Consider the following 57,671-nt stretch of genomic DNA (forward strand, 5'->3'; position numbering starts at 1 on the left):
CTATGCGGGAAGTCAGGCCGCGACAAAGTTATTAATAGATAAAGGCTGCAAACATATTGCACATATTCGTGGACCGCGTGACGTAAGCACAGCGAATGAACGTTTTGAAGGCTTTGTAGACGTAATTACGCAAAATAATCTTTCTTATATGATTGCAGAGAGTACATTTGATCCAGCTAATAGTGAGCGTGTAGCGGTGGAACTATTAGAAGAATACCCACATATTGATGGAATTGTTGCTGGGAATGATTTAATTGCAATAGGTATTGTAAAGGCTGCCCTTCAAAAGGGAATTTCTATTCCGGATGATTTACAAATTATCGGATTCGATGGAATTTCTTTAACAGAGATGATGTATCCATCTATTACAACTGTTGCACAGCCAATTTATGAAATGGGGAAAATTGCAACAGAACTGCTGTTAGAGCAGATGGAAGGAAATATATTAGAAGAGAAACACTATCGTTTACCGATTGAAATTATAGAACGAAATACAACGAAGTAAGGAGATGAAACAGATGCCAAATATTGCAGTAGTAGGTAGTATTTCAATGGACTTAGTGGCCGTTTCAAAAAAACGTCCGAAAGCAGGGGAAACAGTAATTGGTGAAGCATTTCATACAATTCCAGGAGGAAAAGGAGCCAACCAAGCGGTTGCTGCAGCTAGATTAGGCGCAAATGTAGCGATGGTTGGAGCGGTAGGAAACGATAATTATGGAACTGTAGTTAGGAAAAATTTAGAGAACGAACGCGTTTTTATCGACTATGTGGTACCGGTTACAGATGCAGCGACAGGAATTGCTCATATCGTTTTAGCAGAAGAGGATAACAGTATTGTTGTCGTGCAAGGGGCGAATGTTCTTGTAAATGAGTCGGTTGTAGATCGTTCAAAAGATCTTCTTATAAAAGCAGATATGGTTGTTCTTCAACTAGAGATTCCACTTGAAACAGTAAAATATGTATTGGCTATTTGTGAGGAACACAAAATCCCGGTTATGCTAAATCCAGCGCCAGCACAAGTGTTATCAGAAGCTATTTTAGAAAAGGCAACTTATATTACGCCAAATGAACATGAGTGCCGTATCGTGTTAGATGATTTCACATCACCAATTGAAGATTTACTAGCTAAATATCCAAATAAATTATTGATGACAGAAGGTTCTAACGGTGTTCGTTTCCATAATGGGACGGAGATTGTACATGTTCCTAGCATTGCTGTTGATGTAGTAGATACGACTGGAGCTGGTGATACATTTAATGGAGCATTAGCAGTTGCCCTTTCTGAAGGAGAAGCACTTCAAAAAGCAATTCGTTTTGCGAATATTGCTGGTGGTCTTTCTGTAACGAAGCTTGGGGCGCAAGGTGGTATGCCAACGAGAGATAAAGTACGTGAAGTGCAGGTGATTGTCGGATGAAAAAGCACGGTGTATTAAACAGTGAGATTGCATCAGTCCTTGCTTCACTCGGGCATACAGATACGATTGTAATCGCTGATTGTGGTTTACCAATTCCTGACGGAGTAAAACGAATTGATTTAGCTGTTGAGCTTGGAAAACCAAGTTTTTTAGACGTATTGCAAGTGGTAGCTGATGATATGGCAATTGAAAAAGTAACATTAGCAGAAGAAGTCATTAACAATAATGCGGAAGTAAATAAAGAAATCGAGCTGAAACTAATAGAGCCAGCATTTGAATATGTATCTCATGAACAATTTAAAGAGCATACAAAGAAAGCGAAGGCGATTATTCGTACAGGCGAGGCTACGCCTTATGCCAATGTAATTTTACATGCAGGCGTGATTTTTTAATAAAGGGAAGTGATGAGAATGCATATTGAAATGAAAAACGTTTCAAAGGCGTTCAATGGCAATTCTGTTTTGAAGAATGCACAGTTTATGATTGAAACAGGAGAAGTCCATGCATTGATGGGGGAAAATGGAGCGGGTAAATCAACGCTCATGAAGATTTTAACAGGTGTATACAAAAGAGATGGTGGAACAATCACGATTGATGGGCAAGAACGAACTTTTAAAAATGCAAAAGAAGCTGAAGAGTACGGTATTGCATTTATACATCAAGAATTGAACATATTACCGAATTTAACGGTAGCTGAAAATATGTTTCTCGGTAAAGAGTTAATGTATGGGAAGACAGGTATTTTACGTACGCGTCAAATGAACGCGATTGCGCAGCAGCAACTAGCAGAATTAGGATTACATGTAAAAGGCGCTATGTTGGCAGGAGAGTTATCGGTTGGACAACAGCAAATTATCGAAATTGCGAAAGCGCTAATGACAAACGCGAGCGTTATTATTATGGATGAACCTACAGCTGCATTAACAGATCGTGAAATTGAAACGTTGTTTACTGTCATTAATAAATTACGTAAAGAAGGCGTTTCGTTCGTTTATATCTCACACCGAATGGAAGAAATTTTTTCAATATGTGATGCCATTACAATTTTACGTGATGGGGAATACGTAGGAAAGAGGTTAATTCCAGAAACATCGTTTGATGAAGTAGTGAGTATGATGGTGGGGCGCAGCATTGGTGAACGTTACCCAGAACGAAATAGTCAAATTGGCGATGTTATTTTTGAAATGCGTAACGGAACGAAAAAAGGGAAGTTTGAAAATGTTTCGTTTCAAGTTAGAAAAGGTGAAATCCTTGGTGTTGCTGGCTTGATGGGAGCTGGCCGCACGGATATTATGAAAGCGATATTTGGGTACGAGCCTTTAGATTCTGGCCAAATTTTTATAAATGGACAAGAAGTAAAGATTGACAGTCCGATAGATGCGATTAGACAAAGAATAGCATTCATTACAGAGGATAGAAAATCTGAAGGGTTAGTGTTAGATTTCTCAATTCGAGAAAATTTAGCCTTACCGAATTTAGAAAGTCTTTCAAAGGGAAGTGTCCTTAGTAACGAACTAGAACAACAGTTTACAGCTGACATGATGAAACTACTTAATGTGAAAGCAGCTAGTGGAGAGCAAGCGGTGAAATCTCTTTCTGGTGGAAATCAGCAAAAGATTGTAATCGCAAAATGGCTAGGCATCCATCCGCAGTTACTCATTTTAGATGAGCCAACAAGAGGTGTTGATGTTGGAGCGAAAAAAGAAATTTACTCTATTATGAATCAGCTTACCGAGCAAGGCGATGCCGTTATTATGGTATCATCTGAGCTTCCAGAAGTTTTAGGAATGAGTGATCGCGTTCTTGTTATTCATGAAGGAAAAGTCGGCGGCATTTTAGAGAAAGATGAGGCATCACAAGAGTCTATTATGGCACTAGCTACAGGGGGAGAGTAAGGATGGCTAAGAAGGGGAATGTATTACAACAACTTGGGTCTTTAATTGGACTAGTATTAATTATTGTAGTAATTACAGCTTTAAATCCAGCATTTATTGAAATTCCAAATTTATTTAATATACTGCGTCAAGTATCGATTAATGCGCTTATTGCATTCGGAATGACCTTTGTAATTTTAACAGGGGGTATTGACTTATCGGTAGGTTCTATTTTAGCATTATCAAGTGCACTTGTTGCTGGAATGATGGCAAGTGGCATGGACCCGTTTCTTGCAATGGCAGTTGGATTATTGGCTGGTCTTGTAATGGGAATTGTAAACGGTATCATCATAGCGAAGGGAAAAGTAGCTCCGTTTATTGCGACTTTAGCAACAATGACTATTTTTCGTGGGTTGACGCTTGTTTATATGGACGGACGTCCGATCACTGGTCTTGGTGATCATTTAATGTTCCAAATGTTTGGCCGCGGTTATTTTCTCGGTATTCCGGTACCAGCTGTTACAATGATGGTCGCTTTCGCAGTACTGTACTTCATTTTGAAGAAAACGACATTTGGTCGCCGTACATTTGCAATTGGTGGAAATGAAGAAGCAGCAGCATTATCAGGTATTAATGTTACGAGAATTAAAGTAATGATTTATGGTCTTTCCGGAATTTTGGCAGCGCTTGCAGGTATTGTCTTAACATCACGACTAGATTCTGCACAGCCGACTGCAGGTACTTCTTACGAATTAGATGCAATTGCAGCAGTTGTATTAGGTGGAACAAGTCTTTCTGGGGGAAGAGGTTGGATTGTTGGTACATTCATCGGTGTACTTATTATCGGTGTACTAAATAACGGTTTAAATTTATTAGGCGTATCTTCTTTCTTCCAACAAGTTGTAAAAGGACTTGTAATCTTACTAGCTGTATTAATTGATCGTCGAAAAGAAGCGTAATGGAGGGACAGTTCATGAAGAAATGGTTACTTATACTCGTTGCATGTATTATGGTCATTACTGCTGGTTGTTCAATGGAACCACCAGAATGGGCAAAGGATTCTAGCGATAAAGGTCGAAATAAAACTATTAAAGTTGGATTCTCTGTTTCAACTTTAAACAATCCATTTTTTGTGACTTTGAAAAAAGGGGCAGAAAAGAAAGCGAAAGAAAGCGGCATTGAGTTGATTGCTGTTGATGCACAAAATGATGCAGCAAAGCAAACAAATGATGTTGAAGATTTAATTCAAAAAGGTGTCGATGTAGTTGTTATTAATCCAACCGATTCAGATGCTGTTGCTTCAGCAGTAAGTGCGGCAAATGCAGCGAATGTCCCTGTTATTACTGTAGACCGCGTTGCAAATTCAGGTAAAGTTGTTTCTCACATTGCCTCTAATAATATTGAAGGTGGTCAAATGGCTAGTGATTACATTCGTGAATTAGTTGGCGTGGGAGCAAATGTTGCTGAATTAGAAGGAATCCCTGGCTCTTCTGCTGCTCGTGAGCGCGGGAAAGGATTCCATAACGTAGCTGATAAGTCTTTAAAAGTAGTTGCAAAACAAGCAGCTGATTTTGATAGAGCAAAAGGATTATCTGTTATGGAAAACATTTTGCAAGCAAATGGTGATATTAAAGCCGTGTTTGCACATAACGATGAAATGGCATTAGGGGCACTTGAAGCATTGAAGTCTGCTGGAAAAACGGATGTAGTAGTTGTTGGATTTGATGCAACAGACGATGCTGTGAAAGCGGTTAAAGATGGGCGTATGGCTGCAACAGTTGCTCAAAAACCAGAATTAATCGGGGAGAAGGCGATGCAAACAGCAAAAGAGATAACACAAGGTAAAAAAGTGGACAAATCTATTCCGATTGAATTAGAGCTTATTAAGAAAAACAAATAAATATAAAACGAAAATTAGGAAGGAAGAATAACAAATGAAATTCTTTATTGATACAGCAAACATTAATGAAATTAAAGAGGCAAATGCATTAGGCGTAGTAGCTGGAGTAACGACAAACCCATCACTTGTAGCAAAAGAAGGCGTAGATTTCCACGAGCGTATTCGTGAAATTTGCAGCTTTATAGAAGGACCTGTAAGCGCAGAAGTAATTAGCTTAGAAGCTGATAAAATGATCGAAGAAGGAAAAGAGTTAGCGAAAATTGCTCCAAACGTTGTTGTAAAAGTCCCAATGACAACAGAAGGTTTAAAAGCAGTAAAAGCATTCTCTGACTTAGGAATTCGTACAAACGTTACATTAGTATTCTCAGCAGTTCAAGCATTACTTGCAGCTCGTGCTGGTGCAACATACGTTTCACCATTCTTAGGTCGCTTAGACGATATCGGTCATAACGGTATGGACCTAATCCGCCAAATCGCAGAAATCTTTGCAATTCACGGCATTGAAACAGAAATCATTGCAGCATCTGTACGTCACAGTGTTCACGTAACAGAAGCAGCATTAAACGGTTCACATATTGCAACAATCCCAGCAAACGTAATTGCTTCATTAGTGAAGCACCCATTAACAGATCAAGGAATTGAGAAGTTCTTAGCTGATTGGGAAAAAACACAAGAGAAATAATAGAAAATCAAGAATCCTAGTTTAATTGACTAGGGTTCTTTTTTTATTTAAAAGAATTTTCATGCAATTTTGCATATTGTCTTTTAAATTTGTTATATAAGCTATTTAATATATATCAAATCACTTTTTATTTTTCATATTTCGACATAAAAAGGTAGAGGTTCTGACCAGAAAACTGGAGGGGCATGATTCTATAACAGAAAGCTTAACGTTTATAGAATTATGCCTTTTTATATAGGGAGGGCAGAAAATAGGGATTTCGATTTGAATGCAATGATTTATCTGAATTTTAAGTTTTATAAAAGGAGAGAAATAGAATGAGAAGAAAAGCGCCATTTAAAGTGTTGTCATCATTAGCAATTGCGGCAATTATCGGATGCACATCTGTAATGAGTACTCCGCTAGCATACGCAGAAACGCCAGCAAAAGAGAAAGAAAATGTATCTACAACACCAATTGATTACAATTTAATTCAAGAAGATCGTTTAGCGGAAGCGTTGAAAGAAAGAGGAACAATTAATCCAGCATCTTCTAAAGAAGAAACGAAAAAAGCTGTAGAAAAGTATATTGAAAAGAAACAAGGCGATCAGGCAAATAAAGAAATTCTTCCAGCGGATACTGCTAAAGAGGCATCTGATTTTGTGAAAAAAGTAAAAGAGAAAAAAATGGAAGAAAAGGAAAAGGTAAAAAAACCTGAAAAAAATGTTAGCCCTGAGCAAAAGCCAGAACCAAATAAAAAGCAATTGAATGGACAAGTCCCAACTTCTAAAGCAAAGCAAGCACCGTATAAGGGATCTGTTCGAACTGATAAAGTATTAGTATTACTCGTTGAATTTAGTGATTATAAACATAATAATATTGATCAAACGCCAGGGTATATGTATTCGAATGACTTTAGTAGAGAGCATTATCAAAAGATGTTGTTTGGTAATGAGCCTTATACATTATTTGATGGTTCGAAAGTAAAAACATTTAAACAATATTATGAAGAGCAGTCTGGCGGTAGTTATACGACGGATGGATATGTAACGGAATGGCTAACTGTCCCAGGGAAAGCGTCTGACTACGGTGCTGATGGTAGTAGTGGTCACGATAATAAAGGGCCAAAAGGCGCACGTGATTTAGTGAAAGAAGCTTTACATGCAGCTGCTGAGAAAGGGCTAGATTTATCTCAATTTGATCAATTTGATAGATATGATACAAATGGTGATGGAAATCAAAATGAACCTGACGGTGTAATTGATCATTTAATGGTAATCCATGCTGGCGTTGGTCAAGAAGCTGGTGGCGGTAAATTAGGTGATGATGCAATTTGGTCACATCGTTCAAAATTAGCAATAGATCCAGTAGCGGTTGAAGGTACAAAATCAAAGGTAGATTACTTTGGTGGAAAAGTAGCAGCGCATGATTACACAATTGAACCAGAAGATGGAGCAGTAGGTGTATTTGCGCATGAATTTGGACATGATCTTGGCCTACCGGATGAATATGACACGAAATATACTGGAACTGGTTCACCTGTCGAAGCTTGGTCATTAATGAGTGGAGGTAGTTGGACAGGGAAAATTGCAGGAACAGAGCCAACTAGTTTCTCACCACAAAATAAAGACTTCTTGCAAAAGAATATGGGTGGCAACTGGGCAAAAATTTTAGAAGTAGATTACGATAAAATTAAGCGTGGAGTAGGAATTCCTACATATATTGATCAAAGTGTTACGAAATCCAATCGTCCAGGCGTTGTACGTGTTAACTTACCAGGTAAAAGTGTTGAAACGATTAAACCGGAGTTTGGAAAGCATGCATATTATAGTACAAGAGGCGATGATATGCATACAACATTAGAAACACCGTTCTTTGACTTAACAAAAGGAACAAATGCAAAATTCGATTATAAAGCAAATTATGAGTTAGAAGCAGAGTGTGATTTTGTCGAAGTACATGCAGTAACAGAAGATGGAACGAAAATATTAATTGATAGACTGGGAGAAAAGATAGTCCAAGAAGATAAAGATACAACAGATGGGAAATGGATTGATAAATCATACGATTTAAGTCAATTTAAAGGGAAGAAAGTGAAACTACAATTCGACTATATTACAGATCCGGCTGTAACATATAAAGGTTTCGCAATGGATAATGTAAATGTAACTGTTGATGGACAAGTTGTATTTTCTGATGATGCAGAAGAACAGTCTAAAATGAAGTTAAATGGTTTTGTTGTTTCTGATGGAACAGAAAAGAAAGCACATTATTACTACTTAGAGTGGAGAAACTATGCGGGATCAGATAATGGATTAAAAGCAGGGAAAGGCCCAGTGTATAATACAGGTCTTGTCGTTTGGTATGCAGATGATAGCTTCAAAGATAACTGGGTTGGGGTGCATCCAGGTGAAGGGTTCCTTGGTGTTGTAGATTCGCATCCAGAGGCATTTGTTGGCAACTTAAACGGAAGACCAACTTACGGTAATACAGGTATGCAAATTGCAGACGCTGCATTTTCATTTGATCAAACACCAGCATGGAGTGCAAATTCATTAACACGTGGACAGTTTAACTATTCTGGATTACAAGGTGTTACAACTTTTGATGATTCAAAAGTATATAGTAATAAACAAATTGCAGACGCAGGAAGAAAAGTTCCAAACCTTGGACTTAAATTCCAAGTTGTTGGACAGGCAGAGGATAAATCGGCAGGGGCTGTTTGGATTAAACGTTAATAAACGAAAAGCACATTCTTCATAGGAAGAGTGTGCTTTTTAAATTTGTACAGTAAGTTATTATTTTAGCTTATGTAATATAAGTGTCTGTTCACATGTAGTGTATCAAATTATGTGGGGAAAGAAAATATTTCCGAGGAAATTGTCGAAGTATCGTCGGTATTTATACACTTTTTTTGTAAAGGAAGAAATGTAGTATTGCCTTTACCATTCAATTTATTTACATTGTTAATTAGCTACACACAAAAGTAATATATTTGGCAAAAAAGAGCGCTATTGGATGGTGCTCTTTTTTATGGATAGAAAGGAGTGAGGTAAATGAAAGAAATAATTGAATGTCCACAGTGTGAAGGGAATATTACTGCGCAACATATTATGGATCTCCCGCATCCTTTTTCATTCAGGTGTCCACATTGTAAGGTGAAATTAAAAGAAATGAGGATCACACCGTGCTTAATAGTAGCGGCAATTTGTATCATTCCACTGTTTATTATAATTGGAGAGAGTACTAAGGAATTACTAGTAAAATATTTTTCTATTATAGATGATGTACCAACTGTACTTATTTTCTTCTTATTTTGTTATCCGTTGTATTATTTCTATGAAAAATATAATGCCATATTATTCATTAAATATGGTTTGTTGAGAGTTAAAAGTTGAATTGAATAGGAGTTTATCATTATGTTGTGGAAAATTTATTTAGTAATTGTAGCGATATTAGCTATTACTTCGTTAGTAAGAGGGATGTTTCAAACACCGATTCAAAAGTTTGATTTTGTAGTGTCTATTATTACATGGATAGGACTATTTGGATTTGTTTTTGATGTACAAATATTGACGCCGATCGTTTGGCAATGCATCTTTGTGTTTAGCATCATTTGGACTTTAACTGCAGTTTTTGTTTTACGATTATATGAAGAGAAAGATGAGCCATTACCTTTTATATTCAAATTAATTGGTATTATTCCAACGCTGCCATTATATTACGGGTTATATCAATATGCATTTTAAAAAAAGACAATGATGGAATTATCCTATCATTGTCTTTTTTACCTTGTCTTTGCCTTTTACTTTGCTTCTGACATAAATCATTCCAGCAAATGCTACTAAGAATGCAGTTCCGATAACGAAGCTGACGCTAGGGGATGCCCCGATTGCACCAACTGTAAAGGATCCAGCAACAACTCCTAATGAGAAGAAAGCATAAAACAATCCGAATGCTTTTCCGCGCTTATCATCTGTCGTATTTTCAACAAGTAATGCATTTATGGATGGGAAAAGGATAGCAAATCCAATGCCATAAATCATCATAACGATAAAGAGCATACCTTTTGTTGCGAATAATCCAAGTAAAGATAGCGCGAATGCCATTACTGCAATCCCGATTAGCATGAGTTTTGAGCGATTAAATCGATCGTAAATACGATTTGTTGGCAGTAAGAAGAAGAGGATAGCGGTAATTCCGAATACACTTAACATCATGCCTGTTGTAGATGCTTTAAGTGCTAATGCCTCAACTTTCACTGGTAACATATAAGTCACAATCCCTTGTGAAAACATTAGTGTGAAAGCACCAATATATGCTTGTAATAACGGTTCTGATTTCAATAGTTCAATCATATTTTCTTTGTTCATCATTTGTGTTCTTGAAGTATCTTTTCTTGATACGTTATTTGGTAAGAAGAATAGAGATACGATTGTACCAAGGACCATTAAAATAGAAATAGTAATGAACACCCACTCTATACCAGCAGTAGCTTTCATAATACCACTGAAAGCAGGTCCTACAATTGCCGCTGTTCCAACAGCAGCACCAGATAGAGCCATTGCCTTACCTTGTCTTGCTGCATTTGTTTGTTTTGATAAAAACGTAAAGGCAGCAGGAATTAAAAATCCATCACTAAAGCCGTGCATAAAGCGCACAACTAATAGTTGTTCACCACTTTGAACAACGGTGTATAACAAGACTATGAAACTCGTAAGTCCCATGCTTATATAAAGTATTTTTTTTGCACCAAATTTATCGACAGCAGCGCCAGCAATAATATTCCCAATCATATTAGCGAATGAGTACATACCGACAACTAGCCCAATAATAAGAGGAGATCCTCCAAGACTTTGAGCGAACGTACTCATAATAGGTAATTGTGAAAATGTATCTAGAAACGCTACGATAACAATAAAGTAAATAAAATATTTCAAGCGATATTCACCTCTCCTATGCTATTATGGCATAATGCTAATTTCAACCGCAATGAAATTAGCATTAACAGATGTGGAAAAAAGTACAAAGTGACAAAATATTGAACGTTATTTGTTAAAATTTAGTGGAAATGAGATTGTTTTTTTGAAATATATGGATGAAAGTATTATAATAGATTTGTAAACTTCACCAGGTTAAGTATATACGTAGAGAGGGATGTATAAAACATGAAAGCATTACTTTGGCATAATCAACGTGATGTACGAGTAGAAGAAGTACCAGAACCAACTGTAAAACCAGGAGCAGTTAAGATTAAAGTTAAATGGTGTGGTATCTGCGGGACAGACCTGCATGAATATTTAGCAGGACCTATTTTTATTCCAACAGAAGAGCATCCATTAACACATGTAAAAGCACCGGTTATTTTAGGTCATGAATTTAGTGGTGAGGTAGTTGAAATCGGTGAAGGCGTTACTTCTCATAAAGTGGGAGATCGCGTCGTTGTAGAACCAATTTATTCTTGTGGTAAATGTGAAGCTTGTAAACATGGACATTACAATGTTTGTGAACAACTTGTTTTCCACGGTCTTGGCGGGGACGGCGGCGGTTTCTCTGAATATACAGTAGTACCAGAAGATATGGTTCACCATATTCCAGATGAAATGACGTATGAACAAGGTGCGCTTGTAGAACCAGCAGCGGTAGCAGTTCATGCAGTACGTCAAAGTAAATTAAAAGAAGGGGAAGCTGTAGCAGTATTTGGTTGTGGTCCAATTGGACTTCTTGTCATTCAAGCAGCTAAAGCAGCAGGAGCGACTCCTGTTATTGCAGTTGAACTTTCTAAAGAGCGTCAAGAGTTAGCAAAATTAGCAGGAGCGGATTACGTATTGAATCCAGCGACTCAAGATGTGTTAGCTGAAATTCGCAACTTAACAAATGGTTTAGGTGTAAATGTGAGCTTTGAAGTAACAGGTGTTGAAGTAGTGCTTCGTCAAGCGATTGAAAGTACAAGCTTTGAAGGTCAAACTGTAATTGTTAGTGTGTGGGAAAAAGATGCGACAATTACTCCAAACAACCTTGTATTAAAAGAAAAAGAAGTTATAGGTATTCTTGGATACCGTCATATTTTCCCAGCTGTTATTAAATTAATTAGCTCTGGCCAAATTCAAGCAGAGAAATTAATTACGAAAAAAATCACAGTAGATCAAGTTGTTGAAGAAGGATTTGAAGCACTTGTAAAAGATAAAACACAAGTGAAAATTCTTGTTTCACCTAAATAATAGAGAATAGTAAAAAGTAGCTCTTTTCTAGAAATAGAAGAGGGCTACTTTTTTTCTATACAGAAAGGTGATAGACTTTCCTTTAACTAAAGGTATTTTGTTTGGAAGGGGAAGTCTAATGCTCTCATTTATGTTGACATTGAAACGGATGCTAAAAGCTTGTTTACGAGCGTGGAAAGATAAAGAATTTCAAGTGTTATTCGTATTAACATTTTTAACATTAACATCTGGTACGATTTTTTATAGTACAGTTGAAGGATTGCGCCCACTTGATGCTTTATATTTTAGTGTGGTCACGTTGACGACTGTTGGTGATGGGAATTTTAGTCCGCAAACTGATTTCGGAAAGATATTTACAATCTTATACATATTTATTGGGATTGGATTAGTGTTTGGATTTATTCATAAGTTGGCAGTTAATGTACAACTGCCGAGTATATTATCTAATAGAAAAAAAGAGTAAAGCATGTAATTGCTTTACTCTTTTTTTACATTAGTTTAGACAAGTATTTGCAGTAGCTTAACAATACTTTATTACAATGTAAGTGCATTCATTCATTATATTCACTATGTATAAAGTTATAATGATATGAACATTTGCATATTTTAATTTATTGATAGAAATTTTATGAAAGGTGGGATATTCTAGTCATAGGTTAACCAGATGACATCATAGGATCCTAACAAAAAGTTTACAATAATTCAATTATAAAATGGAGGATTTCAGATGAAAAAGAAAGTACTTGCTTTAGCAGCAGCTATTACGTTAGTAGCACCGTTACAAAGTGTTGCGTTTGCCCATGAAAACGATGGAGGACAGAGAGTAGGCGTTATTCCGCGCTGGTCTGCTGAAGATAAACATAAAGAAGGCGTAAACTCTCATTTATGGATTGTAAACCGTGCAATGGATATTATGTCTCGTAATACAACAATTGTAAAACAAGATCGAGTTGCACAATTAAATGAATGGCGTACGGAATTAGAAAATGGTATTTATGCTGCTGACTATGAAAATCCTTATTATGATAATAGCACATTTGCTTCACATTTCTATGATCCAGACAATGGAAAAACATATATCCCATTTGCAAAGCAGGCAAAAGAAACTGGAGCTAAATATTTTAAATTAGCTGGTGATTCATACAAAAATAAAGATATGAAACAAGCATTCTTCTATTTAGGATTATCTCTTCATTATTTAGGAGATGTAAACCAACCGATGCATGCGGCAAACTTTACAAACCTTTCGTATCCACAAGGATTCCATTCTAAATATGAAAACTTTGTAGATACAATTAAAGATAATTATAAAGTAACGGATGGAAATGGATATTGGAACTGGAAAGGTACAAATCCAGAAGAGTGGATTCATGGTGCGGCAGTAGCAGCGAAACAAGATTACTCTGGAATTGTAAATGATAATACGAAAGATTGGTTCGTAAAAGCAGCTGTATCCCAAGAATATGCAGATAAATGGCGTGCTGAAGTTACACCAATGACAGGTAAGCGATTAATGGATGCACAACGTGTTACTGCCGGATATATTCAGCTTTGGTTTGATACGTACGGAGATCGTTAAGTATTTAAAAAAAGGTCAAATCTCATAATAGAGTATTTGGCCTTTTTATCACTATACACATGGAGGTATGAAACGTGAAAGGTAAATTGCTAAAAGGTGTACTTAGCTTTGGGATTGGCTTAGGAGTTTTATACGGAGGATCTTCAGCTCAAGCAGAAACGTCTACAAATCAAAATAATACTTTAAAAGTGATGACGCATAACGTGTACATGCTATCAACAAACTTATATCCAAACTGGGGACAAAGTCAGCGTGCTGATTTAATTGGGTCGGCAGATTATATAAAGAATCAAGATGTTGTTATATTAAATGAAGTGTTTGATAATAGTGCTTCAAATCGCTTATTAGGAAACTTGAAGAAAGAGTATCCAAATCAAACAGCGGTATTAGGTCGTAGTAACGGAAATGAATGGGATAAAACGTTAGGTAGTTATTCATCTTCAACTCCTGAAGACGGGGGCGTTGCAATCGTGAGCAAATGGCCGATCGTTGAAAAGATTCAATATGTATTTGCAAAAGGATGCGGGCCAGATAATTTATCAAATAAAGGGTTTGTATACACGAAAATTAAGAAAGATGATCGTTTCGTTCATGTAATTGGGACGCATTTGCAGGCTGAAGATAGTATGTGCGGAAAAACTTCACCTGCATCTGTACGTACAAGCCAGTTAAAAGAAATTCAAGACTTTATTAAAAATAAGAATATACCAAATGACGAGTACGTCCTATTTGGTGGTGATATGAACGTGAATAAAATAAATGCAGAGAACAATAGTGACTCAGAGTACGCATCCATGTTCAAAACATTGCACGCTTCTATTCCATCTTATACAGGACATACAGCAACTTGGGATGCGACGACAAACAGTATAGCGAAATATAATTTCCCTGATAGCCCTGCCGAGTATTTAGATTATATTATTGCAAGTAAAGATCATGCGAATCCATCATTTATAGAGAATAAAGTATTACAACCGAAATCTCCACAGTGGATTGTTACATCATGGCTCAAAAAATATACGTATGATGATTATTCTGATCATTATCCAGTAGAGGCGACTATTTCTATGAAGTAGTCCTAAAAAAGTTTCTTCTTAAATAAGAAGAAACTTTTTTATTTTGTAAGAGGAAATTTAAACTTTCTTTCCAATATGTATAAGACATATAGAGAAGAGGAGAGAAAAAATGTGGATCGAGGAATGTTTAAAGAAGTTCCATTACCGTGTGCATTTTTAGATGAAGTGGCTTTAGATAGAAATATTCAATCGATTATAGAATTAAGTGGAAATAAGAAGATTCGTATAGCGAGTAAATCGTTACGTTCTGTTCCGGTTATGCAAAAGATTTTAGCTGTAAATGATCGATTTCAAGGTATTATGTGTTTTTCACCTAGAGAGGCTTTGTTTTTAATTAAACAAGGATTCAATGATTTATTGCTCGGATATCCTGCTTATGATGAAAGAGCCTTACATGAAATAAGTTTGCTAACAAAGCAAGGGCTCATTATAACTTGTATGGTAGATTGTGAAGACCATATCGCTTATTTAGAAAAAATTGCTGAGAAGTCTAAAGGGTGTTTCCGTGTTTGTTTGGATATTGATATGAGTAGTCGTTTTTTAAAATTTCATTTTGGGGTAAACAGATCACCAGTAAAAGATGTGCAAGGTGCTTTGAAAATAGTAAAAAGAGTGAAAGAATCATTGTTTTTAATACTAGATGGTGTAATGGGATATGAAGCTCAAATTGCTGGGGTAGGGGATCACATCCCGAATCAACGAGTGAAAAGTAAAGTGATTTCGTATTTAAAGAAGAAATCGGTGTTAGAAGTTAAAGAAAGAAGAGGATATATCGTAAAAGAAATACAAAACTTAGGTATTGAACTAAGGTTTGTAAATGGGGGAGGCACAGGAAGTATAAAAACAACCGAGAAAGATAATTCAGTTTCGGAGATTACAATAGGTTCTGCTTTTTATGCCCCGAAGCTGTTTGATTATTATAAAGAGGTGCAATTTCATCCAGCTGTCGGATTTGCTTTACCAGTTGTGCGTAAACCAGCCCCATCTATTTACACTTGTCTAGGTGGTGGATATATTGCTTCAGGCGCAATTGGGAAAGATAAAGAACCTGAGATTTGGAGGCCAAATGGTGCGAAACTATTAGCTTTAGAGGGCGCTGGTGAAGTGCAAACACCGATTTTTTATAACGGTGAGGAACGAGTCGAGATAGGAGATTCTATCTTGTTTCGCCATAGCAAAGCTGGGGAGTTATGTGAGCGCTTTCCTTTTTTATATCGTGTGAAAGAAGGAGAGATTGTTGGGGAGTATTCAACATATCGGGGGGATGGTCAATGCTTTCTATAAAGGGACAAAAATGGAGAAATTGGACAGGGAATGTAGAAGGGACACCGTATTATACGATGTATCCAGAAAGTATACAAGATGTAGTAGAAGTTGTAGAGCTTGCACGAAAAAAAGGGAAGAAAATTCGCGTTGTCGGTTCAGGACACTCGTTTACACCTCTTGTACAAACGGAAGAAATTTTAGTTTCTTTAGATGAATTGAAAGGTATTATGAATATTGATGCAAAGAAGATGACTGTGGAAGTATGGGCAGGAACAAAGTTACATGATTTAGGGAGGTTACTTGAAGAAAAAGGTTATGCACAAGAAAATTTAGGGGATATTGATTCACAATCGATTGCAGGAGCGATTAGTACAGGGACTCATGGAACGGGTATTACCTTTGGAAGTTTATCAACACAAGTTATAGAGATTACCGCAGTTTTATCGACAGGTGAGAGTATAGTTTGTTCGGAATCTGAGAATGTGGAATATTGGAGAGCCTTTCAGTTGTCGCTTGGAATGTTAGGTATCATTGTAAAAATAAAATTGAAGGTTATTCCAGCCTATTCACTCGTCTATAAAAGTGAAAAACAGTCATTATCTACTGTAATGAACAAGCTAGATGAATATAAGAAGAATCGCCATTTCGAATTTTTCGTTTTCCCTTATTCAGATGAAGTGCAAGTGAAATTTACAAACGAAACAACGGGTAAAAAAAGTGATTTAAAATGGCATAAACTAAAGGTAGAGTTGCTTGAAAATAAGATGTTTTCTTTGTTATCTAAAGGGTGTAAATGTTTTCCTTCTATAAGTAAAGGAGTAAGTCGATTATCGGCTAAAGCTGTACCGAATACAAAAATAATTGGTCCGAGTTATGAAGTATTTGCTACATCGCGTGCGGTTCCGTTTTATGAAATGGAGTATAGTGTTCCTTCAAAATATATGCGGGCCGTTGTAGAAGAGATTTCAAACCTTATTGAAAAGAAAAAATATAAAGTGCACTTCCCAATTGAATGCCGTTATGTGAAAAGTGATGATATATGGCTCAGCCCAGCGTACGGAAGGGATTCAGCGTACATTGCTGTTCATATGTATAAAGGTATGAAGTATGCTGCTTATTTTGGTGAGGTGGAGAAAATTTTTTTAAAGTATGAAGGACGCCCGCATTGGGGGAAAATGCATACGTTAACGTACGAAAAACTACAAAATATATATCCAGAATTGCATTCGTTTCTAAAGGTGAGGAAGTTATTAGATGAAGCAGCAATGTTTTCAAATCCTTACACAGAAAAATTATTTACGATTATGAAAAAAAGCTGACAAAGTATTACTTGTCAGCTTTTTTTAGTACGATCGCATTTCTTGTTTGACTAATGCGCTCGTAAAATAGTAACTTATCACGACTAAATACATGTAATAAAACATGAATAATAAATAGACCGTTAATTACAAGTTGGAATAATAATATAACTAGTAATACTAAAGGCTCTTCAAGATTTAAGATAGAGCTACTAGAAAGAATATAATTGATTCCGCCTAAAACGAAGTAGAATATACCGTAACGGATGAATAGCTCCTTCAACGTAATACGATCTGATTTTCCTTTCACGTAAATACGAAGCAATGCTTTACCAATTGTCTTTCCATTCGTAAAGTATGGAATGATAATAAAGTAAATAAAGATCGAACACGCTATGAAAATGAGTTCGTATATGTTCGTGTAAGATTGAATATTAGAAACAAAGAAAGAATTTCCTTTGTTTTTAATGACAGGTACAACGATAGATAAGAGAATCCAATCAATTTGCATCGCGATAAAGCGACGAACGAATCCGACTGGTTTCGTTTCTAAATCAATATGACTATCTAATTCGTTTGCTTTCGGAAGGAAGTACGTAAATATTGGTGCAATGATAAAACCGATTACGCCGCCTAGTGTGTTTAAAAACAAATCATCGATATCAAATAGGCGATAGGCACAATTATAAATACCATATAATCCAGTCACTTGGGTTAGCTCGAAAAATAGTGAAAGACATAAAGAAATGCAAATAGTCTGCAAGAAACTACGTCGGAAATAATAACGTAAGTAAACACCGAATGGAACGGTTAATAGAACGTTAAATGCTACTTGTAAAAACGCAGATTCTTTTAATAGGTAGAAATAAGTAGCTGGTTTCGTTAAAATTGCCGAGGTATGATTACTAATCTCTTGTATGAAATAAAATGGTGATAGTTGCATGTGCTGCGTATTAGGTGGCTGTAGGCTACAAGTATCATATGTTTGTGGTAACGGCAAAATCACAAGAAAATAGGCATTTAATAAGTAAAGTAATAATGAGTATAAAATAAATGAGCGCCATTTGTTTAAATAACCATACTTTCGGTAATTAAATATTAAAAAAGGTAGTAAGAGAAACATTGCTAAAATAGGAAATAAAATAAATGCTGTTTTTACTGGAAATAAATATGCAGTCAAAATGAAGCTCCTTTCAATGAAAATTCGTTTATCATTATAACGCTAAAAGAGTCTAAAAACAAAATTAAAATATTTCGAAATAGAAAAAATTACAAATTTCAATGGAATTAAGTTATACTAAATTTAATATAAGAATATTATGATTATCATAAGTTGAGAGAGGGACAAGATATGCGATATGAGCTTTTTTCTGTAAGTGGGGATCATATTACAACTTTTGAAAGTGCATGGCATTTTCAGGAGGGAGAACAGATTTTTGTTCATGATGATCAAACAAAACGAAATTTTATTATTATCCGCCTAACGCATGATGTATTTCAACAAAATAAACATGTTATTCGTTTGTATTGCCAAGAAAAGAAAGTATACGCATAAAAGGCCCCCTCTTACTGTACAGAAAAGTAAGAGGGGCTTTATCATTATAAAGATATAAAAAAAGCGAGTCATCCTAGTTTAATAGAATGACTCGCTTTTCGCTTTGTAAGTTTCACTTTATAAGAAAATAAGAGTAAGTACACCTACGATAATACAATAGAAAGAGAAATATTTTAAATTTCCTTTTGCCATAATGTTCATAAACCATTTTAAGGAAATATACGTCATGATAAATGTTGCGATAAACGCAACGATATACGGCACGAATAATGTGTCTAGATTTGGATCTTTTGCAATGTCTGTAATACTTAGTAATAAACCACCTAAGCTAACAGGGATATATAGTAAGAATGAGAAACGAAGAGCTGTTTCTTGCTTCATACCAAGTAACATCGCTGCTACGATTGTTGCACCTGATCGGCTTATTCCAGGAATTAGTGCGCAAGCTTGTGCTAATCCGACGATGATTGCATCTTTCATAGAAAGATCACCATCATTTTTACGTCCACGTAGGTTTCTAATAATCCAAAGGCCGACAGCAGTAATAAGAAGGGAAATCCCAACCATCTTCACGCCTTTTAAGTATTGATCGATGTAATCCTTAAATAAAACACCAATAACACCTGCTGGAATGGTCGCAATAACAAGGTAAATAATAAAGAAGAAATCTGATTTTGCGTCTTCAGCTCTTGTAAATATATAAGATAGACCATTCTTCGTTAGACGAATTAAATCATTTCTATAAATAAGTAATACAGCTAATAATGAAGCTGAATTAACAAGTAGTTCGAAGCTAAACCCTTCTATTTTTAGTCCTAGCAAATGCTGTGCTAAAACGAGGTGACCACTTGAAGAAATCGGAATTGGTTCTGTTAGTCCTTGGAACAGACCAAGAATTAAATATTTTAAAATGTAGTAAAATTGTTCCATAATAACCTCCTTGTTTATTAGTCGAAAGAAACAACTTGTCCATTATAACAAAGATACGGATGAATATTGAGAAGAAATAAATATTCGAAATATAATAAAAATCCCTTATAACAGTATAAGGGATTTCTATTATTAATGAGAAACTACTGTTTCTTCAAGACTGTTCGTTAATTGAACATCGACTTTCTCAGCATCATGAATATGATTCATAATAGTAGTATTTAACTTTTGGAACATTTGTTGTGTATTAGCGAATTCACGTAATATATCATCATTACAAGATTTTTGGTTTTCGATAGCTTTAATAACATTTGTAGCACCGCTTTGTAACGTTTGAATCATAATTAAAATATTTTCAATTCTAGCGTTTGTATCGGCACTCATTTCTACACCTTCATCAACTAAATGCAAATTATCTTTTGTGTTATCGTATGCTTTTTCAATTTCTTCTTGAATTTTTTTCGTTAAGTTACCGATGTTTTTTGTACTTTCGGCTGTACTTTCCGCTAGTTTTCTTACTTCATTGGCAACGACAGCGAATCCTTTACCGTGCTCTCCAGCACGCGCAGCTTCAATACTCGCATTTAAAGCAAGTAAATTTGTTTGTGCTGCAATGTTTTGGATGACTTCTACAATTTGCTCGATTTCTTTTGAACGCTCACTTAAATGATTCATACTATTAGACGTGCGCTGAGATTGTTCACCTAATTTATTAATTACAATAAGTAAACGATGAACAGATTCTTTTCCTTCATTAGAACAGTCAATGATTTCTTCAATTGACTGAATTAAGCTTTGTTCTTTTTGTAACATTTCATTATTCAATTCATTGGAATGTGTTGTACGCGTTGAAACATTTTCGAAACATAAGCTTAATTGTTGAACTAAATTTTGGAGCGTATTGTGTTGGTTATTTACAAGTTTATGTTCTTGAACAACGCTTTGTACACGATCGTGGATAGAAGAAATAGTCTCTTGTTGTTCGCTATCTTTTTGTTTTAATTCTGCTTCTAGTTCTTGTATGCGACTTTCTAATTGATCAATTTTATGTTGGAGTGATTTCTTTTGAGTAAACATATATTTATTTCAACCGCCTTTAGAAGTTATATTTTCTCTATATTTGGATTTTAGCATCTTTTATAATTTTTAAATATAGGAATTGTTAAATATTTAAGAATCTATTACATTTTATTCATAATTCCCTTTTTTTCGTCATGAAAAATAAACTGTATTTAATGGTATTGTAAACAAACTGTAAAATAAATCATGTATAACTGTATAAGAAGGGAGTCGGATTATGAACTATTTTAAGCGAATCAGTAGTCTAGTATTAGCAGGAATTATCGGTCTTTCTAGTACAGTCGCTGTAAAAGCAGAGTCAAACGACGAGAAACTTAACAACATGCAACAGCAATTGCAGCAAAACGATGCAGATATGCAAAAGAAAGAGCAAGAGAAGCAAGCTGTTAATAAAGAAATTCAAGGTATCGAAAACGAACTACATAATTTAAATAATACAATTGCAAAAAATAAAGAGGATCAAGCTGCTATTCAACGTAAAATCGATGAAACACATAAGCAGATTGAGCAAAAAAAGAATGAAATTGTCGTTTTAGAGGATAAAGTCCTTGCTCGTAAGGATATTATGAGAAAACGTATGGTTTCTGTTCAAAACAGTTCAAATACAAGTTTAGTAGTAGAAGTTGTAGTAGAGTCAAAGAACTTTGCAGATTTTTTACAACGTATGAACGCAGTTTCTACTATTCTAGAAGCAGATAAAGAAATTTTACGTCTACAAGAACAGGATCTTCGTCAAATTGAAGAAGATAAGAAAACAATTGATGAAAAAGAAGCATCTTTAGTAGTAGACAAACAAAAATTAGCAAAAGCACAAGCTGAGTTGCAAGATAACTTGAAAAAGCGTCAAGATAACTTACAAACAGTTCAAGCTAAATATAATGCGATTGCAAGCCAACTTAATTTAGCAGCGGAAGAAAAAGCTAAAATCGAATCAAATATGAAGGCAGTTCAAGAAACAATTGCTCGTGAGCAAGAAGCAGCAAGAATTGCAGCAGAAGAGCGTGCAAAAGCAGAAGCAGCTGCAAAGGCTGAGCAAGAAGCCTTAGTGAAAGCACAAGCAGAAATTGCTGAAAAACAAAAGCAAGAGAAAGCTAATAAACCAGCTGAACCTGTTGCTAATAATAATTCGAAGGTAGAACCTGCACAACCTTCTAAACCAACTGCTGGTGGAAAAGAATTTTATGTACATGCAACAGCTTATACAGCAGATCCTGCTGAAAATGGTTATGGTCCAGGTCAACAAGTATATTCTGCATGGGGAGGCTATAATCTAACTGCAAATCCAGGAATGAAATTAATTGCGGTGGATCCATCTGTTATTCCATTAGGATCTACTGTAAATGTTGAAGGGTATGGAATTGCAATTGCAGCGGATACTGGTGGCGCGATTAAAGGTCACAAAATCGATGTCTTAATGCCAGATAAAGCTTCGTCTAGTAATTGGGGCAGAAAAAATGTTAAAGTTACAATTTTAAACTAACACGTAATCCAACTTTACAATATGTAAAGTTGGATTTTTTTTGTAAAAACAATGTTAAGTTGAGTTTACATTTTGTTAAGGATAACATACAATAGAATCGAGAGGTGGTAAATTTGACCATTTTAAATAGAGTGAAGGAATTAAGAGCTCGGTTTAATTTTTCGCAAAGTGTATTAGCAGAAAAGGTTGGAGTGACGAGGCAAACAATCGCTGCAATTGAAAAAGGTGATTACGTTCCTTCATTGTTATTAGCGCTTACGATTTGTGATGTATTCGAGTTAAAGATGGAAGATGTGTTTGTTTTAAATAAGGAGGGGGAAAAGGATGAATAGAATTGGTTTTTCTTATATCATAAACGTGCTTTATACTGCTTTAGCATGCTGGACATTTGTTGAATTTTATAGTGTTATTACAGAGTTAGCAGATATAATTAAAAATGAGAAATTCCCATTTGAAGTATGGTTTAATGGAGTACCATTCATTTTATTATTTATTGGAGCTATTATAGTTACAATTTTTTATAGAATTCAAAAGAAAAAATACAAGAATTTATCTTTTTGGATGTATCCATTATTATTTCCACTAGAAGATGAACGTGAAAAAGCGATTACGGATAAAGCTTGTCGAACAACATTTGTATCGTTATGGTTTGTGTTACCTTGTGCAGTTGGATTTTTAACTTTTTCGCCTATTATTAATGAATATCTTCCTGGATACCCATTGTATATTATATTTTCTATTTTCTTTATTCAAATGACAGTCTTCCACGTATCACTATACAGAAATAAATTAGCTTAAAAAGAAACCTTCTTGCATCGGCAAGAAGGTTTCTTTTCAGCTTACACTTGTACATACAGCAATATTATCTTATCATTTTATATAGCGTAAGATTTTGTAAGGGAAAGGAATTGTATATGAATAAGCAAAGAATATATAGTATAGTAGCAATCCTTCTATTTGTTGTAGGTGGTGTATTAATCGGAAAGCCATTTTATGATGGATATCAGGCTGAAAAGAAACAGACTGAAAATGTACAGGCTGTTCAAAAAATGGATTATGAAAAACATGAGACGGAATTTGTAGATGCTTCGAAAATTGATCAACCAGACTTGGCAGAAGTAGCGAGTGCATCATTAGATAAGAAACAAGTAATTGGTCGTATTTCGATCCCGAGTGTTTCATTAGAACTTCCTGTTTTAAAATCTTCTACTGAGAAAAACCTATTATCAGGTGCAGCAACAGTAAAAGAAAATCAAGTAATGGGAAAAGGGAATTATGCATTAGCAGGACATAACATGTCTAAAAAAGGTGTTTTATTTAGTGATGTAGCCTCTTTGAAAAAAGGCGATAAAATGTATTTGTATGATAATGAAAACGAATATGAATATGCGGTTACTGGTGTATCTGAAGTAACTCCTGATAAGTGGGAAGTTGTCGAGGATCATGGGAAAGATGAAATAACGCTTATAACATGTGTATCTGTGAAAGATAATTCTAAGCGTTACGTTGTTGCTGGTGATTTAGTAGGAACGAAGGCGAAGAAGTAAAAAAGAAGGTCAACTCTTTAAAGAGTTGACCTTCTTTTTTACTAATGTTGAGAAATAATAGAATATTTTAGTTGGTATTTAAGTATTTTTCTATTTATGTATAATAAAGTTAGAATTCAAGATTTTGGGAGGAACAAGAGTGAAACAACAGGTGAAGAAACTTCTTTTAACAACAAGTGTAGCGTTATTGGTAGCTCCAATTTCAGCCTATGCGCATCCAGGGCGTACAGATGCTAATGGGGGACATACGTGTCGTACAAATTGTGAAAAATGGGGTTTACAGTACGGGGAATATCATTATCACAATAAGCCAGCTTCTAGTAGTGGTGCAACGAGTCCAGCTCCTAGCCCAAATAATAATGGTGCTGTAGAAGCTGAAAGACAAGTAGAAGCGCAGCGCAATGCTGAGGCTGAAAAACAGCGTACCGCAGAGGCGCAGCGTACCGCAGAGGCGCAGCGTAAAGCTGAAGATGAGAGACGACGTGTAGCGGAGGAACAAAGAAAAGCAGAAGAGGCACGTAAGCGAGAGGAAGCACAGCGTCAAGCTGATATGGAAAAAGGACAGCTTGAGGGACAAAAAAATGGAGAGACTGATTTTAAAGCAGGGAAAAATGATGCGGAATCACATTTAGCTGGAAAATCAGATACATATAAAGAATCATTTAAAACTGCTTATGCTGCATCTTGGTCTTTAGAAGAGCAGAAGAAAACGCATTTTGAAAAAGGAAAAGAGCAAGGTTTAGCACAAGAGACGATGGAAGATAGTCAAATTGCTCCGGAGTTTAAGCTGAACTTTGCAGAAGGTTTCCAAGTAGGGAATAAAGAAAGAACAGAAAAAATTGAAAAAGAACAGGCTGAACTAGGGGAAAAGGCAGGTAAGGAACTTGCTGGAAAGAACCCTGGAAATAGAGAGAAAGATGTGTACGTGAAGGCGTATGAAACAGCTTATGAAAAGGGCTATAAGTCTACAAAAAAAGCAGTAGAAAAGGCTGGCTATAAGTATGCATTTGAAAACTATGATTTGAAAGTTCCTGCTAAGTATGAAAAAAATGAATCGTTAAAGAAATGGTTTATTGAAGGATTTAAATCAAATAAAAAAGCAGCAGAAATTAGAGAAGAAGGATATAAAAAAGGAGACAGTTGGCTTGCATTCTTCTATAAGAATTTTGTGCCAAGTGAATATAAAGAACATAAAGAGCTGTACGAACAAGCGATAGAAAAAGGTAAGAAGAAATAAAAAAAGATGAGGGAAATCCCTCATCTTTTTTTATTCCATCCATTTCACTAATCTCTTAGAAATTAATAATAAAACAAAGCCTAACACAATTGCTGCAGCTCCGATTACTGTAAATACTTCAGCATACCCAAGTGAAGTTGTGAAGCTTGCAAGTTGTCCACCTATAATGTTGGCGATTCCTGAGCTTGCTAACCATACTCCCATTAATAGAGAAGCAAGTTTTACTGGAGCAAGTGCACTAACCATCGATAGTCCAACAGGTGATAAGAATAGCTCACCTAACGTATGGAAAAAATACGTAAAGACGATAAATAGTAAGTTTGCTTTTTCTGTAATGTTATGTTCATCACTACCTGTTTTTAATGTAGCGATAACGAGAATGATATAACCGATACCTAGTAAGATCATACCAAGTCCCATTTTTGTTGGGATTTTTAAATCCCCTTTTTTTCTAGTTGCAAGTTTTGCCCATAATGCTGAAATGACTGGAGCAAGTAAAATAATAAATAATGGATTGACCGATTGGAACCAAGATGTTGGAACTTCCCATCCGAACACAGAGCGGTCTACAAATTTGTTTGTATATAATGTTAATGAGCTACCAGCTTGTTCAAATCCAGCCCAGAAGAAGACAACAAAGCATGTTAAAATGACGATAACTGCAGTACGTTGTTTTTCTTTTTTTGTTAACGGTGTATCTCCTACTGATGGTTGTCCAGCAGCTGTTTGTAAATCGCGAGTTGGTTTTTTACCGATATTACCAAGGAAGCGATTTGATAGTGTTGTAAATAAAATTTGTCCAATAATCATTCCAATTGAAGCTGCTAAGAAACCGTAACGGAATCCGTAATGTACAACGCCATCAACTGTTGTTTTGAATAAATTTTCTGATAAAAATCCGCAAACGAGTGGAGCTAAAAATGAACCGACGTTAATACCCATATAGAAAATGGTAAATGCACTATCACGTTTTGGATCATTCTCTTCGTATAACTCTCCAACCAGTGTAGAAATATTCGGTTTGAAGAATCCATTACCAATAATAATAAGCGCTAATCCGAGGTATAGGCCTAATTGGTTTTGCAAGGCAAATAGTGTAAGGTTACCGATTGCCATTGTTATACCACCAATTGTGATTGCTTTTCGTCTACCTAGAAAACGGTCTGTTAAGTATCCACCAATCATTGGTGTAAAATAACAGGCTCCAGTATAAAATCCGTAAATAGAGAGTGCCCATGCGGGACTAAACCCAAGACCACCACTTACTAAAGCTGTCGTTAAATATAATGTTAATAATCCTCGTAATCCATAGTAACTAAATCTTTCCCACATTTCTGTAAAGAAGAGTAAGTATAAACCTGGAGGATGTTTCTTTTTTCTTTGTTGTTCTCTTTCTAGTTGTATCGCTGATTCCATGTTATTTTCCTCCTGACACAAACAAAAACAAAGTTAATAATTTTGTACATTTAATATTTTACCTTATTAACTATTATAAGTCAATAAAGGTTGATTTTTCAGAAGAAATTGGAAAAGAGGGATAGCTATAGAATGGGTGTTTCTTTTGTGATAGACTATGGACTATGTTTTCTTTGTAAAGAAGCGGGTTATTGCACTTTTTTATATGTGGAATTGATTTCATAAAAGATGAAATTAAAGAAGGAGAAAGAAATGAAATTGTTACAGAAAAAAGAAATTTTACTGATTAGTCTTATGTTATTCTCGATGTTCTTTGGAGCGGGGAATCTTATATTCCCACCTTTCCTTGGGTATGAAGCAGGAGAACATGTGTGGATTTCATTAGTAGGATTTATTATATCAGCAACAGGTCTTCCTATATTGGGAGTTATTGCGATTGCGAAAGCAGGAAGTTTTCAAACGCTAGCGGGTAGAGTGCATTCTTCATTCGCCATGATTTTTCCGTGTATCGTGTATTTATTTATTGGGCCGGGCCTTGGTATACCACGTGCAGGAAGTTTAGCTTTTGAAATGGGACCAGGTCAGTTTTTCACAGAATCGGGAAGTATAGTTTTATTATGTTACACGGTTATTTTCTTTAGTATTGTGTACTGGCTAAGTTTATCACCTTCTAAATTAATGGGGTTGTTCGGAAAAGTTTTAACACCGTTATTATTAGGTATGATTGCCCTTATCTTTATAAAGAGCATGTTTACATCAGTAGGTAGTGTGAAAGAGGCTACTGGAAACTATGGACAAGCTCCTATGTTCCAAGGATTTTTAGATGGATATTTAACGATGGATGCATTAGCAGCTTTAATTTTTGGGATTGTGATTGCAAATGCTTTACGTGCAAAAGGTATTGAAGATGATAAAGGTTTAGCGAAATATATGAGTATTGCTGGAATTGGTGCAGGACTATTATTATCTATTATTTATGTCATACTTGGATATGTTGGTTCAATTAGCGGTTCGTTAGGTACATTTGATAATGGGGCAAATGTATTAGCACAAGTGATGACGACGTTATTTGGACAAGGTGGAGTCGTTTTATTAGGTCTTATTTTTACGATCGCGTGTTTATGTGTTTCAATTGGACTTGTTACATCTTGTAGTCAATTTTTCGCAAGTGCATTTCCGAAAGTAGCGTATAAAGTTTGGGCATTTATATTAAGTTTTGTTAGTATGCTTTTAGCTAATTTGGGATTAACACAAATTTTAAAAGTATCAATACCGATTCTTGGGTTTATTTATCCAGTTGCATTAACACTCATTATTCTAGGGTTATTCCATAAATATATTGGAAAGTATGCATACGTATATGCAGTAACTATTGGGATTGTAGCTGTGTTTAGTGCAGTTGATATTTTCAATAGAAATGTAATGTCGAATCAGTGGGCACCAGTATTGAAATACATTCCGTTTTATACAGAAGGTGTTGGATGGATTGTTCCAGCTATGATAGGTGTTTGTATTGGCGTTATCGTGAGTATTCTTTTAAATAAGAAGAAATAAGTAAGAGGTGTTTTCCTATTTCGAAAAACACCTTTCTTTTTTTTGAAAAATAGTATTGAAAATGAATAGACTAAGAGTATGATAAAGGTAATTGGTAATATATAGGTTAAGTGGGAAATCAGTGATGAGGGGGGAGTGTATGAAGGAAGATTTAAATAAGAAAATAGAAGCACTCGAAACGACAATTGAAACGATGCAAGAAGCTCTTTTTGAATTGAAAGCAAAACAAAAAGAAATAGAAGCAGAAAATACTCAGCAACATGTTAGTAAGGAAAAGAAAGAATATATTGAAACTGTAATAGAGAAAAAACCGAAAGAAGAAGTAGTTACAATAAAAGAGCCTGTGCAAGAACATAAGGTAAAGCAAGTGGATATATCTGCTTTTAAACCAGAACCATTTAATATTATTAAGTTTTGCCAAACTTGGTTACCACGCATATTTGTCGGCATTATGTTACTTGGAGTAATCTGGTTATTTAAAGCAGGGGTAGATGCGGGATTATTAACACCAGCAATACGAATTGTGTTCGGTATCGCCCTATCTATCAGTTTGTATTATATAGGGGATATTCAAATTAAACGAGAGCGGCAAGCGTTAGGGTTAGTATTAGCTGGAGGAAGTATTACAGGTATTGTTTTAACGACATTTGCGGCACATTATTTATATGGATTTATTCCAGCAAGTGTTGCATTTGTGTGTAATATCGCATGGGTCATTTTAGGTATTTATGTAGCGAAGAGGTATCAATCGGAATATCTTACTATCTTTGTAGCGGTAGGAGCTTTCTTCGTTCCGTTCTTATTAAATAGTACGATTCCTAATCCGTATATTTTCTTTGGATATGAGACGGTACTAACGCTTAGTTTATTATGGTATGCGTTGAAAAATCGTTATCAGTATTTATATATGATTTCTTATGTTGTTGCAGCTATTGTTCTTTTTGTCTTCTTTGCTGTTATGTCAATGTTAGTAGAGGATTTGCAAGTACAGTTAACAGTTGTTTATGGTTTGATTCACTTACTATTATTTTGGCATATGTTTACGGAGAGAAGTTTTATAGTAGAGCCACGCCTGGCGATATTTAGTGCGAATGCAGTTTTCTTTATATTAGCCATTTCAAAAATACCTGAATTTACAACATGGGGATTAATGATTAGTGCACTCGTGCACGCTACTATGTTCGTGTTTGAATATAGGAAGAGTAGACATTCTACATTTACAAATCTTTTATTTGGCTTCGCAATGGGTGCATTTAGTTTAGCGATTTTATATGAGTATAGTTTAGTGAATGCAGCGATTGTATTATTATTACAAGGTTTCCTCGGTATGGTGACTGCTATTAAAGTAAAACAACAGATAAAATTGTATGTTAGTGCGACGATTTATGCGATTGGAATGATACAGACGATTTTTAGTCCATTTGATCAATTTATTTCGGCAGGCTTTGTTGCTCATATTATTTTAATAGGAACGTTTTATTATTGCATGAGACAAGCGAAAGAAGTGTTAGCGAGTTTTGGTAAGTATGTGTACTCTATAGCACTTTATTGGTTTATGGTTATCGTATTTATTGCAATTACTAGAGTTGGTGAAGTACTTTCTACAGATGGAAGTATAATAAGCGTATCTGTATCATTATTATGGATGGTATATGCGTTATTTGCAGTTTGGTTTGGCCGTTATAGACAGATGAATGAAATATTATATGCTGGATTAATCGTATTAGTAGTAACGGTAGGGAAGTTATTCCTACTTGACTTACCAGAGGTTTCGATGATGATTAGGGCAGTATTATTCCTAATCGTCGGTAGTATAGGTATTGTTATTTCAAGAATGTTTTTCTCAAAAGAAGAGAAGTGAAAAGAAGGCAATCCATATCAGGATTGCCTTTTTCATTATTTTTTATTAATCGTTACAGTTTCATTATATTTCGCTGTTGTATTTTGACGTAGACGAAGCGTTGCTTGTCCAGTTGTATTTGGATCGATCTGTACATTTATAACTTTTTCAGCAGAACCTAAGCTGTTTGTTGTGAAAGAGAATGCACTACTATATCCAAAAGCCGATGGCCAAGTGCCATTTGTATTTTGAACTTTTGCTACTTGTGTACCGCCAGTAGTGAATATACCTAAAGAATAGTTATTATAAGTTGTATTAGGTAGTAAGTTGTTTACTTGAATCTTGATTTGGAACACTTCATTGTTTGGTAGAATGCTAGGGCGTGTAATCACATAATCGTTTGCTGTTACGGCGCCGTTATATCCGTATGAACCAGATTTAAATGTATTTGTATTAAACCATTGGTAACCAGCGTTTGGTGCACTCCAAGGTTCTGGTTGTGGTTCTGTTGATAAGTTTGGTTGTTCAAATGTTTGTAAAGCAGTAGGTGAATCAAGTTGTAAACCGTTTACTTGATCTAAGCTTGTAAATGTCTCTTGTTTCGATAGCCAATTTACGATGTTTTCTAATAAGATAGCATCGTTTTCTTCTTTATAACCATCGTAAGTTTTCTTTGTTTGACCAGAATCTTCACGAACGTACTTTGGCGATGCATCTTCAACAGGAGAAGAATCACCAATAAAGGCAGCTTTACCAAGTCCTACTTTTGCGATTGCAGCATATGGGCCTTCTGCAATACCACCGCCATTATAAACACCACTATCAACAGCGTTATTCCATTTTGATGGATTTTCTGGAAGATAAACAAGTCCTTTTGCTAGTTTTGGGTTTGTAATTGCTAGAGTAGAACCAGCATGCATTGCTACAGACGAAACACCCTTTGTAATTCCGAAGGATTGTTCAGGTGATACAATATTTTTAGCTGAAACATCACCAATTGCATTGTAGCGGAAGCGAATACCGAAGTTGTCAGATAGCCAATCAGAGCTTTCTACTCCTTGCATAGCTTGTGAGTTTGCTTCTTCGTTAGACATTCCTTTTGCTGGATTATCCCAAGCACCGCGTCTATATCCATTAAATACTTCAGAAGAATCCCAACGATTTTTATTACGATCTGCATTATAATGATCGGCAATGAAGAAGATACTACCGCCATTTTTCACGTATTGTAACATAGCATCTTGTTCAGATTTTTTGTACGGAATATTAGCTTCTGGAACGATAAATACATTGTAATTTTTTAAATCGTCGTATGTAATAGGTGTTGATTTACGAAGTTCTTTTACATGATATCCGTTTTGGGCAATGCCGTTTCCGAAGTCAGAAAAGCCGCCGTCAATAACCCAGTCAGCTGTCCCAGCAGTTTGACCGTGTGTATTATCGAATAATACTTTCTTCCCGCTATTTTGATTTACAACTTTTGCAGCAATTTCAGGAGCTGGGTCTACTGAGCTTTCGGCATAAGTAGACGGAATGAACGAAGCCCCTATACTTAGTGTAATTGCTGTTGCTAAAGAAAATGTAATCCATTTTTTATTCTTCATAGAAGAATCCCCCTAATAATAAATATATGTGCTTTAATAATGTAATCTATTTTTTGTGTGAAAGAAAGATAGAAAATATTAAATAGTGTAAAGATAACGTTAATTTGATTGAGAAATATTTGTGTGAATAATGAAAAAATCTCTCCCTAGTAAATAGGAAGAGATTTTGGGCTTAACTAATTTTGGAATTAGGTGTTTCATCAATTTTATGGAACCCTTTCATATAATACACGATAGCTAAACCAATAAGCCAAATTGGGCCAACAATTAATGCAATTCTTGTATCTTCTGAATACGCCATTATCCCTAATACGAGTGCAAGGAAAGCGAGTGAGAAATATGAACTTAATGGATGTAAAGGCATTTTATATGTTAGCTTGTCCTTTTTATCAGTTTGCAATCCTTTACGGAATTTAATTTGAGCGATTAAAATGATGCCCCAAGTCCAAATTGCCCCGAAAGTTGAAATACTAGTGAGCCATGTAAACACTTTTGCAGGAACAAGATAGTTTAATATAACACCAATGAGTAAAACGATAGCAGTTGCTACAATTCCTTGACTCGGAATACCGTTTTTATTTAAACGACCAAATCTTTCAGGTGCTTTCTTTTGCTGAGCTAATGTAAATAGCATACGGCCTGTACTAAATAAACCACCATTACAAGAAGAAAGAGCTGCTGTTAATACGACAAAGTTAATAATCCCTGCTGCTTTTGCGATACCGATTTGCTGGAATGTTAATACGAATGGGCTTCCTTTCTCGCCAAGTTCGTTCCACGGGTAAATTGCCATCATCACGAATAATGCTCCAACGTAGAAGATTAAGATTCTCCAAAATACGTTATCGATTGCTTTTGCGAGTGTTTTTTTCGGATTTTGAGCTTCACCCGCTGTAACACCGATTAATTCAACGCCTAAATAAGCGAATAACACCATTTGCATGGAGAGTAGTAACCCAGAAAAACCATTTGGGAACCAGCCACCATGTGACCAAAGGTTTGAAATGCCGGTAGCGATACCGCCGTTTCCGAATCCGAATAAAATAATACCAGCTCCAACAATTATCATACAGATGATTGTGACGATTTTGATGAGAGCAAACCAAAATTCAAGTTCTCCAAAAACTTTTACGGATAAGAAGTTGAAAGCACTCATTAATAATAGAGCGAGTAAGGCCCAAGTCCAGCGCGGGATATCTGGGAACCAGTATTGCATGTAAATGCCAGCCGCTGTAATTTCAGCCATACAAGTAACAACCCATAAGAACCAGTAGTTCCAACCGGTAATGTAGCCAGCTAGTGGTCCAATATAATCATATGCATATTTGCTAAAAGAGCCGGCAACAGGTTGTTCAATTGCCATTTCTCCGAGTGCTCGCATAATGAAAAAAATAACGAGTCCAGCGATCATATAACCTAGTAGAATAGAAGGGCCAGCTAGCTTAATAGCAGAAGCGGATCCTAAAAATAGTCCAACGCCAATTGCTGAACCAAGTGACATTAAAGTAATATGTCGTTCTTTTAAACCACGGTTTAAAGTTCCAGATTTGTTTGTGTGCTGCATAAGAAGAATCCCCCTTGTAGAGTGAACGATATTTGAATACGTTTGCTAAATATTTAACTATTTCAAATTATAAAACATTTCCATCTGTTATGCTACAAAAATAAACATGATTAACTGTACTACATCTGTACTTGTCAGACTTAAACTTAAAATTCGAACTATTATCGAATATATTGACTCTTCTTTTTATTGATTGTTAAGATTAAGTATTATATTTTCTCACATACTAGTAAGAAAAGAATGTGTGATAATAATTCAGATGTAGGAAGGGTACATAACCATGTTTCAATTACAAAAATATAACACTTCTGTGAAGCAAGAGCTTTTAGCTGGCATCACAACTTTTTTTACATTTGCGTATATTCTTGTCATCAATCCGAAAATATTATCTGATGCAGGTGTACCATTTGAGCAAGCTTTTACAGCAACTATTATTGCGACGGTTGTAGGAACGCTATGTATGGCATTTTTAGCTAACTATCCAATTGTTATTGCTCCAGCTATGGGAATGAATGCGTATTTTGCTTATTCTGTTGTTCAACAGGCAGAGGGGATTACATATGTCATTGCGTTTTCAGCAGTATTTGTAACAGGTATCATTTTTCTTTTATTATCTTTCACTTCATTTAGGCAAAAGCTAATTGTCGCAATTCCTGATAGTTTAAAACATGCAATTGCAGGTGGAATTGGACTATTTATTGCTTTTATTGGATTACGCCTTTCTGGAATTATCGTTGATCATCCATCTAATTTAGTTACGATTGGTGATTTTCATTCTCCAGCCGTTATTTTAACTTTAATTGGTTTAATATTAGCGGCGGTATTAATGGCGTTACGTGTGAGCGGTGCGTTATTTATTAGTATGATTGTGACGGGAGTTATCGCCTTCTTTACAGGGCAACTGAAGTTTGAGGATAAAATTGTTGCGATGCCTCATTTACCAGAAGGAATTATCGTTTCAAACCCAATCAATGCTTTTTCAGATGTAATTGAATACGGATTATATGGTGTTGTATTTTCATTTTTACTTGTACTGTTATTTGATACAACAGGTGCATTACTTGGTTTAATTAAACAAGCGGGTTTAATTACAGATAATACAGAGAAACGTTTTGGTAAAGCGTTTATTGCAGATGCAATTGGTGGGACTACAGGTTCTATCTTTGGAACAAGTCCAACAGCAGCGACGATTGAATCGTCAGCTGGTATTGCTGCAGGTGGTAAAACGGGATTAACAGGTATTGTAGTTGTCGGTCTAACGATTATAACGGCATTCTTCAGCCCTGTGATTGCTTCTTTATCAAGTGTAGCCGCTATTACAGCTCCTTCATTAATTATTGTAGGTAGTTTAATGGCGCAAAGTCTTCGTGATATTAATTGGAATGAATTTGAAGATGCATTACCGGCATTTTTAATTTTCGTTGGTATTCCGTTAACGTCTAGCATTGCGAATGGAATTGCAATTGGATTTTTAGTGTATCCAGTCTTAAAGATTGTGAAGGGGAAAGGGATGGAAGTACATCCGTTACTATACTTATTTACAATTTTATTTGGATGTCATTTATTCTTATAATATAGAAAAGGGGGCTTCTTATGAGAGGCTCTTTTTTTGTGTATAATAAAGTGGAAATCAAATTAGGTGAGTAAAATATAAATTACCTAATGGAATATATATGTTACAATATAAATAGAGGAGGAACATGAATGGCTGTAAGTAAAATAAAAGTCGCGCGTGTTCAGTTAGATTTAACACAGCAACAATTAGCAGAAAAAGTAGGCGTTACAAGGCAAACGATTAGTTTAATTGAGAAGGGGAAATACAACCCGTCTTTAGATTTATGTTTGAAAATCTGTTATGCGGTAGATAAAACATTGAATGATTTATTTTGGGAGGAAGAGGAGTGAGAGGATGAGGATCGTGAAAGATGAACGTTTAATGATTGAGGGGCTAAAACATATTAGACTCGTTTTCATCTTACAAAATATCGTCATACTAGGTATTGTCTTTTATCGCTACGTTTTGCAAGATGTAGGATATGAAAGTGTTTCAGATTTATTAATGGTATTTATGGTCGGGATAATAGTTATTAACTTTTTAAACTTAAAAAATTCAGTGGAAGTGTATGAGCATACAGGGGGAGTATCTCGTAGTTATTTTAGGAAGCTATTATTCATTCCTGTAGGTATTGTTATTGGGATTTTAGCCATTTGTATCGTTGTAACACCGGATATTTCAATAAAAGAAATTAGTATAATGGGACTTATTATGTTTGCTTGTTTTTTAGTTCCTAGTTTGTTTATATACATATATATGAAAAAAATAAAAAGTGAAGATTGAAATATAAGAAAAGCTTTCCCATATTTGCGGAAAGCTTTTCTTATATTCTTTTATACAGTACTTTATGAAGGCCAATCAGTTCAATTTCAAAGATTTCACCATATTCCTGAAAACCTAAGCACTTGTAATAGTCAGCTACTGTAATTCGGCCATTACACCATAATATATTTGCTTTACGTTCTTGCAAGACTTGTACCGCCTTCTGAATTAAGGAGCTTCCAGCACGGTTGTTTCGAAATTCGGGTAATGTTGCCATTCCGCGTAGACGGTAATGAATACCTGCTGGTAAGTCGGGATATATTTCTTTTGAGAAGGAAGCGATACTAATCAGTTCATCGTTTATAAATGCGCCTAAGTGAAAGGTTTCTGTTTCATAGTCGGAAGAGTATTTACAATCTGCTAATGTTTGATTTGGGCGTAAAATTTTTTGACGTAATACGTAAGTTTCAGATCCCTCAATATTTTTCACAGTAATCATATTAACATCCTTTCTTATAAGGCATTTTCTGTTAATTGTATGAAGAAATAGGCAGGTGCGGCGAAAAGTCCGAGTATGCTAGCAGTTCCGAGAAGGAGTGAAAGTAAGAGGCAAGAGTATTTTATTCCATTCGACTTTTTCCATCCGTAACTACAAATTTCAATGCTAACACCGATGAGAATAATAGCAACGAGTATTTCCGCCAATAATAAAAGAGCTAAAGTTACAATAGACATAATGTGATCCATCTCCATAATATGTGATAGTAACATTTTACCATATGAAATGGAAAAAAATGCCCCTCAATTATGTGAGGGGCATTTTCTATTCTAATATGTTTTTCAATGTATCAATATGTTCTTTTGAACCTGTGACAAGCAATGTATCACCATGTTGTAGCCTCGTATCACCATGCGGGATTAATGCTTTATTACCGCGGTAAATTTGAATGACGAGTACATCGCCTAAAAACGGAAGGCGACGTAGTGCAACACCGTTATATGTATTGCTGCGTAGTTCAACTTCACGAACGGTTTCATTTGCTGTTGTAATTAAGCGAACGAGACTCGGTTTATCAATTAGTGCACGTAACAGAATACGTGTAGAGTTAATTGTTGAGAATACGGCGATATGTTCTTGCGTTGCTTTTTCTTGTAGAAGTGGATCTTCTACACTTGCAATAACATGTTCAACACCTAGTTCTTTTGCATGTTCTGCTAATAATAAGTTTTGTTCATCATCGCTTGTTGCAACAACAACGCGGTCTGCATGAAATGCTGTTTGTTCAGTTAATGAAGCGATTGTGATGTCATCTAATTTCACGATAGGAAAGTCATGTGATTTCGCTTCCTCATCATTTATTTTATTTTGACGCATCATATATAGTGTTACGTCATAATCTTCTCGTTTTAAATCAAGTGATAACGGAAGGGTAATTCTGCTTGCCCCAATAATAGAAACTTTTGGTTTTGGTGTCTCTACTTTTGGGAACATTTTTTTAAATAATATAGGTGCAAAAATACAAGTAATAACTGCGCTTAAAATAAGGGAAGCAGATAAACTTGGACTGATGATTCCTAGTTTTTCACCAATTTGTGCAGCTGCAATAACTAAAGAAAGTGTCGATGTTAATAAGATGGCACTTCCTAGTACGATATTACGTGGATACCATTTTCGTAAGACGAGTGATGGTAACAGTTTTGAGATAAAGAGTCCTACAATTAAAATTGGGATCATTAGCATACTAGAAGGTTCTTTGAAAATAGACCAAACCTCTAAGTTTACACCAACCATCACGAAGAAAATAGGAATGAAGAAACCATATCCAATGGAATCCAACTTTTCCACCATATCTTCATTTGGTGATAATAACGATACGAGTACCCCTGCTAAGAAGGCACCTAAAATATTTTCAGCTCCAACAGATTCAGATAACCCAACTAATATTAAGATGAGTGCAAAAACAGCTCGTGTATCAATTTGTACACTACCAGCTTTTAAGCTATCTAAGTATGGAATGTTTTTAAAGCGTTTTGCAACGAAGTAAATAACAATACCAGCGCCGAATAGAAGAAGAAGGAGCCACATGCTTTGGCCGCTTTCGGAATTTAATCCGACGAATACAGCGAGTAAAATCATTGTAACTAAATCTGCAATAACAGCGACTAATAAAATGATTTGTCCGATTGCCGTTTTTCCTAAGTTATTCTCTTTTAATGTTGGTACAACAACACCTAAAGAAATAGTTGAAATAATTAAAGTCATAAACATTGCATTATCCACGAATCCTAGCCATACGAACAGTAATGATAGGGCATAAGATAAGATGAAAATAAATAAGAAGATAATGCTTGCTGCTTGGAATGTGTTTGGTTCGTTTGTCGTATTCTTTTTCCCTTTTTGTTTAAAGATAGAAAAATCAATTTCTAAACCGCTTAAGAACATTAAGAAGATAAATCCTAGTGTCGATAAGACTTGAAGCCACATATCTGGCTCAATAATATTAAACCCACTTTTACCTACAAAGATTCCTGCGATGATTTCTGCAACAACGACAGGAAGTGCTTTTAATTTAAAGCGTTGTAACAAAAGGGGAACGAAAAACGCGATTGCAACGACAACCATAAGTGATAGAACAGAAGTATGATGTTCCATTGCGTTCTCTCCCTTCAAATAAATATAGTACTTATTTAGCCATATAATAGGTAGAAAAGCAACGCATATGAATTCGATTTCATAAAGAAAGAGTTTTCTTAACATTTGTCATAATAAGTATATTTTTCATGATTCTGTTGTTAATTCCGTAATGTGGATGTAATAGGGGAGGGGATAAAGTGAAACTTTAATTAGTGGGATCTTACTGCTCGTTAATGCGGGATAAAAAAAGACTGCTGAGGAATCTCAGCAGTCTTTTTCATGTACATTACATTGAGAAGAAGATCCATACAGTTAAACCAACTGTTGCAGTTGCAACGAAGAAACTGTATATCATTGTAAGGACTTGAACTCTTCCTTCTCCTTCTTTTAAATGCATGAACATAATTAATTGTAATAACGCTTGCGCAACAGCCATTGCGATAATGGACGTTAATATCGTTGAAAGTGGCAAGTTTGTATAAAGTGCCACGTATAAAGCTAGGAACGTTAGTGCAAGCGATAAAATAAATCCGAAAACGTGTGACCATGGGAATCCGCTATGCGCATGCCCGTTTGCTTGATTGTTATTTTGACTCATTTACGCCACCATCCCGTTCAAGTAAACTAGTGTGTAAATAAAGACCCAAACAAGATCAAGGAAATGCCAGTATAAGCTGATAATAAATACTTTACGAGCTGTGACTGGTGTTAAACCTCGTTTTAAAATTTGGATAATAACACAAGTTGCCCAAATGATACCACCTGTTACGTGGGCACCATGCGTTCCAAGAAGAACGAAGAATGCAGATAAGAAAGCACTTGTTTGAAGCGTTGCGCCTTCACCAATGTACATAATGAATTCTTCAATTTCAAAGAATAGGAAACCTGCACCTAAAAGTAATGTAAGGATGAACCATCCAAGCATTGCTTTTTGGTTGTTCTTACGCATTTCGTGAATCACGATACCACATGTGAAACTACTTGTTAAAAGTAGTAATGTTTGAATTAAAAGCGTTTTAAGTTCAAACAGTTGCGCTGGAGTTGGGCCATCTGCCGTACGACCAGCAAGTACTAGATAAGAGGCGAAAAGTGTTGCGAACAGCATAATTTCAGCCCCAAGAAAAATCCAGAATCCTAGGATATTCAATCTGCTTTGCTCGGATTGATATTCCAAAGGTAAGCTTTTATCTAAAGCCGCCATATCATTTCACCTCTCATGCTATATGTTCTGTTTCTTTAATTTCATCAACGCTTACGTAGTAGCCATCATCATAATCGAATGAACGATAGATTAAGCAAGCTAAAATACCAACGCCGCCGATTGCTGCAAGCCAGAACCAGCTAAATACTAATGCGAAACCTGCAAGACCGAAGAATAAAGACGCAATAATAGGCACGCCAGAGTTACTTGGCATGTGAATTGGTTTTAAATCTTCTGCTGCTGGTGTAATTGTTTCTCCACGTTGTTTCATGAACCAGAAAGCATCAGCTTCTTTAATTTCAGGAAGTTTCGCGAAGTTGTAATGTTGTACAGGAGATTGAGTTGCCCATTCAAGTGTACGACCATCCCATGGATCTCCAGTTGTGTCACGTTCACCGTGACGTGCACTCCAAATTACGTTGTAGCAAAGAATTAGGAAGCCGATACCCATCATTACAGCACCAACAGATGCGATTTGGTTTAGCCATCCCCATCCAAGACTTTCAGAATAAGTGTACATACGACGAGTCATACCGTCTAAACCTAAGAAGTACATTGGGAAGAAACAGATGTTGAATCCGCTCATAAAGATCCAGAATGTCCATTTACCTAGGCGTTCATTTAACATATGACCAGTCATTTTTGGATACCAGAATGTGAATCCAGCAAGCATAGCGAACACTGTACCTGCGATTAATACGTAGTGGAAGTGAGCGATTAGGAAGTAGCTGTTATGGTACTGATAATCAGCTGCTGCCATTCCAAGCATAACCCCTGTAACCCCACCGACTACGAAGTTTGGAATAAATGCCAATGACCAAAGCATTGGAACTGTAAAACGAATACGTCCTTTATACAGTGTAAACAACCAGTTAAAGATCTTAACCCCGGTTGGAATCGAAATCGCCATTGTCGAAATCGAGAAGAATGAGTTAACCGCTGGACCTGCACCCATCGTGAAGAAGTGGTGAAGCCATACGACGAAACTCAGTAAAGAAATTGCAACCATTGAGTATACCATCGCACTGTAACCGAATAGACGCTTACGTGAGAATGTACTAATGATTTCAGAGAAAATACCGAATGCCGGTAAAATAACGATATATACTTCAGGGTGACCCCATACCCAGAATAGGTTGGCCCATAACATTGGCATACCGCCGCTCGCCATCGTAAAGAAGTGAGCATCGAATAGACGGTCAAATGTCATTAATGCAAGAGCAACTGTTAATACTGGGAAAGCGAAAATAATGATGACTGTTGTAATTAAGATTGACCAAGTAAACATTGGCATTCTCATTAAAGTCATACCAGGTGTACGCATTTTTAAGATAGTAACAAGGAAGTTAATACCGGTCATTAGCGTACCTAGACCTGAAATCTGTAATGCAATTGCGTAGTAGTTATTTCCTACACCAGAAGTAAACTCTGTACCTGCCATTGGGAAGTAAGAAGTCCACCCAGCGTCTGGAGAACCACCGATTACGAAAGCGATGTTGAATAACATTGCTCCGACAAAGAATAACCAGAAACTTAAAGCATTTAAGAACGGATATGCAACGTCACGAGCACCAATTTGTAATGGTACTACAAGGTTCATTAATCCCATAACGAATGGCATCGCCATGAAAAGAATCATAACTGTACCGTGTGTTGTAAAGATTCCGTTATAGTGTTCAGCATTTAAATAAGTTGTTTCTGGGAATGTTAACTGTGCACGGATCATTAAACCGTCCATACCACCACGGAATAACATGATAACCGCAGAAATAATATACATGGCCCCAATCTTTTTATGGTCAACAGTTGTTAACCATTCGTCCCAAAGCCATTTCCATTTTTTATACTTTGTTAGTACGAAAATGATTGCTAATGTCACAAGAACGATAGAAGCGTCTGCACCGTAAATAATCGGGTCACCTGTGACAAAGAATTCATCAAGCTTCACTGTGTTCACTCCAATCTGTTGGAATAATAGCTATTATTTTTTGTTTTTGTAGTAGTTGTAATCACAATATTCAAGTGATTTTGGATCTACATAACTTAAGTGATGACTAGAGAATGTCATACGACCAACTACACCAGGTTTAACAATTTCGTTGTACTTATCTTCTGTTAGTTTAGGAGCAGTTTGTTGTACTTCTTTTACCCATTTGTCATACTTCTCTTTAGTTTTTGCTTCAACTTCGAACTCCATGTGAGTGAATCCTTCACCAGAGAAGTTCGCACTACGGCCTAGATAAGAACCTGGCTTATCAGCTTGTAAATAAAGATCCATAATCATGCCGTCCATTGTGTACTTCATACCACCAAGTTCTGGTACCCAGAAAGCATTCATTGGACCAACAGAAGTCAGTTTGAATTGAATTGGTACACCAGCTGGGATATTTAAATAGTTAACGGTTTCAATTTTTTCCTCTGGATAACTGAATAACCATTTCCAGTTTGCAGATGTAACATAAATCTCAACTGGTTTAATATGTTTGGACTCTTCCGGAACCTCTTCCGAAGCATAAGTTGCTTTTACTGTTGGAATCGATAATGCGATAACGATAATAACAGGAACAAGTGTCCAAATAATTTCTAATAATGTGTTACCGTGTTGATCAGGTGGCTCATAGTCCATATTCTCTGGTTTTTCACGATAACGAATCAAGATGACTGTAAACAAGATGAATACAATTGCGATAATTAATGACATAAGCAAGAATGACCAAACAATTAAATCATACTGTGCTTTTGCAACAGGTCCTTGCGGATTTAATACTGCGAGTTTCTTATCACAGCCACCGAGGAACAGAAGTAATGATAACGGAAGAAGCGAAGCCAGCTTCCAAAACGTTTTCTTTAGTTGCACGATTGAAAATCTCCTTTCTCCTTGGATTGAAACTATGCCAATAAAACAATATAAACCTATTAATTTATAGATGGCAATAGTTTTTGTGATATTGTTAAAAAATAGACACAAATGCACACTTTTTAAGGTGAATATCATTTGTAACTTGATAACATTGTAAACCATTTTCCAGTGAAAAACGTGATTGTGGAAATTTTAAGATAAATAAAGTTATACCAAGATACCCAAGAAATAGAAAAAAACTATCTTATCATAAGAAAGATAGTTGAATATTTCGTATATTTAGTTTACTTCTTTTTTTAGATTTATTTGTTGTTCAAATGTGACAACTTTTTTATATTTTAATTGGTATAAAATGTAACAAATAATCATAAATGGAATACCACAATAAAGGGCAATTCTCTGATCTGGAATGAAAGCTAAACTAACAAATGTAATGAAATTGAGTGAGAATGCTACGATTGGAACGATTGGATAAAGCGGTGTGCGATATTTTAAATCATTAATGTCTCCGCCGTTTTTTAAGAAGTTTCTACGGAAGAAAAACTGTGAAGCTGCGATTGACATCCAAACTACGACAGCGGCCATAGCTGCAATAGATGTTAAAACTAAAAAGACAGTATCTGCTGCAAATATACTTGTTAATAGAGACAAACTTGCAAAAATTAGACTGAAAATTAATGCGTTTAGTGGCACTCCTTTTTTCGTTAACTTCGTAAAAGCTGGACTTGCCATTCCTTGTTTTGCCATCGCCCAAAGCATACGAGAATTTGCGTATAGACCAGAGTTGGCTACGGATAATACTGCTGTAATAATAACAAAGTTCATAATGTCAGCTGCATATGGAACACCAGCCACATCAAATACAAGTACAAATGGACTTTCGACTAGATTTGCCTCTTGCCATGGGAGTAAACCTACAACAACTGATATTGCTAGGACGAAGAAGAAGAGAGTTCGCCAAATGGTATTTTTAATCGCTTTTGGAATTGTTTTTTCAGGGTTTTCACTTTCTCCTGAAGCAATTCCGATTAATTCTGTTCCTTGGAAGGAGTAATTTACTGTAATCATCGTAAGAAGAACAGCTAATGCACCGTTTGGAAATAATCCGCCATTTTCAGTGAAATTGTGAAGCATTGGCGCTGGTTTTCCATTAAAGTCTAGTAGACCGAACATAACTGCACCACCGAGTACGATGAAAATAACAATGGTTGCGACTTTTACACTTGCGAACCAAAATTCTGCTTCGGCATATGCCTTTGCTGATAATGCGTTTACAAGAAAGAGTGCTGCTGCAAATGTAACACACCAAATCCACGAAGAAACGTCTGGAAACCAACGTTTCATTAAAATACTTACAGTTGTTAACTCTACCCCAACTGTAACAGCCCAATTTAACCAATACATCCAACCGACAACAAATCCAAAACCAGGTGAAATAAATTTGCTTGCATAGCTTTGGAATGAACCTGCTTCTGGCATAGCAACTGATAATTCACCAAGACATAACATCGTTAAATACATAACAAATCCACCGACTAAGAATGCAAGAATAGCACCACCAGGACCGGCGTTATGGACGATTTGACCAGATCCCATAAATAGGCCAGTTCCAATAACACCACCAAGTGCAATCATAAATAGGTGTCTACTTTTCATTGTTCGTTTTAAATCTGTTTGTTCTACTTGTTGATTCATATGCCCCTCACCTCGTTGTTTTCTTGTATGTATGAATTAATTTTCATTCCGAGTTTTTAATCATTAGTGGGGGATGTGACACATACTCGGCTTATTTATTATGAAATGAATGGAGTATGTAAAAATGCGAACTATGACTAAATACTCTAAGAATGTTTTTATTAACAAGGTGATATCTTCACTATGTTAATTATTTCGATTTTAGCAAAAATATTAAGAAAAGTATATTGTTTTTTCTTTTTATTAAAAATAATTAGAATTTTATAACGATGGAAGTGTGAACAATAATTCACAGAATCTTTCTAGCAAACTAGTAAGAAGAAAGGTACAATGATAGGAGGTATGTCTGTAAAATAATAATTAATGGAGTTTTGTTTAAAATGAAAAAGTTAAAATATCTTTTTGTTTTTGGAGTTATATTTGCTGCCGCGTTTTTTATAGGAAAAGATAAAATTATACAAAAGGCGCAAGTGTTCCGTTTAGAGTTTCTATCTGAAATGAAAGAAGCGACTATGATTGAAAATGTTCCGTTTATAAAACAGTTACCAGAATTACCTCGTGGATGTGAAGTTACAAGTTTGGCTATGTTGCTGCAATACAAAGGTATACAAGTAGATAAGATGCAACTTGCTAGCGAGATTCATCGTGTTCCATTTGAACAAAATGGTTTACGTGGAAATCCTTATGAGGGGTTCGTTGGAAATATTTATACGAAGGCAGAGCCAGGATATGGTGTATATAATCAACCCATTTTTAATTTAGCAGAAAAATATATTCCTGGAAAAGTAGCTAATTTAACAGGTAGAGACGTGCAAGATATGTATAAAGTAGTTAGTTCTGGGTCGCCAGTATGGGTCATTATTAATACAACGTTTAAGCCACTAGCTGAGAGTAGTTTTGAAACATGGAATACAAGCTCTGGCGAAGTGAAAATTACATATTTTGAGCATAGTGTAGTAGTAATTGGATATGATCAAAACTTTGTGTATGTAAATGATCCTCTGAAAAATAATCCGCGTTTGGCTGTTCCGCGAGCAGAGTTTGAAAGTGCTTGGGAGCAAATGGGGAAACAAGCAATCACTATTTTATAATAATGAAAAAGTCATCTTTTTGATGGCTTTTTATTTTTAAGTTTTAGTAACAGAAAATTCAGAAGATTCTTTTAAAAATTAACAATTCACGTTATAATAACATTTAACTTGGTGAAGAAGGGGCGAAGAGAAATGGATGTTGCAAAGGAACTAGTTTTATCGAAAAATCAATTAATTGAGTGGAGAAGGCATTTTCATAAGTATCCAGAGTTATCTTTTCAAGAAGAAAAAACGTCACAGTTTGTATTCGATATACTTCGGAAAATCCCATATTTAGAAGTGTCAAGACCTACTAAATATAGTGTAATGGCAAGGTTAATTGGTAAACAACCTGGTAAAACTATTGCGGTTCGTGCTGACATGGACGCTCTTCCTATTCATGAAGAAAATGAGTTTGATTTTATTTCTACATATCCAGGTGTGATGCATGCATGTGGCCATGATGGACATATAGCGATATTACTGGGAGTTGTACATAAGTTAGTAGAGGAAAGAGAGAAGGTTAAAGGGGAGGTTCGTTTTCTCTTCCAACATGCAGAAGAAAACTTTCCTGGCGGTGCAGAGGAAATGGTTGCAGCGGGTGTAATGGAAGGTGTGGATTATATTATTGGTGCTCACCTTTGGGCATCGTTAGAGGTTGGTCAAATAGGTGTAATTTATGGTCCTGCAATGGCTGCCCCAGATGTTTTTAAAATTACGATAGAAGGAAAAGGTGGGCATGCTGGAATCCCTCATGAAACGGTTGATAGTATTGCAATCGGTACACAAGTTGTTGCGCAACTTCAGCAAATTGTATCTCGCCTCACAGATCCGCTAGATTCCCTTGTAGTATCTGTTACGCAATTTCACGCTGGGACAACCCATAATGTGATTCCAGAACAAGCGGAAATTGAAGGGACAGTACGGAGTTTAAGGCATGAGTTGCGAGAAGAAACAGAGAAAAGGATTGAACGGATTGTGAAGCATGTGACGGAATCTTACGGAGCGAAATATACATTTTCTTATGAATATGGATATCGACCAGTAGTAAATGATTATGAAGTTACAGAGATTATTGAGCAAACAGCATTACAGCTTTATGGAAGGGAACAAGTTACTCGTTTACAGCCAACGATGGCTGGGGAAGATTTTTCAGCGTTTTTACAAAAGGCGCCAGGGACATTCTTTTTTATCGGAGCGGGAAATAAAGAGAAAGGAATTATATATCCTCACCACCATCCTCGTTTTACGATTGATGAAGATGCATTACCGATTGGAGTGGAAGTCTTTGTATCATCCATTATGAATTTTATAAGTAAAGGAGAATGAGATGAAGAAAATACACGTATTAGCGCTTATTCCAGTTTTTTGTTTAGTTGTTGGACCCATATTTGCTAATTCAGTTACTCCTTACGTATTAGGGATGCCATTTTTATTATTTTGGGTATTATTATCGGTGCTCATTACGTCTCTTTGTATGGGGCTTGTGTACGTATTTGATCCTGCTAATAAGGGGGATGTGAAATGACCGCATTACTTATCATTATATTATTTTTGTTTCTCGCACTATTTTTAGGGATTCGGGCACAGCATGGAAAAGATATGAATTTAGAGCAATGGTCAGTTGGTGGAAGAGGATTTGGCACTATTTTTGTTTTTCTTCTGATGGCAGGTGAAATTTATACGACGTTCACATTTTTAGGTGGAAGTGGATGGGCGTATAGTAAAGGAGCACCTACTTTCTATATTTTAGGTTATGGTGCATTAGCTTATATTTTATCTTACTTTTTATTGCCGCCAGTTTGGAAGTATGCGAAAGAGCATAATCTTGTTTCGCAACCAGATTTTTTTGTGAAGAAATATAGGAGTCAGACACTTGGCATTATCGTTTCTATCATTGGGGTTATTTCGATTATTCCCTACCTTGTTTTACAGTTAAAAGGATTAGGAATTATCGTTTCGGAAGCGTCTTATGGAAGGGTATCACCAGTTATTGCAGTGTGGATTGGTGCAATTGTTATAACGATATATGTAATGGTTTCAGGTATACATGGCTCTGCTTGGACGGCCGCTTTGAAGGATATTATGATCCTGTTTATCGTTATGTTTTTAGGTATATATTTACCGTACCATTATTACGGAGGATTTCAGCCGATGTTCGAAGTGGTAGAAGCAGCAAAACCAGGGTTTTTATCTTTACCTGATGAAGGAATGAGTATTTCTTGGTTTGTTTCTACTATTGTATTAACAGCTCTCGGTTTCTATATGTGGCCCCATACATTCGCTTCTGCTTTCTCTGCAAAAAATGAGAAAGTATTTCGTAAAAATGCAGCAATTATGCCACTGTATTCTTTAGTTTTACTTTTCGTATTCTTTGCAGGATTTGCAGCTATCTTGCAAGTTCCTGGATTAAAGGGAGGGGATGTAGACCTTTCGTTATTCCGTCTGGCTCTTCAAACTTTTGATCCTTGGTTTATTGGGATTATTGGTAGTGCTGGAGTTTTAACAGCATTAGTTCCTGGTTCTATGCTTGTCATGGCCGCTTCTACATTATTAGCGAAAAATATTTACCGAACGATGGTCCCATCTGCTTCAGATAGACAAGTTGCAAAAGCGGCGAAATTATTTGTTCCTGTAGTAACGCTTGTAGCTGTTTTGTTCACTTTTAAAGGAGGCGAAACAATAGGAGCGCTTCTTTTAATGGGCTATAGTATAGTGACACAGCTTTTTCCTGCGCTTGTATGTAGTTTGTTTCCTCGTCAAATTATTACGAAACAAGGTGCAATTGCAGGAATGGGGATTGGATTGTTAGTGGTCGCATATATTACTTTATCTGGTTCAACTATAGCTACGATGTTTCCGGGTTTCCCTCAATATATAAAAGATTTAAATGTAGGTATAGTTGCATTGTTAATGAATATGATTGTAATGTTTATCGTTAGCGGGTTGACGAAAAATGTGTTTATCAAGACAGACAACATAATAGTAGAAAAGTAATCCGTGTGCTAGAGCTATCTTTGAAAAGAGATAGCTCTTTTTTGTATATATTTTCTTCTATTAGCGGAATCTAACTAAAAACTTGTTGAAAAGGAAGTTAGGTGGGGGAATTGTTAGAGTTAAAAGGTAACTTATTTGAAATTATGAAAGAAATTAGGGATGAGTTAGGTTCTCCTAATGATTTAACAATTAGGGAAGTTGCCCTTGCTGGTAGTTTTACACGCTGTGCTGTTATTTTTTTATGTGGGTTAACAGATAAGGATAATGTTTATAAATATGTAGTTCGCACACTTCAATATGAAGAAGTACAAAAGGAAGACGCTGTTGTTCAAACGTTATTGGATCGTTTTATTTCTATTGCGGAAGTCGGTAAGAAGACAACGTTTCCTGATATTATAAATGCGATTTTAGCGGGAGATACAGTTATATTAATTGATAATATTCAAACCGCTATCGTAATTAATAGTAGAGCTTGGGAAAAAAGAAGTTTAGAACCGCCAGTAACAGAAGATTTAATACGTGGACCGAGGGTCGGATTAAATGAAGATATTAACGTGAATAAAATGTTAATTCGTCGTAGTTTACGTGACCCAAAGCTGAGATTTGAATCTTATATTATGGGAAAGAGGTCCCAAAAAGAGGTGACTTTAGTATATATAGAAGACATTATTAATCCTTACATTGTAAAAGAACTAGATCGGCGTCTTCAATCCATAGTGACAGATGTTATTTTTGAGACGGGTACGATTGAGCAATTAATTCAAGATAATAATTTGTCACCGTTTCCGCAGTTTTTGAATACGGAAAGGCCTGATAATATTGTGGCCTCATTAGCGAAAGGGAAGGCAGCTATTTTAGTGGATGGATCACCGTTTGCTCTTATAGCTCCGCTAGTATTTGTTGATATTTTTCAGTCTGTGGAAGATCACTATGAGCGTTGGATAATTGGGACTTTATTAAGAATTTTGCGGATGGGTTCTGGTATAGTCGCAGTTTTAATGCCAGCCATGTATGTAGCACTCGTCTCATATCACCAAGGACTTATTCCTTCTAAACTGGCGTATTCAATCGCTGGGGCGAGGGAGGGTGTTCCGTTTCCTGCTTATATAGAAACGTTAATGATGGCATTAACGATGGAGTTAATACGAGAAGCGGGAATTAGGTTGCCAAAACCGATGGGGCAAACCATTGGGATTGTAGGTGGTCTTGTCATTGGAGAAGCAGCGGTGAACGCAGGAATTGTAAATCCGTTTTTAGTTATCATTATTGCGGTTACAGCTATTGCTACCTTTTCTCTCCCTGTATATAGCATTACGATTACGTTTCGTATTTTACTTTTCGTATTTGTGTTAGCAGCGACTGCTTTTGGATTGTACGGAATTATTTTAGCTCTCATTGCACTTGCGGTTCATATTACAAATTTGAAGAGTGTTGGTATTCCTTATACAACACCTATAGCTCCAGCTTTTTATAAAGATTGGAAAGAAGAGCTTATTCGTTTGCCAAAATCAATGTTGAAAGAGAGACCGGAGTATTTACAAACGAAGGATTCTACAATACGTCCAAAGGAGCGAGAATAATTGAAACCATTTGAGTATGGAGATGAAGAGATTGGATCTCGGGAAATTGGGTTTGCGGTATCTTCAACAATTATTGGTATAGGGGCGTTGTCTATGCCAAGAGGTATCGCTAACCAAACTTTATTTTCGGACGGTTGGATTATTTTGCTTTTGGGTGGATTGGTGTGTGCAGTTTTAGGTTGGTTTGTAACGAGGGTAGCTATTTTATTCCCGAAACAAAACTTTGTTCAATATACAAGTGCGCATTTGACAAAGCCTGTTGCATACACGATTAGTAGCATTTTAGTATTAACGTTTGCTGCGTTGACAGCATATGAATCGCGGCTGATTTCAGTCATTTCCCAAACGTATTTATTTAGTGATACACCGATACAACTACTGTCTTTCTTCTTCTTATTAGTTGTTATTTATGGAATAGCGGGATCAAGAGCGGCCTTATTAAGGTTAAATGTTCTATTTTTACCTATTGTTTTAATTGCGATCGTGCTTCTTTCTTTATTGAATATAAATTTAATGGAAATAAATAATTTGCTACCAGCTTTTCAAACGAAAGTGAGTCAATATGCTGTTGGAGTTAAGAATTCTATTTTTACGTTTATTGGATTTGAAGTAGCTCTGTTTTATGCTGTGTTGTTAAACGATAAGACGGCAAAAAAAGCGCCAATGGCAGTTGCGAAAGCGGTAATGGTAAATGTGCTGTCGTACATTTTAATTTATGTAACTTGTATTAGTGTGTTTACGTATATGACAACTCGTGGATTGACGTACCCAACAATTGAATTAGGGAAAGAAATTGAAATTGGTGGAGGATTTTTAGAAAGATTTGATGCGATTTTTTTTACAACTTGGATTATTACTATTTATAACACGACAGCCATGTATTATGACGTCGCATCTTTATTATTTTGTGCTATGTTTCCGAAAGTGAAGAAACATATTTTCATTTTTGTAAGTGCCCCGATTATTTTTATGGTGAATATGATACCTAGTAGTTTGAATGACTTGTCAAATTACGGAACGTATTTAGCTTGGATAGATATGGGGTTTGTCGTGTTAGCGCCTTTGTTAGTTTTTATTGTATATAAAATAAAAAGAAGGAATGGTAGAAATGAAACACCTTCTTAAAATGATAATGCTTATGGTTTTAGTTGGATCTATAAGTGGGTGCTCTGAGTTAGAAGAAATAGAAGAAAGAGGATTTGTAGTAGGTGCAGCCTATGATATTGTGAAAAAAAAGAAAGCGAATCCAATTATGAAAGGGACGTATCAGATGGTACTTCCCAGTAAGTTAGCGCAGCAAGGTGGACAAGGTGGTGGGGATAGCGAAAATTATATTAATGTGAGTGCGAAGGCAGATAGTGTCTTTGAGCAAATACGAATTATCGCCAAAAAAATTAGTCGTTCATTATTCTTTCCGCATATACAAGTGATAATTTTTTCCAAAGATTTACTGACCAATCCATATGTTTTACAAAATACGTTAGATGTATATATTCGCGATCATGAGATGAGAAGAAATATTCGTTTGTTCGTTTCTAAGAAAAATGCAGAAGCTATTTTGAAGCAGAGTGCGAAACCTGAAAATTTACCGGCGCAGTATATTGATATGTTAGCCGAACATCCTCCGAAAAATGCCCAAATGATTGAGGCTGCAAGAATTGGTGAGGTACAACAAAAAATGATTACTAATCGAAGTTTCGTATTACCTATTCTTGAATTAACAAAGCAAGGGGTACAAATGAACGGGGCAGCGTTGTTTCGGGGGGAGGATAATAAGTGTGTAGGTAGTTTGAATGGAGAAGAAACATTTGGAATAAATTATATAATAGGTAAGAAAATTGGAGGATTCTTTACCATTCGAAAAAAAGACCAGCTTATTACATATGAAATTCATAAAATGCGTCGAAAGATTAAAGTATCTACAGAAAATGCCACAAAACCGAAGTTTGATATTCATTTATCTTTGGAAGGCACTTTAGCTGAGTTACACTTTAGTGATCATAAACAAATTATGAATGAAGATCGATTGAAGAAAAACATCGCGGAAGAAATGGAGAAGCGCATTCAAAAATCGATTAAGCTTGTTCAAAAAAAATATAAGGTAGATGTATTAGAGTTAGGGGAAGTGTATAAGCGGCATAATTATAAAGAATGGAAGAAGATAGATAAGAATTGGGATCAAGGTGAAAATTACTTTAGTAATGCTGAGATTACTGTTCATGTTCATCCGACAATTGAGCATTCAGGTTCAGCCTTACCGAAAAGAGTGAAATAAGGTGATGTAAGTTGTTTACTGGTCTAGGAATTAGTTGCACAATATTAATGGCGGTTCTTCCGGGAGCTATATATTTCCTTCATAAAAAATTTTCAACGTACGGAGCACAGCCGTGGAAAGAAAAAAAGAAACCTGAATGATTTTCAGGTTTCTTTCGCGCAAAGCAAATGTGAAGGGGGATACCTTCTATGTATGCTTTGCTTTTATACAAGCCCTAACCAATGTACCAATTGTGTAGAGAGGAATGTCACAACAATGGCGATAACGGTAGGGATTGCAAACGATAAGAATGTCCATTTTGTACTTTTTGTTTCTTTATATATGTTAACCAGTGTTGTTCCGCATGGGAAATGAAGAAGTGAGAACAACATTGTGTTTAACGCTGTTAACCAAGTCCAACCATTTTCTAAGAATAAATTTTTAATTTGATTAAAATCATCTATTTCAGTTAAAGCTCCAGTTGATAAATAAGACATTAATAAAATCGGGATAACAATTTCATTAGCTGGTAGTCCAAGAATGAACGCAGCTAGAATAAAACCGTCAAGTCCTAACATTTTAGCAAATGGATCTAGGAAGTTTACAAAATACATAAGTAAGCTTGTGTCACCGATGAAAATGTTAGCAAGTAACCAAGTTAATGCAGCCGCAGGGGCAGCTACAACGACAGCTCGTTTTAAAACATAAATAGATTTATCGAGTGTTGCACGTACAATTGTATTCCAAACTTTGGGCTTACGGTACGGTGGTAACTCAAGGGTGTAGTGAGTTGGCACACCTTTTAAAGCTGTTTTTGATAGTACCCAAGAAACAGTTAATGTCATAATAATACCAATTACAACCATCCCAACTACAACGCCAGCAGTAACTAATGTTTGCATACTACCTGTATAACCAGCAGCCATAAATAATGAAGCCATTAAAATTAACATAGGCCAGCGACCGTTACAAGGAACGAAGTTGTTTGTTAAGATTGCAAGCATACGTTCACGTGGTGATTCAATAATACGTGTTGACATAATAGCGGCTGCATTACAACCAAAGCCCATTGCCATTGTTAAAGATTGTTTGCCATGTGCACCGGAGCGTTTGAATAAGCGGTCCATATTAAATGCAACACGTGGTAAGTATCCGTAGTTTTCTAATAGTGCGAACATAGGGAAAAAGATTGCCATAGGTGGTAACATCACGCTAATAACAGCACCGATACCACGGAATAAACCAAGTATTAAAATGCCATGTAACCATTCAGGTGCATGCGCTGCTTGGAACCAAGATGTTAAATATCCTTCGGTCCATCCGAAGAATTCAGCAATCATATCAGACGGTACGTTAGCACCAGCAATTGTAAGATAAAAAATAATAGATAAAATACCGAGCATAATTGGGAATCCCCAGATGGGAGATGTAAAAATTTTATCTAGTTTTTCAGAACGATACAATTTATCAGTATTTGTATATTGAACAGACTCTTTACATATGCTTGCAGATGTACGATAAATATCTCCGACAATATCATCTCGTATATCTTCTTTTGAGAGTGATTGTGCATGTTGAATAATATAGTCTAATGGAAGAGCCTTACTGGCTGAGTGAGATTCCATTCATTACGACCTCCCTTACAAGCGGTTCATTATGGTGTTTTTGAAGGGTAGTTAAGAAATTTTTATCTCCATCTAATATACGTAACGCAATCCAACGTGCTGGATACGTATCACCGAACACTTTATAAATTTGTGGTTCTAATTCTTGAATCATATTTTCGATTTTTTCACTGTAAGAAATTTTAATTGGTGTTGGAATTAATTTTTTATTTGCTACTTTAGCGATAACACTTAGTAAATGCCCAATACCTACTCGGTTACGAGCGGAAATCTTAACTACAGGTACACCGAGCGATTTTGCTAATTTCTTTTCATCAATAACGATGCCTTTTTTCTCCGCTTCATCAATTAAATTAATACAAATGACTACGTTGTTCGTCATTTCCATCACTTGGAGTGCTAAATTTAAATTTCTTTCCATTGCAGTTGCATCTATAACAACTACAGTTACTTCTGGTTTTTCAAATATAATATAATCTCTTGCTACTTCTTCATCCGCAGAATTTGAATATAGTGAGTAAGTTCCAGGTAAATCTATTAATGTATATTTACTTCCGTTATGTTCATATTCCCCTTCAGCTTTTAAAACAGTTTTTCCCGTCCAGTTTCCAGTATGTTGTTTTAAGCCTGTTAAGGTATTAAATAATGTACTTTTTCCGGTATTCGGGTTGCCAGCTAAAGCAATGCGATGTTTGCTCATCTGAAATCATCTCCTATTAATACCCCGAAAATAAGGGAACTTTCTTCCTTACGTAGTGCAATAGTTGTATTGCTTACTTGATAAGCGACCGGATCTCCAAGTGGACTGCGTTGTAATACTTTAATCGTTGCTCCAGGGATAAATCCTAAATCTAATAAACGTCGTTTCATAGTTCCTTCTAATTGTATCTTCTCAATCTGTACAAACTCTCCTTTTTTAAATTCGGAAAGTGGTTTTGTATTAGCCGATACCATAAAAGTTACCTCATCTCTATATTGTTAGTTTGAGTTTAAAAAGTTTCCTTAGGTAAACTTTTTGTTAATAATATAGTAGACTACATTGGATGATGCTGTCAATTAGTACTTTAAAAATATTCATTTATTTTTAGAATTGTTCCAATTTATTTAGTTGTACTAAAAAAAATTACTGAAATTCTGTTGAATGTAAATGAAGTAAGAGTGTAAAAGTTAAAAAATATAATGGATTTGTAAATGTATTTTTAACTAAAAGGGAAAAAGAGCAAAAAACATTTACATTGAATTTACATTGTTAAGAATAAATTTACATTACTGCTTAATTAGTGTGGATTTTGTTGGGTTCTTTAACTATAAATGTTGGGATTCCTAGCTTTTAAAGATTATTATCGTCATTTACTTAAAATTAAAATTTGCTTAACACTCACATAATATTGTTGTCCTACAATGAATTTGTGTTCGAAAGAAAATGAATTCGAAAAGTGATAATCCAAATGGGGGTACAAGACATGGTTATGAAAAAAGGTATTAAATTTTCTTTAGCGGCTTTAGTGGTGGCAGGAGCGTTAGTCGGATGTGGGAAAGCAGAAGATACAGCTAGTAAAGATAGTGCTAAAGGAAGCGATAATACAAAACAAGAATTATCAGGTACGATTGCAGCGGCTGGTTCTACAGCTCTTCTACCTCTTGCGGAGGAAGCTGGAAAGAAATTCATGGAAAAAAATTCGAAAGTTTCTATTCAAGTGCAAGGTGGCGGTAGTGGAACTGGTATTAACCAAGTAGCATCGGGTGCAGTACAAATTGGTAATTCAGATGTTCCATCAGGAGATAAAATAAAAGATGCTGAAAAAGCGAAAGAATTAGTAGATAACAAGGTTGCGGGTATTGCATTCGCACTTGTCGTAAATAAAGATGTAAAAGTTGATAACTTAACAGTACAACAAGTACAAGATATCTTCACTGGAAAAGTAACAAACTGGAAAGAGGTAGGCGGGAAAGATGAAAAAATCAACGTAATTAACCGTCCGGCTTCATCTGGTACACGTGCTACATTTGAAAAGACAGTTATGAAAGACGCGAAAATTAATGATGGAACTGGTACAACACAAGATTCTAACGGTGCAGTAGAGCAAGCGATTAACTCTACTCCAGGTTCAGTAAGTTATTTAGCAATGTCTTACATGGTTGGTGATAAAAAAGGTGCACTACAAACAGTGAAAATTGATGGTTCTGAACCGAAAGTTGAAAACATTTCGTCTGGTAAATATCCGTTCTGGTCTTACGAGTACATGGTAACAAAAGGTGAAGCGAAAGAAGCAACGAAAGCTTACATTGACTATGTAAAAGGTAAAGACTTTGAAAAGCAAGTAGAAGATATGGGCTACATTCCAATGTCTAAATTAAATAAGTAATAAAATTTTATGGGGCTGGCTGCAAGGCCAGCCCTGTTCATTTCAATCTATGAAGTGGGGTCTGACCTGTGATGAAGGGGAAAAAACAAATTAACTACGTAAAAAGTGAATATATAGGAAGATCGCTTGTTACGTTTTGTGGTATTTTTATTGTTTTAATTACATTAGCTATTATTGCGTTTATTTGCGGTAAAGGTATTCAATCTTTTACGCAAAGCGGTATCTCATTTACTGAGATGTTAACATCGACAAAATGGAATCCAAATGCTGATCAAGGATCCTTTGGTGCTTTGATTTTCATTGTAGGTTCAACAGTGGTTTCGTTAGGTGCGGTTATTATTAGTGCGCCAATTGCTATAGCTCTTGCTATATTCATGAATTTAATTTCGCCGAAGTTTGGAAATAAAGTATTGAAGCCTGTTTTAGAATTATTAGTTGGTATTCCTTCGGTTGTATACGGATTATTAGGGGTTACGATTTTAGTGCCGCTATTACGTGATTCGTTCGGGGGAGTGGGCTTTAGTCTAATTGCGGGTATTGTTGTATTAAGTATTATGATTTTACCTACTATTGCTAGTATCGCTTCTGATGCAATACGCTCTGTTCCGTTTGATTATTTAGAAGCTTCTTACGGTCTAGGATCAACGAAATGGCAAGCGGTTAGCCGAGTGATTGTTCCTGCTGCGAAAAAAGGGATTTTAACAGGTGTTGTTTTAGGTTTAGCGCGTGCTTTCGGTGAAGCGTTAGCGGTTCAAATGGTAATCGGGAACACGATTAAATTACCAGAAGGAATATATAGTCCGACAGCAACGTTAACTGGTATTTTGACAATGGACATGACAAATACATTGAACGGAACTGCTTGGAACAATGCGCTATGGACTTTAGCGATGATTTTACTTGTTATTTCATTCCTGTTTATTTTAGTAATTCGAGCGATTGGGCAAAGAGGTGAGCGATAATAATGAATGCAAGAACGGTAAATAAAATTTGGACAGGTATCTTTTATGCGGTTGCAGCTTTAGTTGTAGCTCTGTTAGTATTCTTAGTGTTTGAAATTCTACAAAAGGGATGGGGATTTTGGGATCCTAATTTCTTGTTTGGAGAACCAAGTAATACAAGAGCTGGAGGTGGGATTGGTCCACAGTTATTCAATTCCTTCTACATGCTTGTTATAACGCTTGTTATATCTATTCCTCTTGGGTTAGGTGCTGGAATATATTTAGCGGAGTATGCAAAACAAGGGCGTTTTTTAAATTTTGTTCGTTTATGTATTGAGACAATGGCGTCTTTACCCTCTATTGTTGTTGGTTTATTTGGTTTGTTAGTGTTTGTTACAATGACAGGCTGGGGATATACGGTAATGGGTGGTGCTCTTGCTCTAACTATTTTAAACTTACCAGGTTTAACACGTGTTTGTGAAAATGCAATTTCAGAAGTTCCTCATAATGTAAAAGAGGCAAGTCTTGGATTAGGTGCAACGAAGTGGCAAACGATCGCTCGTATTATTATTCCGTCGTCATTACCGCAAATTATTACAGGTATTATTTTAGCGGCGGGTCGTATATTTGGGGAAGCAGCCGCACTGATTTACACAGCGGGTTTAACATCCCCAATTTTAAATTCAGCAGCGGACTTCTCAAGTCCTGCGCATCCTTTAAATCCATTTAGACCAGCTGAAACGTTAGCGGTTCACATTTGGAAGTTAAATTCTGAAGGAGTTATTCCGGATGCAAAATTGATTGCGACAAAATCTGCGGCTGTATTAATTATTATGGTATTACTATTCAATGTTATTTCACGCTTGATAGCATCTGTATTACACAAACGTTTTACAGGAACGAAAAGAAAAAGTAAAACGACGAAGAAAGTAAAAGCAGCATAAATTATAAAGAGGAACTCTCTGCTTATAAGTAGGGAGTTCTTTTTGTATTTTAATATAGAAGGAATGGATGTAATGATTGTTGAATTTGT

At 35.8% G+C, this 57,671-nt stretch carries 54 protein-coding genes and 1 pseudogene (1 of these 55 only partly in view); 37 read left to right on the top strand and 18 right to left on the bottom strand.

Annotation, left to right across the window (positions count from 1 at the left end; translation table 11 throughout):
* The 10 genes from rbsR to KVT31_RS23950 all read left to right on the top strand — a co-directional run.
* Nucleotides 1-505 carry the 3' portion of a ribose operon transcriptional repressor RbsR gene (rbsR, locus tag KVT31_RS23905; RefSeq protein ID WP_088095155.1) on the top strand. It extends 467 nt beyond the left edge of the window, so the window shows 505 of its 972 coding nt (coding positions 468-972); the start codon falls outside the window, past its left edge; the stop codon is at nt 503-505.
* A 13-nt stretch (nt 506-518) separates the two neighbouring features.
* Nucleotides 519-1,415, top strand: coding sequence for a ribokinase (gene rbsK / locus KVT31_RS23910; RefSeq protein ID WP_088095156.1), 897 nt, complete (start codon nt 519-521; stop codon nt 1,413-1,415).
* A complete protein-coding gene (gene rbsD, locus KVT31_RS23915; protein ID WP_088095157.1) occupies nt 1,412-1,807 on the top strand; it encodes a D-ribose pyranase in 396 nt (131 codons plus the stop codon). Before rbsK ends, rbsD begins: the two co-directional genes overlap by 4 nt.
* Nucleotides 1,808-1,825: 18 nt before the next feature.
* The gene (gene rbsA, locus KVT31_RS23920) at nt 1,826-3,310 is read left to right on the top strand and encodes a ribose ABC transporter ATP-binding protein RbsA (protein WP_088095158.1); all 1,485 of its coding nucleotides are present in this window, start codon (nt 1,826-1,828) and stop codon (nt 3,308-3,310) included.
* A gap of 2 nt (nt 3,311-3,312) precedes the next feature.
* Nucleotides 3,313-4,248 (top strand): ABC transporter permease subunit, encoded by a 936-nt coding sequence (locus KVT31_RS23925; RefSeq protein ID WP_001074645.1) that lies wholly within the window; start codon nt 3,313-3,315, stop codon nt 4,246-4,248.
* 14 nt (nt 4,249-4,262) lie between these two features.
* Nucleotides 4,263-5,189, top strand: coding sequence for a ribose ABC transporter substrate-binding protein RbsB (rbsB, locus tag KVT31_RS23930; protein ID WP_088095159.1), 927 nt, complete (start codon nt 4,263-4,265; stop codon nt 5,187-5,189).
* Between the two features lie 34 nt (nt 5,190-5,223).
* Nucleotides 5,224-5,871, top strand: coding sequence for a fructose-6-phosphate aldolase (fsa, locus tag KVT31_RS23935; protein ID WP_000667669.1), 648 nt, complete (start codon nt 5,224-5,226; stop codon nt 5,869-5,871).
* Nucleotides 5,872-6,188: 317 nt separating this feature from the next.
* Nucleotides 6,189-8,588: a M6 family metalloprotease immune inhibitor InhA2 gene (gene inhA2 / locus KVT31_RS23940; RefSeq protein ID WP_088095160.1), complete on the top strand. Its 2,400-nt coding sequence runs from the start codon at nt 6,189-6,191 to the stop codon at nt 8,586-8,588.
* 318 nt (nt 8,589-8,906) lie between these two features.
* Nucleotides 8,907-9,248: a hypothetical protein gene (locus tag KVT31_RS23945; protein WP_088095161.1), complete on the top strand. Its 342-nt coding sequence runs from the start codon at nt 8,907-8,909 to the stop codon at nt 9,246-9,248.
* A 21-nt stretch (nt 9,249-9,269) separates the two neighbouring features.
* A complete protein-coding gene (locus KVT31_RS23950; protein WP_088095162.1) occupies nt 9,270-9,599 on the top strand; it encodes a hypothetical protein in 330 nt (109 codons plus the stop codon).
* An 18-nt stretch (nt 9,600-9,617) separates the two neighbouring features.
* On the opposite strand, the gene KVT31_RS23955 is transcribed toward KVT31_RS23950, so the two are convergent.
* Nucleotides 9,618-10,790 (bottom strand): MFS transporter, encoded by a 1,173-nt coding sequence (locus KVT31_RS23955; protein ID WP_088095163.1) that lies wholly within the window; start codon nt 10,788-10,790, stop codon nt 9,618-9,620.
* Nucleotides 10,791-11,018: 228 nt separating this feature from the next.
* Here KVT31_RS23955 and bdhA point away from each other — a divergent pair, with 228 nt between their 5' ends.
* From bdhA to KVT31_RS23985, 6 genes are all read left to right on the top strand, one after another.
* On the top strand, nt 11,019-12,071 hold the full coding sequence (gene bdhA, locus KVT31_RS23960; protein WP_088095164.1) for a (R,R)-butanediol dehydrogenase: 1,053 nt from the start codon (nt 11,019-11,021) through the stop codon (nt 12,069-12,071).
* Between the two features lie 118 nt (nt 12,072-12,189).
* On the top strand, nt 12,190-12,534 hold the full coding sequence (locus tag KVT31_RS23965) for a potassium channel family protein (protein ID WP_000948236.1): 345 nt from the start codon (nt 12,190-12,192) through the stop codon (nt 12,532-12,534).
* Nucleotides 12,535-12,798: 264 nt separating this feature from the next.
* A complete protein-coding gene (cerA, locus tag KVT31_RS23970; RefSeq protein ID WP_088095165.1) occupies nt 12,799-13,650 on the top strand; it encodes a phospholipase CerA in 852 nt (283 codons plus the stop codon).
* 74 nt (nt 13,651-13,724) lie between these two features.
* Nucleotides 13,725-14,726 carry a sphingomyelinase C gene (sph, locus tag KVT31_RS23975; RefSeq protein WP_088095166.1) on the top strand — a complete coding sequence of 334 codons (1,002 nt, stop codon included), beginning with the start codon at nt 13,725-13,727 and terminating at the stop codon, nt 14,724-14,726.
* A gap of 111 nt (nt 14,727-14,837) precedes the next feature.
* Entirely contained in the window at nt 14,838-16,010 is a 1,173-nt protein-coding gene (locus KVT31_RS23980; RefSeq protein WP_088095167.1) for an amino acid deaminase/aldolase, read from the top strand.
* Nucleotides 15,998-17,311, top strand: a complete 1,314-nt coding sequence (locus tag KVT31_RS23985; RefSeq protein ID WP_088095168.1) for a D-arabinono-1,4-lactone oxidase — start codon at nt 15,998-16,000, stop codon at nt 17,309-17,311. Before KVT31_RS23980 ends, KVT31_RS23985 begins: the two co-directional genes overlap by 13 nt.
* Nucleotides 17,312-17,318: 7 nt before the next feature.
* Here the strand turns inward: KVT31_RS23985 and KVT31_RS23990 are convergent, their stop codons facing one another.
* Nucleotides 17,319-18,470 carry a VanZ family protein gene (locus KVT31_RS23990; protein ID WP_088095169.1) on the bottom strand — a complete coding sequence of 384 codons (1,152 nt, stop codon included), beginning with the start codon at nt 18,468-18,470 and terminating at the stop codon, nt 17,319-17,321.
* 171 nt (nt 18,471-18,641) lie between these two features.
* On the opposite strand from KVT31_RS23990, the gene KVT31_RS23995 reads away from it, so the two are divergent.
* A complete protein-coding gene (locus tag KVT31_RS23995; protein WP_001268328.1) occupies nt 18,642-18,845 on the top strand; it encodes a hypothetical protein in 204 nt (67 codons plus the stop codon).
* Between the two features lie 117 nt (nt 18,846-18,962).
* Here the strand turns inward: KVT31_RS23995 and KVT31_RS24000 are convergent, their stop codons facing one another.
* Complete coding sequence (locus KVT31_RS24000; protein ID WP_000434782.1) at nt 18,963-19,775, bottom strand: undecaprenyl-diphosphate phosphatase; 813 nt, start codon at nt 19,773-19,775, stop codon at nt 18,963-18,965.
* A 132-nt stretch (nt 19,776-19,907) separates the two neighbouring features.
* Nucleotides 19,908-20,411 (bottom strand): annotated as a pseudogene (locus tag KVT31_RS31045) (methyl-accepting chemotaxis protein); the annotation flags it as partial.
* A gap of 661 nt (nt 20,412-21,072) precedes the next feature.
* Here KVT31_RS31045 and KVT31_RS24010 point away from each other — a divergent pair.
* The 5 genes from KVT31_RS24010 to KVT31_RS24030 all read left to right on the top strand — a co-directional run bounded on the left by KVT31_RS24010 (nt 21,073) and on the right by KVT31_RS24030 (nt 25,119).
* Nucleotides 21,073-22,335 carry a 3D domain-containing protein gene (locus KVT31_RS24010; protein WP_088095171.1) on the top strand — a complete coding sequence of 421 codons (1,263 nt, stop codon included), beginning with the start codon at nt 21,073-21,075 and terminating at the stop codon, nt 22,333-22,335.
* 113 nt (nt 22,336-22,448) lie between these two features.
* The gene (locus KVT31_RS24015) at nt 22,449-22,667 is read left to right on the top strand and encodes a helix-turn-helix transcriptional regulator (RefSeq protein ID WP_140392340.1); all 219 of its coding nucleotides are present in this window, start codon (nt 22,449-22,451) and stop codon (nt 22,665-22,667) included.
* Nucleotides 22,660-23,133 (top strand): DUF2178 domain-containing protein, encoded by a 474-nt coding sequence (locus KVT31_RS24020; RefSeq protein ID WP_059304139.1) that lies wholly within the window; start codon nt 22,660-22,662, stop codon nt 23,131-23,133. The genes KVT31_RS24015 and KVT31_RS24020 overlap by 8 nt, the downstream gene beginning before the upstream one ends.
* 116 nt (nt 23,134-23,249) lie before the next feature.
* Nucleotides 23,250-23,882: a class A sortase gene (locus tag KVT31_RS24025; RefSeq protein ID WP_088095173.1), complete on the top strand. Its 633-nt coding sequence runs from the start codon at nt 23,250-23,252 to the stop codon at nt 23,880-23,882.
* Between the two features lie 139 nt (nt 23,883-24,021).
* Nucleotides 24,022-25,119: a YHYH domain-containing protein gene (locus KVT31_RS24030; protein ID WP_088095174.1), complete on the top strand. Its 1,098-nt coding sequence runs from the start codon at nt 24,022-24,024 to the stop codon at nt 25,117-25,119.
* A 30-nt stretch (nt 25,120-25,149) separates the two neighbouring features.
* Here KVT31_RS24030 and KVT31_RS24035 read toward each other — a convergent pair whose 3' ends face one another.
* Nucleotides 25,150-26,535 (bottom strand): peptide MFS transporter, encoded by a 1,386-nt coding sequence (locus KVT31_RS24035; RefSeq protein ID WP_088095175.1) that lies wholly within the window; start codon nt 26,533-26,535, stop codon nt 25,150-25,152.
* Nucleotides 26,536-26,787: 252 nt separating this feature from the next.
* Here KVT31_RS24035 and brnQ1 point away from each other — a divergent pair, with 252 nt between their 5' ends.
* Together brnQ1 and KVT31_RS24045 are read left to right on the top strand one after the other, a co-directional pair.
* Nucleotides 26,788-28,089 carry a branched-chain amino acid transport system II carrier protein BrnQ1 gene (gene brnQ1 / locus KVT31_RS24040; protein WP_088095176.1) on the top strand — a complete coding sequence of 434 codons (1,302 nt, stop codon included), beginning with the start codon at nt 26,788-26,790 and terminating at the stop codon, nt 28,087-28,089.
* Nucleotides 28,090-28,228: 139 nt separating this feature from the next.
* Nucleotides 28,229-29,950: a DUF2339 domain-containing protein gene (locus KVT31_RS24045; RefSeq protein ID WP_088095177.1), complete on the top strand. Its 1,722-nt coding sequence runs from the start codon at nt 28,229-28,231 to the stop codon at nt 29,948-29,950.
* A gap of 35 nt (nt 29,951-29,985) precedes the next feature.
* On the opposite strand, the gene KVT31_RS24050 is transcribed toward KVT31_RS24045, so the two are convergent.
* Both KVT31_RS24050 and KVT31_RS24055 read right to left on the bottom strand, forming a co-directional pair.
* Nucleotides 29,986-31,533: a DNA-binding protein gene (locus tag KVT31_RS24050; protein WP_088095178.1), complete on the bottom strand. Its 1,548-nt coding sequence runs from the start codon at nt 31,531-31,533 to the stop codon at nt 29,986-29,988.
* A 172-nt stretch (nt 31,534-31,705) separates the two neighbouring features.
* Nucleotides 31,706-33,097 carry an amino acid permease gene (locus KVT31_RS24055; protein WP_088095179.1) on the bottom strand — a complete coding sequence of 464 codons (1,392 nt, stop codon included), beginning with the start codon at nt 33,095-33,097 and terminating at the stop codon, nt 31,706-31,708.
* A gap of 280 nt (nt 33,098-33,377) precedes the next feature.
* Here KVT31_RS24055 and KVT31_RS24060 point away from each other — a divergent pair, with 280 nt between their 5' ends.
* The 3 genes from KVT31_RS24060 to KVT31_RS24070 all read left to right on the top strand — a co-directional run bounded on the left by KVT31_RS24060 (nt 33,378) and on the right by KVT31_RS24070 (nt 35,435).
* Nucleotides 33,378-34,670, top strand: a complete 1,293-nt coding sequence (locus tag KVT31_RS24060) for an NCS2 family permease (RefSeq protein WP_088095180.1) — start codon at nt 33,378-33,380, stop codon at nt 34,668-34,670.
* 131 nt (nt 34,671-34,801) lie between these two features.
* The gene (locus KVT31_RS24065; RefSeq protein WP_000301181.1) at nt 34,802-35,002 is read left to right on the top strand and encodes a helix-turn-helix transcriptional regulator; all 201 of its coding nucleotides are present in this window, start codon (nt 34,802-34,804) and stop codon (nt 35,000-35,002) included.
* A gap of 4 nt (nt 35,003-35,006) precedes the next feature.
* Complete coding sequence (locus KVT31_RS24070) at nt 35,007-35,435, top strand: hypothetical protein (RefSeq protein ID WP_088095181.1); 429 nt, start codon at nt 35,007-35,009, stop codon at nt 35,433-35,435.
* A gap of 40 nt (nt 35,436-35,475) precedes the next feature.
* On the opposite strand, the gene KVT31_RS24075 is transcribed toward KVT31_RS24070, so the two are convergent.
* From KVT31_RS24075 to KVT31_RS24110, 8 genes are all read right to left on the bottom strand, one after another.
* On the bottom strand, nt 35,476-35,913 hold the full coding sequence (locus KVT31_RS24075) for a GNAT family N-acetyltransferase (protein ID WP_088095182.1): 438 nt from the start codon (nt 35,911-35,913) through the stop codon (nt 35,476-35,478).
* Nucleotides 35,914-35,927: 14 nt separating this feature from the next.
* Complete coding sequence (locus KVT31_RS24080) at nt 35,928-36,185, bottom strand: DUF4022 family protein (RefSeq protein WP_140392341.1); 258 nt, start codon at nt 36,183-36,185, stop codon at nt 35,928-35,930.
* Between the two features lie 52 nt (nt 36,186-36,237).
* Nucleotides 36,238-38,067, bottom strand: a complete 1,830-nt coding sequence (locus KVT31_RS24085) for a monovalent cation:proton antiporter family protein (protein WP_088095183.1) — start codon at nt 38,065-38,067, stop codon at nt 36,238-36,240.
* Nucleotides 38,068-38,335: 268 nt separating this feature from the next.
* Nucleotides 38,336-38,647 carry a cytochrome aa3 quinol oxidase subunit IV gene (gene qoxD / locus KVT31_RS24090; RefSeq protein WP_063263756.1) on the bottom strand — a complete coding sequence of 104 codons (312 nt, stop codon included), beginning with the start codon at nt 38,645-38,647 and terminating at the stop codon, nt 38,336-38,338.
* Nucleotides 38,648-39,250: a cytochrome aa3 quinol oxidase subunit III gene (gene qoxC / locus KVT31_RS24095; RefSeq protein ID WP_088095184.1), complete on the bottom strand. Its 603-nt coding sequence runs from the start codon at nt 39,248-39,250 to the stop codon at nt 38,648-38,650. It lies immediately after the preceding gene.
* A 13-nt stretch (nt 39,251-39,263) separates the two neighbouring features.
* Nucleotides 39,264-41,198 (bottom strand): cytochrome aa3 quinol oxidase subunit I, encoded by a 1,935-nt coding sequence (gene qoxB / locus KVT31_RS24100; RefSeq protein WP_140392342.1) that lies wholly within the window; start codon nt 41,196-41,198, stop codon nt 39,264-39,266.
* 33 nt (nt 41,199-41,231) lie between these two features.
* Nucleotides 41,232-42,107: a cytochrome aa3 quinol oxidase subunit II gene (locus KVT31_RS24105; protein WP_001176180.1), complete on the bottom strand. Its 876-nt coding sequence runs from the start codon at nt 42,105-42,107 to the stop codon at nt 41,232-41,234.
* Nucleotides 42,108-42,389: 282 nt separating this feature from the next.
* Entirely contained in the window at nt 42,390-43,805 is a 1,416-nt protein-coding gene (locus tag KVT31_RS24110) for an amino acid permease (protein WP_088095186.1), read from the bottom strand.
* A 380-nt stretch (nt 43,806-44,185) separates the two neighbouring features.
* On the opposite strand from KVT31_RS24110, the gene KVT31_RS24115 reads away from it, so the two are divergent.
* The 7 genes from KVT31_RS24115 to KVT31_RS24145 all read left to right on the top strand — a co-directional run bounded on the left by KVT31_RS24115 (nt 44,186) and on the right by KVT31_RS24145 (nt 51,727).
* On the top strand, nt 44,186-44,896 hold the full coding sequence (locus KVT31_RS24115) for a C39 family peptidase (protein WP_088095187.1): 711 nt from the start codon (nt 44,186-44,188) through the stop codon (nt 44,894-44,896).
* A gap of 132 nt (nt 44,897-45,028) precedes the next feature.
* On the top strand, nt 45,029-46,204 hold the full coding sequence (locus KVT31_RS24120) for an amidohydrolase (RefSeq protein WP_088095188.1): 1,176 nt from the start codon (nt 45,029-45,031) through the stop codon (nt 46,202-46,204).
* 1 nt (nt 46,205) lies between these two features.
* Nucleotides 46,206-46,403 (top strand): DUF3311 domain-containing protein, encoded by a 198-nt coding sequence (locus KVT31_RS24125; RefSeq protein ID WP_061676314.1) that lies wholly within the window; start codon nt 46,206-46,208, stop codon nt 46,401-46,403.
* Entirely contained in the window at nt 46,400-47,872 is a 1,473-nt protein-coding gene (locus tag KVT31_RS24130) for a sodium:solute symporter family protein (protein WP_088095189.1), read from the top strand. Before KVT31_RS24125 ends, KVT31_RS24130 begins: the two co-directional genes overlap by 4 nt.
* Nucleotides 47,873-47,973: 101 nt before the next feature.
* A complete protein-coding gene (gene gerLA / locus KVT31_RS24135) occupies nt 47,974-49,452 on the top strand; it encodes a spore germination protein GerLA (protein ID WP_140392343.1) in 1,479 nt (492 codons plus the stop codon).
* A complete protein-coding gene (gerLB, locus tag KVT31_RS24140; RefSeq protein ID WP_217613655.1) occupies nt 49,453-50,577 on the top strand; it encodes a spore germination protein GerLB in 1,125 nt (374 codons plus the stop codon).
* Entirely contained in the window at nt 50,561-51,727 is a 1,167-nt protein-coding gene (locus tag KVT31_RS24145) for a Ger(x)C family spore germination protein (protein WP_140392344.1), read from the top strand. Before gerLB ends, KVT31_RS24145 begins: the two co-directional genes overlap by 17 nt.
* A 203-nt stretch (nt 51,728-51,930) precedes the next feature.
* On the opposite strand, the gene KVT31_RS24150 is transcribed toward KVT31_RS24145, so the two are convergent.
* From KVT31_RS24150 to KVT31_RS24160, 3 genes are read right to left on the bottom strand one after another with little or no spacing between them, the layout of a single operon-like run.
* A complete protein-coding gene (locus KVT31_RS24150; RefSeq protein ID WP_088095193.1) occupies nt 51,931-53,331 on the bottom strand; it encodes a nucleoside recognition domain-containing protein in 1,401 nt (466 codons plus the stop codon).
* Nucleotides 53,309-54,031, bottom strand: a complete 723-nt coding sequence (locus KVT31_RS24155; RefSeq protein WP_088095194.1) for a FeoB small GTPase domain-containing protein — start codon at nt 54,029-54,031, stop codon at nt 53,309-53,311. Before KVT31_RS24155 ends, KVT31_RS24150 begins: the two co-directional genes overlap by 23 nt.
* Complete coding sequence (locus tag KVT31_RS24160) at nt 54,028-54,285, bottom strand: FeoA family protein (RefSeq protein ID WP_088095195.1); 258 nt, start codon at nt 54,283-54,285, stop codon at nt 54,028-54,030. Before KVT31_RS24160 ends, KVT31_RS24155 begins: the two co-directional genes overlap by 4 nt.
* Before the next feature lie 509 nt (nt 54,286-54,794).
* Between KVT31_RS24160 and KVT31_RS24165 the strand changes: the two genes are divergently transcribed.
* The 3 genes from KVT31_RS24165 (at nt 54,795) to pstA (ending at nt 57,582) form a co-directional block, all read left to right on the top strand.
* Nucleotides 54,795-55,697: a phosphate ABC transporter substrate-binding protein PstS family protein gene (locus KVT31_RS24165; protein WP_140392345.1), complete on the top strand. Its 903-nt coding sequence runs from the start codon at nt 54,795-54,797 to the stop codon at nt 55,695-55,697.
* A gap of 71 nt (nt 55,698-55,768) precedes the next feature.
* Nucleotides 55,769-56,659 (top strand): phosphate ABC transporter permease subunit PstC, encoded by an 891-nt coding sequence (gene pstC / locus KVT31_RS24170; protein ID WP_140392346.1) that lies wholly within the window; start codon nt 55,769-55,771, stop codon nt 56,657-56,659.
* Between the two features lie 2 nt (nt 56,660-56,661).
* Nucleotides 56,662-57,582: a phosphate ABC transporter permease PstA gene (gene pstA, locus KVT31_RS24175; protein WP_088095198.1), complete on the top strand. Its 921-nt coding sequence runs from the start codon at nt 56,662-56,664 to the stop codon at nt 57,580-57,582.
* Nucleotides 57,583-57,671: the final 89 nt, after the last annotated feature.

The organism is Bacillus sp. GbtcB14, from assembly GCF_019091205.1.
Classification (GTDB): domain Bacteria; phylum Bacillota; class Bacilli; order Bacillales; family Bacillaceae_G; genus Bacillus_A; species Bacillus_A cereus_AG.

Bases quoted from the DNA above. Each gene is read 5' to 3' on its own strand.
- rbsK (WP_088095156.1), top strand. From the start codon at position 519: ATGCCAAATATTGCAGTAGTAGGTAGTATTTCAATGGACTTAGTGGCC.
- rbsD (WP_088095157.1), top strand. From the start codon at position 1,412: ATGAAAAAGCACGGTGTATTAAACAGTGAGATTGCATCAGTCCTTGCT.
- rbsA (WP_088095158.1), top strand. From the start codon at position 1,826: ATGCATATTGAAATGAAAAACGTTTCAAAGGCGTTCAATGGCAATTCT.
- KVT31_RS23925 (WP_001074645.1), top strand. From the start codon at position 3,313: ATGGCTAAGAAGGGGAATGTATTACAACAACTTGGGTCTTTAATTGGA.
- rbsB (WP_088095159.1), top strand. From the start codon at position 4,263: ATGAAGAAATGGTTACTTATACTCGTTGCATGTATTATGGTCATTACT.
- fsa (WP_000667669.1), top strand. From the start codon at position 5,224: ATGAAATTCTTTATTGATACAGCAAACATTAATGAAATTAAAGAGGCA.
- inhA2 (WP_088095160.1), top strand. From the start codon at position 6,189: ATGAGAAGAAAAGCGCCATTTAAAGTGTTGTCATCATTAGCAATTGCG.
- KVT31_RS23945 (WP_088095161.1), top strand. From the start codon at position 8,907: ATGAAAGAAATAATTGAATGTCCACAGTGTGAAGGGAATATTACTGCG.
- KVT31_RS23950 (WP_088095162.1), top strand. From the start codon at position 9,270: ATGTTGTGGAAAATTTATTTAGTAATTGTAGCGATATTAGCTATTACT.
- bdhA (WP_088095164.1), top strand. From the start codon at position 11,019: ATGAAAGCATTACTTTGGCATAATCAACGTGATGTACGAGTAGAAGAA.
- KVT31_RS23965 (WP_000948236.1), top strand. From the start codon at position 12,190: ATGCTCTCATTTATGTTGACATTGAAACGGATGCTAAAAGCTTGTTTA.
- cerA (WP_088095165.1), top strand. From the start codon at position 12,799: ATGAAAAAGAAAGTACTTGCTTTAGCAGCAGCTATTACGTTAGTAGCA.
- KVT31_RS23985 (WP_088095168.1), top strand. From the start codon at position 15,998: ATGCTTTCTATAAAGGGACAAAAATGGAGAAATTGGACAGGGAATGTA.
- KVT31_RS23995 (WP_001268328.1), top strand. From the start codon at position 18,642: ATGCGATATGAGCTTTTTTCTGTAAGTGGGGATCATATTACAACTTTT.
- KVT31_RS24000 (WP_000434782.1), bottom strand. From the start codon at position 19,775: ATGGAACAATTTTACTACATTTTAAAATATTTAATTCTTGGTCTGTTC.
- KVT31_RS24010 (WP_088095171.1), top strand. From the start codon at position 21,073: ATGAACTATTTTAAGCGAATCAGTAGTCTAGTATTAGCAGGAATTATC.
- KVT31_RS24020 (WP_059304139.1), top strand. From the start codon at position 22,660: ATGAATAGAATTGGTTTTTCTTATATCATAAACGTGCTTTATACTGCT.
- KVT31_RS24025 (WP_088095173.1), top strand. From the start codon at position 23,250: ATGAATAAGCAAAGAATATATAGTATAGTAGCAATCCTTCTATTTGTT.
- KVT31_RS24035 (WP_088095175.1), bottom strand. From the start codon at position 26,535: ATGGAATCAGCGATACAACTAGAAAGAGAACAACAAAGAAAAAAGAAA.
- brnQ1 (WP_088095176.1), top strand. From the start codon at position 26,788: ATGAAATTGTTACAGAAAAAAGAAATTTTACTGATTAGTCTTATGTTA.
- KVT31_RS24045 (WP_088095177.1), top strand. From the start codon at position 28,229: ATGAAGGAAGATTTAAATAAGAAAATAGAAGCACTCGAAACGACAATT.
- KVT31_RS24050 (WP_088095178.1), bottom strand. From the start codon at position 31,533: ATGAAGAATAAAAAATGGATTACATTTTCTTTAGCAACAGCAATTACA.
- KVT31_RS24055 (WP_088095179.1), bottom strand. From the start codon at position 33,097: ATGCAGCACACAAACAAATCTGGAACTTTAAACCGTGGTTTAAAAGAA.
- KVT31_RS24060 (WP_088095180.1), top strand. From the start codon at position 33,378: ATGTTTCAATTACAAAAATATAACACTTCTGTGAAGCAAGAGCTTTTA.
- KVT31_RS24065 (WP_000301181.1), top strand. From the start codon at position 34,802: ATGGCTGTAAGTAAAATAAAAGTCGCGCGTGTTCAGTTAGATTTAACA.
- KVT31_RS24070 (WP_088095181.1), top strand. From the start codon at position 35,007: ATGAGGATCGTGAAAGATGAACGTTTAATGATTGAGGGGCTAAAACAT.
- KVT31_RS24075 (WP_088095182.1), bottom strand. From the start codon at position 35,913: ATGATTACTGTGAAAAATATTGAGGGATCTGAAACTTACGTATTACGT.
- KVT31_RS24080 (WP_140392341.1), bottom strand. From the start codon at position 36,185: ATGTTACTATCACATATTATGGAGATGGATCACATTATGTCTATTGTA.
- KVT31_RS24085 (WP_088095183.1), bottom strand. From the start codon at position 38,067: ATGGAACATCATACTTCTGTTCTATCACTTATGGTTGTCGTTGCAATC.
- qoxD (WP_063263756.1), bottom strand. From the start codon at position 38,647: ATGAGTCAAAATAACAATCAAGCAAACGGGCATGCGCATAGCGGATTC.
- qoxC (WP_088095184.1), bottom strand. From the start codon at position 39,250: ATGGCGGCTTTAGATAAAAGCTTACCTTTGGAATATCAATCCGAGCAA.
- KVT31_RS24110 (WP_088095186.1), bottom strand. From the start codon at position 43,805: ATGAATCAACAAGTAGAACAAACAGATTTAAAACGAACAATGAAAAGT.
- KVT31_RS24115 (WP_088095187.1), top strand. From the start codon at position 44,186: ATGAAAAAGTTAAAATATCTTTTTGTTTTTGGAGTTATATTTGCTGCC.
- KVT31_RS24120 (WP_088095188.1), top strand. From the start codon at position 45,029: ATGGATGTTGCAAAGGAACTAGTTTTATCGAAAAATCAATTAATTGAG.
- KVT31_RS24125 (WP_061676314.1), top strand. From the start codon at position 46,206: ATGAAGAAAATACACGTATTAGCGCTTATTCCAGTTTTTTGTTTAGTT.
- KVT31_RS24130 (WP_088095189.1), top strand. From the start codon at position 46,400: ATGACCGCATTACTTATCATTATATTATTTTTGTTTCTCGCACTATTT.
- KVT31_RS24145 (WP_140392344.1), top strand. From the start codon at position 50,561: ATGAAACACCTTCTTAAAATGATAATGCTTATGGTTTTAGTTGGATCT.
- KVT31_RS24150 (WP_088095193.1), bottom strand. From the start codon at position 53,331: ATGGAATCTCACTCAGCCAGTAAGGCTCTTCCATTAGACTATATTATT.
- KVT31_RS24155 (WP_088095194.1), bottom strand. From the start codon at position 54,031: ATGAGCAAACATCGCATTGCTTTAGCTGGCAACCCGAATACCGGAAAA.
- KVT31_RS24160 (WP_088095195.1), bottom strand. From the start codon at position 54,285: ATGGTATCGGCTAATACAAAACCACTTTCCGAATTTAAAAAAGGAGAG.
- KVT31_RS24165 (WP_140392345.1), top strand. From the start codon at position 54,795: ATGGTTATGAAAAAAGGTATTAAATTTTCTTTAGCGGCTTTAGTGGTG.
- pstC (WP_140392346.1), top strand. From the start codon at position 55,769: ATGAAGGGGAAAAAACAAATTAACTACGTAAAAAGTGAATATATAGGA.
- pstA (WP_088095198.1), top strand. From the start codon at position 56,662: ATGAATGCAAGAACGGTAAATAAAATTTGGACAGGTATCTTTTATGCG.